Source organism: Sedimenticola sp., from assembly GCF_050289425.1.
Classification (GTDB): Bacteria; Pseudomonadota; Gammaproteobacteria; order Chromatiales; family Chromatiaceae; genus Sedimenticola.
The window spans coordinates 1-57,671 of the sequence record NZ_JBNKFS010000024.1 but is presented as its reverse complement, the minus strand read 5'-3'; the positions used below and the strand labels follow the sequence as shown (position 1 = coordinate 57,671).

53 protein-coding genes and 4 tRNA genes (1 of these 57 running past the window's edge) are annotated in these 57,671 nt (G+C 57.3%); 13 read left to right on the top strand and 44 right to left on the bottom strand.

All coding sequences use genetic code 11. The annotated features are described in order from the left end of the window. Positions 1-1,635, top strand: the 3' portion of a protein-coding gene (locus tag ACQY5R_RS15380) for an EAL domain-containing protein (RefSeq protein ID WP_428609921.1). The gene continues 1,521 nt to the left of window position 1, outside the view; only the last 1,635 of its 3,156 coding nucleotides appear in the window; its start codon lies off the left edge, out of view; its stop codon occupies positions 1,633-1,635. 462 nt (positions 1,636-2,097) lie between these two features. On the opposite strand, the gene ACQY5R_RS15375 is transcribed toward ACQY5R_RS15380, so the two are convergent. From ACQY5R_RS15375 to ACQY5R_RS15360, 4 genes are all read right to left on the bottom strand, one after another. Further along, a tRNA-Lys gene (locus tag ACQY5R_RS15375) sits at positions 2,098-2,173 on the bottom strand. Between the two features lie 6 nt (positions 2,174-2,179). Continuing rightward, positions 2,180-2,255, bottom strand: a tRNA-His gene (locus tag ACQY5R_RS15370). An 18-nt stretch (positions 2,256-2,273) separates the two neighbouring features. Further along, positions 2,274-2,350, bottom strand: a tRNA-Arg gene (locus ACQY5R_RS15365). 14 nt (positions 2,351-2,364) lie between these two features. Beyond that, positions 2,365-2,441 (bottom strand) — tRNA-Pro (locus ACQY5R_RS15360). A 162-nt stretch (positions 2,442-2,603) separates the two neighbouring features. On the opposite strand from ACQY5R_RS15360, the gene folD reads away from it, so the two are divergent. Next, positions 2,604-3,458, top strand: coding sequence for a bifunctional methylenetetrahydrofolate dehydrogenase/methenyltetrahydrofolate cyclohydrolase FolD (gene folD / locus ACQY5R_RS15355; protein ID WP_428609919.1), 855 nt, complete (start codon positions 2,604-2,606; stop codon positions 3,456-3,458). A 6-nt stretch (positions 3,459-3,464) separates the two neighbouring features. Here the strand turns inward: folD and ACQY5R_RS15350 are convergent, their stop codons facing one another. Further along, on the bottom strand, positions 3,465-4,367 hold the full coding sequence (locus tag ACQY5R_RS15350; RefSeq protein ID WP_428609918.1) for a hypothetical protein: 903 nt from the start codon (positions 4,365-4,367) through the stop codon (positions 3,465-3,467). A 165-nt stretch (positions 4,368-4,532) separates the two neighbouring features. Between ACQY5R_RS15350 and ACQY5R_RS15345 the strand changes: the two genes are divergently transcribed. Continuing rightward, positions 4,533-4,973 carry a DUF2214 family protein gene (locus ACQY5R_RS15345; RefSeq protein WP_428609917.1) on the top strand — a complete coding sequence of 147 codons (441 nt, stop codon included), beginning with the start codon at positions 4,533-4,535 and terminating at the stop codon, positions 4,971-4,973. A gap of 16 nt (positions 4,974-4,989) precedes the next feature. Here ACQY5R_RS15345 and soxB read toward each other — a convergent pair whose 3' ends face one another. The 9 genes from soxB to ACQY5R_RS15300 form a co-directional block, all read right to left on the bottom strand. After that, positions 4,990-6,765: a thiosulfohydrolase SoxB gene (soxB, locus tag ACQY5R_RS15340; protein WP_428609915.1), complete on the bottom strand. Its 1,776-nt coding sequence runs from the start codon at positions 6,763-6,765 to the stop codon at positions 4,990-4,992. 152 nt (positions 6,766-6,917) lie between these two features. Beyond that, the gene (gene soxZ, locus ACQY5R_RS15335) at positions 6,918-7,226 is read right to left on the bottom strand and encodes a thiosulfate oxidation carrier complex protein SoxZ (RefSeq protein ID WP_428609914.1); all 309 of its coding nucleotides are present in this window, start codon (positions 7,224-7,226) and stop codon (positions 6,918-6,920) included. Between the two features lie 56 nt (positions 7,227-7,282). Further along, positions 7,283-7,753: a thiosulfate oxidation carrier protein SoxY gene (gene soxY, locus ACQY5R_RS15330; protein WP_428609913.1), complete on the bottom strand. Its 471-nt coding sequence runs from the start codon at positions 7,751-7,753 to the stop codon at positions 7,283-7,285. 27 nt (positions 7,754-7,780) lie between these two features. Next, positions 7,781-8,452, bottom strand: coding sequence for a rhodanese-like domain-containing protein (locus ACQY5R_RS15325; protein WP_428609911.1), 672 nt, complete (start codon positions 8,450-8,452; stop codon positions 7,781-7,783). Positions 8,453-8,479: 27 nt separating this feature from the next. Beyond that, positions 8,480-8,806 carry a hypothetical protein gene (locus ACQY5R_RS15320; RefSeq protein ID WP_428609909.1) on the bottom strand — a complete coding sequence of 109 codons (327 nt, stop codon included), beginning with the start codon at positions 8,804-8,806 and terminating at the stop codon, positions 8,480-8,482. 57 nt (positions 8,807-8,863) lie between these two features. Further along, positions 8,864-9,691, bottom strand: coding sequence for a sulfur oxidation c-type cytochrome SoxA (soxA, locus tag ACQY5R_RS15315; protein ID WP_428609907.1), 828 nt, complete (start codon positions 9,689-9,691; stop codon positions 8,864-8,866). A 62-nt stretch (positions 9,692-9,753) separates the two neighbouring features. After that, entirely contained in the window at positions 9,754-10,152 is a 399-nt protein-coding gene (gene soxX, locus ACQY5R_RS15310; RefSeq protein WP_428609905.1) for a sulfur oxidation c-type cytochrome SoxX, read from the bottom strand. A 322-nt stretch (positions 10,153-10,474) separates the two neighbouring features. Then, positions 10,475-11,083 (bottom strand): response regulator transcription factor, encoded by a 609-nt coding sequence (locus ACQY5R_RS15305; RefSeq protein WP_428609904.1) that lies wholly within the window; start codon positions 11,081-11,083, stop codon positions 10,475-10,477. Next, positions 11,076-13,235: a PhnD/SsuA/transferrin family substrate-binding protein gene (locus ACQY5R_RS15300; RefSeq protein ID WP_428609902.1), complete on the bottom strand. Its 2,160-nt coding sequence runs from the start codon at positions 13,233-13,235 to the stop codon at positions 11,076-11,078. Before ACQY5R_RS15300 ends, ACQY5R_RS15305 begins: the two co-directional genes overlap by 8 nt. 211 nt (positions 13,236-13,446) lie before the next feature. On the opposite strand from ACQY5R_RS15300, the gene ACQY5R_RS15295 reads away from it, so the two are divergent. Beyond that, entirely contained in the window at positions 13,447-13,887 is a 441-nt protein-coding gene (locus tag ACQY5R_RS15295) for a universal stress protein (RefSeq protein WP_428609900.1), read from the top strand. Positions 13,888-13,906: 19 nt separating this feature from the next. Here ACQY5R_RS15295 and ACQY5R_RS15290 read toward each other — a convergent pair whose 3' ends face one another. From ACQY5R_RS15290 to dapA, 7 genes are all read right to left on the bottom strand, one after another. Continuing rightward, positions 13,907-14,239 (bottom strand): branched-chain amino acid transporter permease, encoded by a 333-nt coding sequence (locus ACQY5R_RS15290; protein WP_428609899.1) that lies wholly within the window; start codon positions 14,237-14,239, stop codon positions 13,907-13,909. Further along, positions 14,236-14,913, bottom strand: coding sequence for an AzlC family ABC transporter permease (locus ACQY5R_RS15285; RefSeq protein ID WP_428609898.1), 678 nt, complete (start codon positions 14,911-14,913; stop codon positions 14,236-14,238). The genes ACQY5R_RS15290 and ACQY5R_RS15285 overlap by 4 nt, the downstream gene beginning before the upstream one ends. 60 nt (positions 14,914-14,973) lie before the next feature. After that, complete coding sequence (gene purL / locus ACQY5R_RS15280; RefSeq protein ID WP_428609896.1) at positions 14,974-18,867, bottom strand: phosphoribosylformylglycinamidine synthase; 3,894 nt, start codon at positions 18,865-18,867, stop codon at positions 14,974-14,976. Between the two features lie 184 nt (positions 18,868-19,051). Then, the gene (locus tag ACQY5R_RS15275; RefSeq protein WP_428609895.1) at positions 19,052-19,468 is read right to left on the bottom strand and encodes a hypothetical protein; all 417 of its coding nucleotides are present in this window, start codon (positions 19,466-19,468) and stop codon (positions 19,052-19,054) included. Between the two features lie 3 nt (positions 19,469-19,471). Further along, positions 19,472-20,233: an MBL fold metallo-hydrolase gene (locus ACQY5R_RS15270; RefSeq protein WP_428609894.1), complete on the bottom strand. Its 762-nt coding sequence runs from the start codon at positions 20,231-20,233 to the stop codon at positions 19,472-19,474. Positions 20,234-20,253: 20 nt separating this feature from the next. Then, positions 20,254-21,375 (bottom strand): outer membrane protein assembly factor BamC, encoded by a 1,122-nt coding sequence (bamC, locus tag ACQY5R_RS15265; RefSeq protein WP_428609893.1) that lies wholly within the window; start codon positions 21,373-21,375, stop codon positions 20,254-20,256. A 72-nt stretch (positions 21,376-21,447) separates the two neighbouring features. Next, positions 21,448-22,323, bottom strand: coding sequence for a 4-hydroxy-tetrahydrodipicolinate synthase (gene dapA, locus ACQY5R_RS15260; protein ID WP_428609892.1), 876 nt, complete (start codon positions 22,321-22,323; stop codon positions 21,448-21,450). Positions 22,324-22,635: 312 nt separating this feature from the next. Between dapA and ACQY5R_RS15255 the strand changes: the two genes are divergently transcribed. Together ACQY5R_RS15255 and ACQY5R_RS15250 are read left to right on the top strand one after the other, a co-directional pair. Further along, on the top strand, positions 22,636-23,172 hold the full coding sequence (locus tag ACQY5R_RS15255) for a glycine cleavage system protein R (protein ID WP_428609891.1): 537 nt from the start codon (positions 22,636-22,638) through the stop codon (positions 23,170-23,172). 58 nt (positions 23,173-23,230) lie between these two features. Next, a complete protein-coding gene (locus tag ACQY5R_RS15250) occupies positions 23,231-24,637 on the top strand; it encodes a PhoH family protein (RefSeq protein WP_428609890.1) in 1,407 nt (468 codons plus the stop codon). 141 nt (positions 24,638-24,778) lie between these two features. Here the strand turns inward: ACQY5R_RS15250 and nudB are convergent, their stop codons facing one another. The 9 genes from nudB to ACQY5R_RS15205 all read right to left on the bottom strand — a co-directional run bounded on the left by nudB (position 24,779) and on the right by ACQY5R_RS15205 (position 32,836). Then, a complete protein-coding gene (gene nudB, locus ACQY5R_RS15245; RefSeq protein WP_428609889.1) occupies positions 24,779-25,216 on the bottom strand; it encodes a dihydroneopterin triphosphate diphosphatase in 438 nt (145 codons plus the stop codon). Between the two features lie 113 nt (positions 25,217-25,329). Continuing rightward, positions 25,330-27,120: an aspartate--tRNA ligase gene (aspS, locus tag ACQY5R_RS15240; RefSeq protein WP_428609888.1), complete on the bottom strand. Its 1,791-nt coding sequence runs from the start codon at positions 27,118-27,120 to the stop codon at positions 25,330-25,332. Between the two features lie 128 nt (positions 27,121-27,248). Then, entirely contained in the window at positions 27,249-27,884 is a 636-nt protein-coding gene (locus tag ACQY5R_RS15235) for a DUF502 domain-containing protein (RefSeq protein WP_428609887.1), read from the bottom strand. 9 nt (positions 27,885-27,893) lie between these two features. After that, complete coding sequence (locus tag ACQY5R_RS15230) at positions 27,894-28,166, bottom strand: FmdB family zinc ribbon protein (protein ID WP_428609886.1); 273 nt, start codon at positions 28,164-28,166, stop codon at positions 27,894-27,896. Positions 28,167-28,628: 462 nt separating this feature from the next. After that, positions 28,629-29,030, bottom strand: coding sequence for a c-type cytochrome (locus ACQY5R_RS15225; RefSeq protein ID WP_428609885.1), 402 nt, complete (start codon positions 29,028-29,030; stop codon positions 28,629-28,631). A gap of 111 nt (positions 29,031-29,141) precedes the next feature. Beyond that, complete coding sequence (locus ACQY5R_RS15220) at positions 29,142-29,918, bottom strand: ABC transporter permease (RefSeq protein WP_428609883.1); 777 nt, start codon at positions 29,916-29,918, stop codon at positions 29,142-29,144. Further along, entirely contained in the window at positions 29,915-30,685 is a 771-nt protein-coding gene (locus ACQY5R_RS15215) for an ATP-binding cassette domain-containing protein (RefSeq protein ID WP_428609881.1), read from the bottom strand. Before ACQY5R_RS15215 ends, ACQY5R_RS15220 begins: the two co-directional genes overlap by 4 nt. An 8-nt stretch (positions 30,686-30,693) precedes the next feature. Then, positions 30,694-31,665, bottom strand: a complete 972-nt coding sequence (locus tag ACQY5R_RS15210; protein ID WP_428609880.1) for a YVTN family beta-propeller repeat protein — start codon at positions 31,663-31,665, stop codon at positions 30,694-30,696. A gap of 1 nt (position 31,666) precedes the next feature. Beyond that, a complete protein-coding gene (locus ACQY5R_RS15205; protein WP_428609879.1) occupies positions 31,667-32,836 on the bottom strand; it encodes an ABC transporter substrate-binding protein in 1,170 nt (389 codons plus the stop codon). A 216-nt stretch (positions 32,837-33,052) separates the two neighbouring features. Between ACQY5R_RS15205 and ACQY5R_RS15200 the strand changes: the two genes are divergently transcribed. The 5 genes from ACQY5R_RS15200 (at position 33,053) to ACQY5R_RS15180 (ending at position 39,338) form a co-directional block, all read left to right on the top strand. Then, positions 33,053-33,379: a hypothetical protein gene (locus ACQY5R_RS15200; protein ID WP_428609878.1), complete on the top strand. Its 327-nt coding sequence runs from the start codon at positions 33,053-33,055 to the stop codon at positions 33,377-33,379. Between the two features lie 33 nt (positions 33,380-33,412). Next, positions 33,413-34,315 carry a substrate-binding periplasmic protein gene (locus tag ACQY5R_RS15195; RefSeq protein ID WP_428609877.1) on the top strand — a complete coding sequence of 301 codons (903 nt, stop codon included), beginning with the start codon at positions 33,413-33,415 and terminating at the stop codon, positions 34,313-34,315. A 700-nt stretch (positions 34,316-35,015) separates the two neighbouring features. Next, on the top strand, positions 35,016-36,206 hold the full coding sequence (locus ACQY5R_RS15190; protein ID WP_428609875.1) for a porin: 1,191 nt from the start codon (positions 35,016-35,018) through the stop codon (positions 36,204-36,206). 380 nt (positions 36,207-36,586) lie between these two features. After that, positions 36,587-38,317: a PQQ-dependent methanol/ethanol family dehydrogenase gene (locus tag ACQY5R_RS15185; protein ID WP_428609874.1), complete on the top strand. Its 1,731-nt coding sequence runs from the start codon at positions 36,587-36,589 to the stop codon at positions 38,315-38,317. A gap of 373 nt (positions 38,318-38,690) precedes the next feature. Next, positions 38,691-39,338, top strand: a complete 648-nt coding sequence (locus ACQY5R_RS15180; protein ID WP_428609873.1) for a response regulator — start codon at positions 38,691-38,693, stop codon at positions 39,336-39,338. 243 nt (positions 39,339-39,581) lie between these two features. Here the strand turns inward: ACQY5R_RS15180 and ACQY5R_RS15175 are convergent, their stop codons facing one another. From ACQY5R_RS15175 to ACQY5R_RS15150, 6 genes are all read right to left on the bottom strand, one after another. Continuing rightward, the gene (locus ACQY5R_RS15175; RefSeq protein ID WP_428609872.1) at positions 39,582-41,864 is read right to left on the bottom strand and encodes a NahK/ErcS family hybrid sensor histidine kinase/response regulator; all 2,283 of its coding nucleotides are present in this window, start codon (positions 41,862-41,864) and stop codon (positions 39,582-39,584) included. A gap of 3 nt (positions 41,865-41,867) precedes the next feature. Next, entirely contained in the window at positions 41,868-43,028 is a 1,161-nt protein-coding gene (locus ACQY5R_RS15170; RefSeq protein ID WP_428609871.1) for an FIST N-terminal domain-containing protein, read from the bottom strand. Positions 43,029-43,199: 171 nt separating this feature from the next. Next, positions 43,200-43,634: a cytochrome c-550 PedF gene (pedF, locus tag ACQY5R_RS15165; RefSeq protein ID WP_428609870.1), complete on the bottom strand. Its 435-nt coding sequence runs from the start codon at positions 43,632-43,634 to the stop codon at positions 43,200-43,202. A gap of 445 nt (positions 43,635-44,079) precedes the next feature. After that, on the bottom strand, positions 44,080-45,417 hold the full coding sequence (locus ACQY5R_RS15160; protein ID WP_428609869.1) for an NAD(P)/FAD-dependent oxidoreductase: 1,338 nt from the start codon (positions 45,415-45,417) through the stop codon (positions 44,080-44,082). Positions 45,418-45,611: 194 nt separating this feature from the next. After that, entirely contained in the window at positions 45,612-47,459 is a 1,848-nt protein-coding gene (locus ACQY5R_RS15155) for an aldehyde ferredoxin oxidoreductase family protein (protein ID WP_428609868.1), read from the bottom strand. A 24-nt stretch (positions 47,460-47,483) separates the two neighbouring features. Next, positions 47,484-47,963 carry a 4Fe-4S dicluster domain-containing protein gene (locus ACQY5R_RS15150; protein WP_428609867.1) on the bottom strand — a complete coding sequence of 160 codons (480 nt, stop codon included), beginning with the start codon at positions 47,961-47,963 and terminating at the stop codon, positions 47,484-47,486. 235 nt (positions 47,964-48,198) lie between these two features. Between ACQY5R_RS15150 and ACQY5R_RS15145 the strand changes: the two genes are divergently transcribed. Together ACQY5R_RS15145 and ACQY5R_RS15140 are read left to right on the top strand one after the other, a co-directional pair. Further along, a complete protein-coding gene (locus tag ACQY5R_RS15145) occupies positions 48,199-48,606 on the top strand; it encodes a hypothetical protein (RefSeq protein WP_428609866.1) in 408 nt (135 codons plus the stop codon). A 208-nt stretch (positions 48,607-48,814) separates the two neighbouring features. Continuing rightward, positions 48,815-50,896, top strand: coding sequence for a 4Fe-4S binding protein (locus ACQY5R_RS15140; protein WP_428609864.1), 2,082 nt, complete (start codon positions 48,815-48,817; stop codon positions 50,894-50,896). Between the two features lie 95 nt (positions 50,897-50,991). Here the strand turns inward: ACQY5R_RS15140 and ACQY5R_RS15135 are convergent, their stop codons facing one another. The 8 genes from ACQY5R_RS15135 to pqqA all read right to left on the bottom strand — a co-directional run bounded on the left by ACQY5R_RS15135 (position 50,992) and on the right by pqqA (position 57,169). Further along, positions 50,992-51,735 (bottom strand): creatininase family protein, encoded by a 744-nt coding sequence (locus ACQY5R_RS15135; RefSeq protein WP_428609863.1) that lies wholly within the window; start codon positions 51,733-51,735, stop codon positions 50,992-50,994. A 2-nt stretch (positions 51,736-51,737) separates the two neighbouring features. Then, positions 51,738-52,940 carry a M48 family metalloprotease gene (locus ACQY5R_RS15130; RefSeq protein ID WP_428609862.1) on the bottom strand — a complete coding sequence of 401 codons (1,203 nt, stop codon included), beginning with the start codon at positions 52,938-52,940 and terminating at the stop codon, positions 51,738-51,740. Continuing rightward, positions 52,940-53,851: a hypothetical protein gene (locus ACQY5R_RS15125; protein WP_428609860.1), complete on the bottom strand. Its 912-nt coding sequence runs from the start codon at positions 53,849-53,851 to the stop codon at positions 52,940-52,942. The genes ACQY5R_RS15130 and ACQY5R_RS15125 overlap by 1 nt, the downstream gene beginning before the upstream one ends. Further along, positions 53,835-54,923, bottom strand: a complete 1,089-nt coding sequence (gene serC / locus ACQY5R_RS15120; RefSeq protein WP_428609859.1) for a 3-phosphoserine/phosphohydroxythreonine transaminase — start codon at positions 54,921-54,923, stop codon at positions 53,835-53,837. The genes ACQY5R_RS15125 and serC overlap by 17 nt, the downstream gene beginning before the upstream one ends. A gap of 13 nt (positions 54,924-54,936) precedes the next feature. Continuing rightward, on the bottom strand, positions 54,937-55,446 hold the full coding sequence (locus ACQY5R_RS15115) for a hypothetical protein (protein ID WP_428609857.1): 510 nt from the start codon (positions 55,444-55,446) through the stop codon (positions 54,937-54,939). A gap of 100 nt (positions 55,447-55,546) precedes the next feature. Beyond that, entirely contained in the window at positions 55,547-56,695 is a 1,149-nt protein-coding gene (gene pqqE, locus ACQY5R_RS15110; protein ID WP_428609855.1) for a pyrroloquinoline quinone biosynthesis protein PqqE, read from the bottom strand. Continuing rightward, positions 56,664-56,954, bottom strand: a complete 291-nt coding sequence (gene pqqD / locus ACQY5R_RS15105) for a pyrroloquinoline quinone biosynthesis peptide chaperone PqqD (RefSeq protein WP_428609854.1) — start codon at positions 56,952-56,954, stop codon at positions 56,664-56,666. The genes pqqE and pqqD overlap by 32 nt, the downstream gene beginning before the upstream one ends. A 140-nt stretch (positions 56,955-57,094) precedes the next feature. Then, positions 57,095-57,169 carry a pyrroloquinoline quinone precursor peptide PqqA gene (gene pqqA, locus ACQY5R_RS15100; RefSeq protein ID WP_260292450.1) on the bottom strand — a complete coding sequence of 25 codons (75 nt, stop codon included), beginning with the start codon at positions 57,167-57,169 and terminating at the stop codon, positions 57,095-57,097. Positions 57,170-57,671: the final 502 nt, after the last annotated feature.

Here is a 57,671-nt window from a genome sequence, read left to right as displayed (position 1 = left end):
GTCACCGACGAAGACAACCGAATCAAAACCGTCAATCCGGCCTTTACCCAAATCACCGGTTATCAGGCTGAAGAGGTCATCGGCCGTGACCCGTCCATCCTCAACTCCGGACGGCATGACAAATCATTTTATCAACAGATGTGGAAGCAACTTCGCGAAAGAGGCAGTTGGTCAGGCGAAATCTGGAACCGGCGCAAAGACGGAAATGTGTTTCCGGAATGGCTATCACTCGTTGCCCTCAAGGATAACGACGACAACATTAAAGAGTATATTGCTGTCTTCTCTGACATCACTCGCCGCAAACAAGATGAAGAACACATCCGCCGACAAGCCCATTTTGATGCCCTCACCGGGCTTCCCAATCGATTTTTGCTGTTTGACCGCCTGGATCAGGCGATTATCTCTGCCCGCCGTGAAAAATGGATGCTTGCCATGCTGTTTATCGACCTGGACCGCTTCAAGTCCGTCAATGACACGCTGGGACATCCGGTCGGTGACGATCTGCTGAACGCCGTCGCCGAACGACTCCACACCAGTGTCAGAGAGGCGGATACCGTAGCCCGCTTTGGTGGAGATGAATTTGTCATCCTGTTACAGGACATCACTGAAGTAAACGCGGCAGCCATTGTGGCGGATAAGATTATTCAAGAGCTTTCACAACCCTTCCTATTACAAGAGCGCGAAATATTTATCGGCGCCAGTATCGGCATCACGCTCTACCCGAACGATGCGGAAGATACCGCCACCCTGCTTCGCAACGCCGATATGGCTATGTACCGTGCAAAAGATGCCGGCCGCAACCGCTATCAATTCTTCACTCCTGGCATGCAGGAACAGGTGAAAGATCAGGTTGAATTGGAACAGGATCTGCGACGGGCATTGGAACGGAATCAACTGGAACTCCACTACCAACCGATCGTACAGGCAACGGATGCCCGTACCACCAAAGTTGAAGTGTTACTGCGTTGGAAACATCCCACTCGGGGCTATATCTCGCCTGATCTCTTTGTGCCGCTCGCTGAAGAGACCGGACTGATCCACGCGATCGGGAAATGGGTCGTCCGGAATGCCTGCTTACAGATAAAGGAGTGGCATGACGCCGGTTATCTGATCGATGCGGCAATTAATCTCTCCGGACGTCAAAGAGAACTCGGCTTTACCCACTGGGATATGGCCACCATTCTTAAAGAGACCGGTGTACCACCTAGCTGTATTACACTGGAGATTACCGAAGGGGTACTGTTGGAGCACAGCAATGAGGCCATTTCATGGCTGAAAGCATTTCGAAACCTCGGCATCTCACTGTCGATCGATGACTTTGGGACCGGCTACTCCTCCTTGAGTTATCTGAAGCGTTTCCCCATTGATATCCTGAAAATTGATCGCTCCTTTATCGGCGATATTACGGATGACGCCGACGCCGCCTCTCTCGTCGTGGCGATACTGGCGATGGCCGACAGTCTCGGTTTGCAAGTTGTGGCCGAAGGTGTGGAAACTGTTGAGCAGGCTAATTTTCTCATCAATAAGCGGTGCCAGTACCTGCAGGGGTTTTATTTCTCCAAGCCAGTCCCCGCTGACGAACTGATTAATTGGCTTAGCAAAAAGCTCAAGAACGACGCCAGCCTAAAATCCTAGTTCCTAATAGGTAGCCGGCCAGTCACGACAAAATCCAACACGCTAATTGAAATCGTAGGTTAGAGGTAGGCATCTAAAAACGAATCCTCCCCGCACATCCCTGTACTTCGCCATATAAGTTCCTCCATAAACAGAAAAGCCGAACGCAGGGTCCGGGCTTTGCTACAGCTTGGTGGGCAGGATGACTCGGCGGCTGCGCCACCTCTTGCAGCTTCGCTACGTTGTCGAACCAAGCTTATTTGAAGTCGTAGGTTCGAAGAGGCATCTGAAAACAAAAAACCCGGACGCAGTGTCCGGGTTTCATTGCTACTTGGTGGGCCATGTAGGATGACTCGGCGGCTGCGCCACCTCTTGCAGCTTCGCTTCGCTGCACTGTCGAACCAAGTTTATTTGAAGTCGTAGGTTCGAAGAGGCATCTGAAAACAAAAAACCCGGACGCTGTGTCCGGGTTTCATTACTACTTGGTGGGCCATGTAGGATTCGAACCTACGACCAATGGATTAAGAGTCCACTGCTCTACCAGCTGAGCTAATGGCCCAATTTATGGGGTGGACGATGGGGCTCGAACCCACGACAACCGGAATCACAATCCGGGACTCTACCAACTGAGCTACGCCCACCATAAACTGTTAAGAACTTGGCACGCCCGGCAGGATTCGAACCTGCTACCCTCGGCTTAGAAGGCCGATGCTCTATCCGAATGAGCTACGGGCGCATGATCGATAAAATTGGTCGGGGTAGAGAGATTCGAACTCCCGACATCCTGCTCCCAAAGCAGGCGCGCTACCAGACTGCGCTATACCCCGATACCGGACCCCCGCCTCTTTGCGAAGAGGCCGGAATGATACGCAGCCATCGGCACCGAGTCAACGAAAAAATTCCCATTTACCGGCCGCTTTGCGGTGAAAAATCCAGGCATTCGCGCTATCATGCGCCCCTTCCTTTGAAACTGTAGTGGAATCTCACCCATGAGTGCAAATATCCTTGACGGAAAGGCTATCGCCGCCGATCTGCGTCGCGACATCAAGGCCCGCGTATCCCGCATGACCGAGGCAGGAGAGCGTCCACCGGGTCTGGTGGTGATCCTGGTGGGAGAGGATCCGGCTTCCCAGGTATATGTGCGCAACAAGCAGCGCTCCTGCGAAGAGGTGGGCTTTCTCTCTGAACTGCGCCGTCTCCCGGCGGACACTTCCGAAGCGGAACTGATCGCCCAGATCGACGAGCTGAACAGCCGCGAAGATGTGGATGGGATCTTGGTTCAGTTACCTTTACCCGCCCAGATCGACGAGGAGACCGTCACCGAGCGTATTCTGCCGACCAAGGATGTGGATGGCTTCCACCCCTACAATGTCGGCCGTCTGGCACTGCGTATGCCGATCCTGCGCCCCTGCACCCCAAAAGGGGTGATGACTATGCTGGAACGCACCGGGCAAAAGCTGGAAGGGCTGGATGCGGTGATTATCGGTCAATCCAACATTGTGGGCCGCCCCATGGCACTGGAACTGTTGGCGGCCCGCTGCACCATTACCGTCTGCCACAGCCGTACCAAGGATTTGCCGGAAAAGATCGCCAACGCCGATATCGTGGTGGCAGCGGTCGGCCGGCCCAACTTCGTCAAGGGCGAATGGATTAAACCAGGGGCGCTGGTCATCGACGTGGGCATCAACCGTCTGGAAGATGGCACCCTGTGTGGCGATGTGGAGTTCACCGGGGCCAGCGAAAAGGCATCCTGGATTACCCCGGTACCGGGTGGAGTGGGCCCCATGACGGTGGCGACGCTGCTGGAAAACACCCTGCAGGCACGTGAACTGCACGGCAGTTGAGATAACTTACTCGGGCGCCGCCTCGTTGCCGGACTGCGGCAGCGGGTCGTGCCTTAACCAGCCCATACGCGCCCGCAGCACGCGTTTCAGCAGTTGCCACAGCAGCCACAGCGAAAACAGCGGAAACAGCACGGTCTGCATCAGAAACACCACGATCATATTGATGGCGTGCTCGCTGATATTGGCGGCCGCCTGATTAAACGCCGCCATGCGGGCTTCCAGATCGATACTCTTGGTCGCGGAATCGTACACCCGCTTGGCCCGCTCCAGCAGCGACGTATCCTCCGCTGGCGGCAGATCCGGCTGCAGTTCACGATTCACTTCACCGATATGCGTGGCAGCCAACTCCAACTGGCCCCGCGACTCGCTGTATTGCGGCTCGAGAAACGCCTGGTAAAAACGTTCACTGCCGATGGCGATCAGGCTGATGGAAAAGCGCAAGATCAACAAGGCGAAAGCCAGACGGCAAATCCACTGACCCACTCCGCCGAGGGATCGTTTGCCCGGCCACCAGATGACCCACAACAGCGCCAGAACCGCCCATATCACGCCCGATGTCAGCCAAGGAGAGGCCATTACATCCAGCAGGATGCGTTGCATGCCAAAGGAGGCGCTGCTGGCCAGCATGACCCAGGAGAAGCGCTCCACCAGATCATTGATCGGATCCAGTATCTCTCCCGGCTTAAAGTTCAAGCCGATACCCACCGGTTCCACCGCCACTTCGGTACCCTGAGCCACCGAGATCACCCCGTTCAACCCCCGACTCACAGCAAATACCAGCAGCGCCCGCTTGAATCCCGCCTCGGTCTGCTCATGGCCTATCCGATCCAGACTGCCGTCTTGCACCAGGGCCACCAGCAACAATAGCAGCAGCGTGATGGAAATTTGCCTGAAAAGCGGTTTAATCATGTTCCCTGTCGACCTGTCAGCGTGTTGTCCGTCCATCTTACGTGAACAACGACAGCTCAATCCATGCACAATTCCCCATACCGGCCTGCCGGTATGGGGAAGATGAGACGCGGCATATCTGCTAATCTGCACGGGCACACTCCGCCACCAGGGACCGAATCGGCCATGGCCTACCTGATCACCCAGTATCTGCACTTTCTCGGCATACTGACCCTGTTCGCCACTTGCCTGCTGGAGCATCGGTTACTGGCTCCGACGCTCAGCCGATCAGATATCCGCCGCTTGATGCGGATCGATATCCTGTTAGGCATCGAGGCATTGGTGGTATTGCTGAGTGGTTTGAGCCTGACGCTCTGGCTGGCCAAGCCGCTGGATTACTACCTGGGCAACGGGGTGTTTCATCTTAAGTACACCCTGTTTATCCTGATCGGCTTGATATCGGCCTACCCGACACAGTTCTTCTTGCGTCACCGCAAGGGTGATCCGGAGCAACAGATAGCGGTGCCGGCCGCGGTGCGCCGGGTTATCCGCCTGGAGCTGGCGGGGATACTCTGCCTGCCGCTGCTGGCCCTGCTCATGGCCAACGGTTACGGCATGATCAAATAGTCCGATCCGCTTCCGGTCAGGAGGGGTAAGCCTCCAGCCCCGGATTACCCGTCATGCCCACCAGTCTCGGTGTATTGAGTTTGCCGATCTTCACCTGTTTTTGGTCACGCAGATAATCCGCCACCACATCCCAGATCGGCCGGCCGGGCGATTGACTGCCCACGGTAGCCCAACCGGCAACCATATACTGCTTGTCGGCCTCGATGGCGGTCCCGTTGTCCAGCGTCATGCCACTGATACGCTTGCCGAAAGATTGGTTCGGATCGCACACGTAATCCATACCGCCCAGGCGCACCATATCACCGCCCTGCTGGAAATAGGGATCGGCATTAAACAGGTTGTCGCAGACATCCTCCAGGATCGCCTTGATATCGGCACCGCTCATCTCGCGGCGGTAGGTTTCCGGATAGGTGATGCAGGTCTGGTCCATCACATGCTCCATGGTGATGGTTTGGCCCGGAATCACCGTGGTGCCCCAGCGGAAGCCGGGGGAGAGGGAGATCTGCGCATCGTTCACCTTCAACAAGGCATCGCAGATCACTTGATCAAATGTACCGTTGAAGTTTCCCCGTCGATACAGGGTCTCTTCAGCCACCGCCAACGGTTCCTGCAGTTTTGCCAGATAGGGGGCGCGTACCTCATCAATGTAGGCCTGCATCTCGGCGTCAGCCTGCAACAGATTGGAGAAGACCGGCAACAGTCGATACCGGTAGCCCTGCAACTTGCCGTTACGCACATCCAGATCCATCACCCCGAGGAACTTGCCGTTGGAGCCGGCGTTGGTCACCAAGGTTTTGCCTGAGGCGTTCTCCACCACTGTGGGGGCCGGCATGCCGTCATGGGTATGGCCACCGAAAATCACATCGATACCGGTTACCTGTGACGCCATCTTCAAATCTACATCCATACCGTTATGGGACAGCACCACCACCAGTTGTGGCTTTTCGTCGGCACGCACCTTATCCACCAGCGCCTGCATCCGTTCATCCTGGATACCAAAGGTCCAGTCCGGAATGAAGCGGCTTGGGTTGGCGATTGGGGTATACGGGAAAGCCTGGCCGATCACCGCCACCCGCACACCGTTCAGCGTGCGCATCGTGTAGGGTTTAAAGGCGAGACCGGTGTCTTCGTTGAAGCCGTCAAAGTCGCTGAATTTGTAGTCGAACAGCGCCTCCTCGGTCACCTTGACATTCTGGGCCACAAATTCACCCTGGAACGCACCGATGTTTTCAACCACCTCGCTATCCCGGTAGGTGAATTCCCAATGCCCGGTCATGATATCTACGCCGAGGCGATTGCACGCCTCCACCATATCCTTGCCCCGGGTCCAGTAGGCGGTACCGGAACCCTGCCAGGTATCGCCACCATCCAGCAGCAACGAGTTACCTTCGCCCCGCTCCGCCCGCAGACGCTTGACCAGGGTGGCCAGATGAGCAAATCCGCCCACCTTGCCGTAGGTGCGGGCGGCGCTGTCGTAATCGAGATAACTGAAGGCGTGGGCCGCTTCACTTCCCGGCGCAATACCAAAGTGTTTCAGCAGGGCATTTCCTACCAGATGGGGCGCCTGCCCCAGCGCCGCACCCACCCCCAGATTGACATTCGGTTCGCGAAAATAGATGGGGTTAAGCTGAGCGTGGCAGTCCGTCATATGCATCAAACAGACATTGCCGAAACGGGGGATCTCATACAGATCCGCCGGACGCTTGCCGGTCGCATACAGCGAACCCGGCAGCAGGCTCGCCGCACCGGCCATGCCCATCAAATGCAAAAACTCTCGTCTGGATATACTCATGTCAGATCAGCCTTCCGTCAGGCTCCGGTCAGCAACGCTCGGCCTGGCCTGTATTGTATTCTTCGGCGCCGTCGCAACTCTGGCGAATCACGACGGCGCGAATCATGGCTGCACGGTACCCACCCCGCACAGCAACCTCCCGATAAACCCGATCAGCCTACGGTCGCTTCCGCGCTGTCGGATTTGCCTTTATTGTCGGTCCAGGTGAGCTTCAGGGTTTGTCCCTTGCCCCCATCGAACTTGAAAGAGAGGTAAGGGTTCTTGGAGACACCGCCACTCCAGTGGGCATTCATCACCATCTTGCCGCCTACCTCACACACCACTTCCTGGATAAAATGCGCCGGGACCATGCCGCCACTCTTGGAGTCCTTGCGGAAACCGGACTCCATCGGGTGGGTCATCAATGCCTTGACGGTGGTTACCCCGTCCTTCTCTTTCGCGCGTATTTTGATTGTTGCCATGTTCTACACCTCAAAATTATGTGTCTGCTGTTCTGTTGCGGAATAGGCGCTGCGTTTTAGCCGCCACAGCCACCGATTGTTACCTTGACACCCTTCTTGGCGGTATAGAGCTTGCCTCCGGCCTTCACTACCGCAACCACATCCCCGCTTTTACCCATTTTGATTCGGGTAGACGCGTAGCCATGGGCACCGTCCATCAGATCAAAACTGGCCACCAACGGCGCCGGATTATTCGGTGCAGCGATCGTGATCGACTCCACTCCAGCCATCGTGGCCGTCACGGTGACCGGTACCACCGCACCGTTCTCGGCGATCTCCGGTGCCTTGATGCTGATCTCCCCGCTCTCGGTCATCTCACCGGACCCGAGCAGGGCGGCAAGCGCATCTTCCATTTTCTTTTGGCCAAACGCCTTGTCCGGCCAAGCGGCCAACACACGCCCGGGCACCAGCAATCCGGCCCCCATGGCAACACCCAGCGTGCCAGCGGCCACTGAACCCTTGATTATCAATCTGCGTAATTCATTCATAGCTGTTTCCTGTCTTGATACTTGTACTCAGGGTTTGACCGTAGTGAGACCGACGCTCACCCAGTCCTGCATGCCACCGCGATACCATTTCAGCTTGTAGGCGGGGTAACCCATCTTGGTCAGGGTTTTGATATTGATCGATGACTGGGGACACCAGATACCATTGCAAAACAGCACCAGGGTCTTGGCATTACGGAAATCCCACTTGCCGTCCACCATCTTTACACCAAAGCTGTTGACCAGAATATCGCTCAGGGTGGCCGCTTCGGTCTCGATCTCAAAGTTGCCCGCCACATCGATATTGATCTTATCCCAGGGGATGTTGACCGCGCCGGGGATAGTGCCGCGTTGCGTCCAGTCCGGGGTACGGGAGTCCACCAGCATGACACTGCGATCACCGTTACTGATACGTTTCAGGTAGCCCAGAACATCCAGCTCACCCACTGTATCCACACCCGGAATGATGTGCATCGGCTGAATGCAGAATGGGGGGCAGTGACGTGACGGATGGTTATAGGACTCGGGTATTTTCGCGTTCTGATCATCGACACGGCGAATGGTCACCATCTTACCGTTATGCATGACATCCAGCGATTCCATTCCCGGGGTAATTTTGGCCTTTGGACTGGCCATCACCAGTCCGTTAAGTGCCACGCCGCCGATCAGGGCCAGGGTAATCAGTACCTTGCCATTTTTCATTATGTCTCTCCTTCGGTTTAATCCGTATCAATACTTCAGATAGGAGGGTATTTTGAGTTCGCGTTGTGACATCTGCTGCTCATAGCCCAGCCGTCCCTCGCTTTCCGCCTTTTTGGCAAGCTTGACCGCCTTGGCGAAGTCTCCGGCCTTGGCCGCCTCCTGCGCCTGCTTGATAAATTTGCCGGTATCACGCCATTCGCCATCCACCGAAGCGGCTTTCTTGCGTGCTGCTTCCGCCTTGGCGATCGCATCCGACGCCATCGCAGCATCCGCCTTCATATCGCCTGCCAGGGCACTCGATACCCCGACCAGCAGACTCAGCGCCAGCAACAGCGTCGCGAGTAGATATTTCATCTTCATATTCCTCTCCAGTTTTTCTAATTGGCTGTTCATGAATTTACCGAACATCCTCTATTTACGGGCGCTCGGACCGTTCAGTTCCAGACCGTTACTCAGGTAGCTGAGGAAATACTCCAGGTTGCGATACTGTTCACCCTGTGCCTTCAACGCCTTGGCGCGAATATTGTTATTGCAACCAGAGAAACGACGGTGCAATGTGCCGACTGTCCCCCACTTGGAGCGGTATACCGGCCAGCCTGTGATGTGGCCCAGCGTAGGGCTGAGAATCTCCGTACGCACGCGCATACCAGCGTTCTGCAGATGACAGCTGGCGCAGGAGAAGTTCAACTGTCCACGGCGAGTAAAGTAAAACTTTTTACCATTCTCGTAGGCCGCCATGGCGCGGGGGTCGTCCTTGGGGATCTCCACATTGATCACCTTACCCCGGGACTGGAAGGCGATGTAAGCGAGGATGTTATTGATCGGACCCTTCTTATATTTAAGCGGTTTTTCACCATTGGCCTTCAGGCAGTTATTCAGTGCCAGCGGTAGCGTCATCACCATGCCTTTCTTTTTATCCCAGTTGGGATACTTTTGGGCGATGGCCGGACCGTCTGGAAAACAGTCCTTATAACCTTTGCCATTGGCGAAGGGTTTCTCCCACATCGCCTGACCGGCATCGATAAACGGCTCGTAAGGCGGGAACTCTTCAATCGCCTCCCAGTTTTCCCGACCAACAGGATCGATGGCGTATACACCGTTGGCGTATTCATTCATCGGTACGGCGGGGAATTTAGCCTTGTAATATTTAATGAATGCCATACGATCCTCTTCCGGACCGGCCTGTGCGGCAACGGTGCTGACCGCCAGTAGCATCAGTGTAATCAGTATCTTTTTCATAGTCTCTCTTCCCAAAACCCTAAACCACAAATAATCTGTCGAGGTTGTACATAACTGTCGCCTTAAAGGCTCCAGATATATTCAACGACCTTATCGATCTCTGCTTCCGTCAGGACTTGTAGCCGACCAAAAGGCACCATGGCTGACTCAGGATTGGCCACTGTGGCATCCCAAATCTGGGCACGCAATTTCGTCTTGTCCGGATAACGAGCCTTCATGCCCAATAGCGGCGGCCCGATATTACCGGGAGAGGAGCCATCGTCAATCATGTGGCAAGCGAGACAGTTGCCTTTTTTGCGGCTGGTGGCGATCGCTTTACCTTCGGCGATAACGGCAGGATCAACCTGGGCCGCCATCGCCTTGGGCGCTTCTTTCGTTGCAGGTTTTCCGGTACAGCCCGTTAACCAAGCTGCCGATGTAATGATGACCAGCGTTGAAACTAGTCGGACCGTTTTTTTCATCATCTCCTCCTAAGGCGAATGCTGAAGAGTGACCCCTGTCCAATAGCTGAACGTCAGCCTGTGCGCTTCCCTGCACGTTCATTTATCGGACAAGAGGTCAGTTGAGTCGTCATACTGCCTGATTTATTGCTTTACTCGATATCAAGAGCCGTCGGCAGGTTTGCGACTGGATCCTCATACCGTGGCAGATTTTCGGACGTACCTGATTATGGAAAGGGGGCATTAAGATTAAAATTGGAATATACAGCAGCAATTATTGGGGTTTTCCTTAATCGCGTCCCACCACCCTGGCGGAACAGGCATCAGGGTAAGCATAGACGATTTATTGGGATTCGATAGTCAACATCATCCGCATCAGGTCAGAGAGCGTTTTGGCCTCCATTTTATCCATGACCTTGGCCCGGTGGGCCTCGACCGTGGACTGACTTACCGAAAGCTCCGCAGCAATCAACTTGTTACGCAACCCCTGTACGACCAGCTCAAGCACTTCCCGCTCGCGAGGTGTCAGGCGCGACAACCTCTGTTTAATTTCAGCAATATGGGTCGCCTCTCCCCGCTGCCGATCATCCCGTTCCAGCGCCCGATGCACACTATCCAACAGTGCCTGATCATTAAACGGTTTCTGGATAAAATCCACAGCACCAGCCTGTACCGCACGTACCGCCATTGGCACATCGCCATGACCAGTGATAATGATAATGGGTGGGCAAAGTGGCCTCTCCAGGAGCAGATTTTGCAGATCCAGCCCACTCATACCGGGCATCCGCACATCCAGAATGATGCAACCGGGCCGCGACGCGTCAAACTGTTCCAGGTAAGCGTTGGCCGCATCGAACACCTCGACTTGGAGGCCGACCGACTCCATCAACAACTGCAGTGCCTCACGCACTTCCCGGTCATCATCTACGATAAAGACGGTGCTCTTATTCATGATTCTGTATCTCTTCTTCTGAGGTGGGCAGCAGGAATACAAAACGTACACCCCTCTGCTCGCCAGACTCGACAAAAATGCGCCCCTTGTGAGCCTCGATGATACCCTGACTGATGGAGAGACCCAGTCCCATCCCATTGGGTTTAGTCGTAACAAAGGGGTTGAACAGTTGATCCGCTACCGCCGGATCAAGCCCTGTGCCAGTATCGCTGATCGAAACCCGTACGTAGTGTTCCGGTTCGTTGCGCGTCGTGATGCTTAACACCCGCGCCCCCTCCGGCACCTCATCCATCGCCTCGATGGCGTTCCTGGCCAGATTGAGTATCACCTGATCGATTTGCACATGCAGCGCCAAGACCATACCGATCGAATCCTCCAGATCCAACACCACTTTAACCCCGGCCCGCCTGATCTCGGTGCGCAGCAGGGTGATCACTTCATTGATCACTTCATTGACATCGATCTGGCTTAGCTCCGGCTGCTCCTTTTTTACGAACTGACGCAGGTGACGAATAATCTCTCCGGCCCGGGCCGCCTGGGCACCGATGCGCTCCATTACATCGATGACCCGTTCCGTCTCGCTGTGGCCACTCTCCAACATACGGATACAGGCATGCGCATTGGTGGCAATAGCCGTCAGCGGTTGATTGATCTCATGGGCAATACCGGACGCCATCTCACCCATGGTGCTGAGCCGAGCCACATGGGCCAGATCATCCTGGTGCTGACGCGCCTCTTCACTGATGCGTTTGCGGTCGCTGATATCCCGAAACACCACCACGCTGCCCACCGTCTTGAACTGCTCATCGCGGATCGGGGTACTGGAGTACTCCACCGGAAAACAGCTGCCGTCCTTTTTCCAGAACACATCGTCATCCACATAACGGGGAATCTGGTCATGGCAGGTGGCGTATACCGGGCATTGATCGGCCGGATGCGAGGTGCCGTCGGCACGGGTGTGATGCAGGATCTGATGCTGATTGCGGCCGATCAGATCGGCGAGCGACCAGCCGGTAATCTGGGTCATGGCCCGGTTGGCGAAGGTGGTATTGCCATCCATATCGACCCCGATAATACCATCTGCCACCGAGTTCAAAATCAGCTCATACTGCCTTTCCAGATATTGCTTGGCCTTTTTCAACTCCCGGTTGAGCCGCGATACCCAAGTGGTCATCAATAACATAAAAACCAGGAAGAACAGTGCAATCAATAACCAGTACCAATACTTCTTGATCGCATCCGCCAAGGTAAACCGTCCGCTGTACTCATAGGGCGGTAACTGCAACTCTTTAAACAGGTCATGCACCGACTGATAATCGAGCGGAATGGTCCAGCCGGCATAGTTGCCGGCACGCGCCGCCGGATGGGATGACGGCATATTCAGCAGGGCTACGGCCACTTTCTGCGCCAATTCATTGGAGGTGTGCAGTACCTTACTGAACGGCCATTCCGGATAGAGACGAGTGCTTCGATTCAACAGGAATCCAGGATTGACCTTCGGATTGATCACTTTAAAGTCTTCAAGATTAATCTCGTGGGCGATTGCCATGCGCTCCAGGATATCGGTACGCACCGTACCGACATCCACCCGGCCATCCCGTACCGCACGTACAACCTCGTCATGGATACCCCCAAACGAGAAAGAAGAGCTGTCCCGGTAAGGATCCAGGCCGCGGGTGCGCATCTCGCGCCAGGCCATCTGAAAACCGCCCAGAGAGGTGACATCCACCGCCATCAGGCTTTTTCCCTTCAGATCATCCAGCGTGTTGATATCTCTGCGGTCGCTACGGGTGAAGATCACCCCGCCAAACACATTGTTAACATGACCGCCCGCCAGATTGTTCAGTGTAGCGATGCGTGAGATGCGGTAACGCACCTCCAGATTGACATAGATACCGGGATTAACCAGGATAAAGTCCACTTGCCCGAACTTGACCGCCGGATCCACCTCGGGAAAATCGAGCGGCACCACTTCAAACTCATGTCCCGGTATGACCCGGCTCAGATAGGTGGCCGTTGGAGACCAGGCATCATAAGTGGCTTGATAACCCCGATGGCTCAGTACGCCAATCCGGATCAACTGGTCTTCGGCCCGTAGCGGGACTGAAACCAGCGGCAGCAACAGAAATAACCACAACAGCCGACGCCACATGCAAAAATCCTTCAGGGATAGTGGTCTGAGACTACGGAATATTCCCGGTACAGGCAAGCCTCGGCCCGCCAGAGGGGCTATCCCGCACCACACCCCGGCTGTCAGATCTGCTACAAACCCACCTTTGCAACTCGTCCGCGTCGCAGGTAAATCTGGAAAAAAAGGCCTGAGCGCACCATAATGAAGACAGCAGAGCGCAGGAGACAAACTCATGTCCAGTTATCAACACATACTCGTGGCAGCAGACTTTTCCAATGAGTTCGAATCGGTCATGGTCAAGGCATTGGAACTACAGAAACTGTATGACAGTCGCCTGACACTGATTCACGTAGTGGAGTATACCGGCGCTATGTATACCGGCGAGATCCCGCTCCCCGAAGACCTCGACCTGGATCAACGGCTGGCCAAGCAGGCCGAAACGAAATTGCAGGCGATGCTCGAACAGCACAACCTCACCAACGCCGGCTTTCAGGTAGAAATCGGCACGCCCAAACGAGAGATTATCCGTGTCGCTGGCGAACTTGAGGCAGACCTGATTATCCTCGGCAGCCACGGTCGGCACGGCCTGCAACTACTGCTCGGCTCAACCGCCAACGGCGTACTCCATCAAGCACCCTGCGATGTCTTGGCGGTGCGGGTTGAAAGCGATTGAGCATCGCCCCCGGGAAAAGTTAGCCAAACCAAACTGCCTGAATGGCGGCCATATAAAACAACGTGCCGGCAAAGATACTCAATAGGGCATTGCCACGCCAAAGGTGCAGCGCGGTCGTCAGCAACAAGGCCAGGATTTCGTTGACCCCGTAAGGTGCTTGCGTCAAATCCAGCGACTTGAGGCTATACAGCACCAGCAAAGTCATAATGGATGGCGGCATGTAGCGCCCCAGATACATCAGCAACGGGTGATCTCCACGCTCACGAAACGCCACAAACGGGATCAACCGCGTCACGAAGGTGGCAACGGTCATGACCAGAAAGACCAGCCATAGATAACCGGTATCGGTCACGTCATCACCTCTCCGCGGCGACCGTGCAACAGCAGCAGCGTAATCGACAAAGCGATGGAGATCAGCAACATCTGTTCCTTGAACAGCCAGAGCGCCGCCCCCCCACATAACAGGGCCACCACAAAGGGATAGGGTTCACGCAATCGCTTCCACTGTTCCAGCATCAGCACCATGAACAGGGCGGTGAGGGCAAAGTCCATGCCGGTCGTATCAAACTGTACATTGGCCCCGAACAGCGCGCCCAGCGCACAACCGATTACCCAATAACACTGGTTCAGGGCGGTAATCAGCAGATAATAGTGCTGCTCATCATGGCCGTCCGGCGGATGGGTGCCGGTGATCAGGGAGTACGTCTCATCGGTCAGCCCAAAAATAAGATAGAGCTTTTTCAAGCCCCGGGCACGGTAGCGGCCCAGTAGCGACACACCGAAAAACATGTGTCGGGAGTTGAGAATAAAGGTGGAGAGGGCCACTTCAAACAGGGAGGCCTGCGCCGCCAGCAACCCCACCGCCATAAACTGCGCCGCACCGGCATACACAGTCAACCCCATCAGGGGAGCGAAATACCAGGCATAACCGAGGTCCTGAAACAGGATACCGAAAGCCATGCCGAGGGGCACATAACCGAACATCACCGGCACCGAGGCCCGAAACGCTGCCGTGAATGTCGACATCAGACAGACCGCGGCAAACGGCTGCAATCCAGCCGAAACCCGCGGCAGGCGTTTCCCCGTTTATCCCAACCAGGCACGGGCATTGCGGAACAGCCGCATCCAAGGACCGTCCTCACCCCATCCCTCGGGATACCAGGAGTTCTGCACCGAACGGGTTACCCGTTCCGGATGTGGCATCATGATGGTGACCCGTCCGTCGCGGCTGGTAAGTCCGGCAATACCCTGCGGCGAACCGTTCGGATTGGCCGGGTAACGACTGGCTACCTCACCGCTGTTTTCCACATAGCGCATCACCACCTGAGACTGGGCGGCGGCCAGATGCGCTGCATCGCGGAATTCGGCACGACCCTCACCATGGGCCACGGCGATGGGCAACACCGAACCGGCCATTCCCTGCAGCAGGATGGAGTCTGATTCACCCACTTCGACAGAAACGAAGCGCGCCTCGAACTGCTCCGATCGGTTACGCACGAAGTGCGGCCAGTTTTCCGCGCCGGGGATCAGCTCGTGCAGATTGGAGAGCATCTGGCAACCGTTGCAAACCCCCAGGGCGAAGTTATCGTCACGGGTGAAATAGGCCTGGAACTGATCCCGTGCCCGGGGATTAAACAGTACCGACTTGGCCCACCCTTCGCCGGCCCCCAGGACATCACCGTAGGAGAAGCCGCCACAGGCTACCAGCCCTTTGAAACGCTCCAGCGAAACGCGACCCGAGAGGATATCCGACATATGCACGTCGATACTGTCGAAGCCCGCTTTATGAAAGGCGTTGGCCATCTCCAACTGACCATTGACCCCCTGTTCGCGCAGGATCGCCACTTCCGGGCGGACGCCAAGGTTGATCATCGGCGTCGCCACATCTTCGGACGGATCGAAACTCAGCTTCACCTGTATGCCGGGATCGTCGGCGTCGGCGATCCGATCGAACTCTTCCTGGGCACAGTCCGGATTGTCCCGGAGCTGCTGCATCGCCAAGGTGGTCTCCGACCAGACCTGCTGTAGTTTGATGCGAGGCCACTCCACTAGGGTTTGGTGACCGCGCTGGATGGTGATTTGATCGTTACCGTTCAAGGTGCCGATCAAGTGACTGTAGTGGCCCAGTCCGGCATCGTGCAGTTGCTTCAATACCGCATCGGTATCGCTGTGGCGTACCTGGATCACCGCACCCAGCTCTTCGTTGAACAGCACCGCCAGATCATCCTCTGCCAGATCATCCAGCCGTATTGTCACGCCGGTGTGGCCGGCAAAGGCCATCTCACACAGGGTGGTGAAGAGTCCGCCATCCGAGCGGTCATGGTAAGCCAGCAGCAAACCATCACGATTCAGGTCCTGGATGGTGGCGAAAAACTGTTTTAGGGCATGGGGATCGTTCAAGTCCGCCCCCTGGCGCCCCACCTGGCGATACACCTGAGCCAGCGCGGAAGCACCGAGCCGGTTGGCCCCCTTGCCCAAATCGATCAGGATCAGATCACTGTCTCCCTGATCGCTGCGCAGTTGCGGCGTCAAGGTACGGCGCACATCGCTGACCGGCGCAAAACCGCTGATGATCAGCGACAGCGGGGCGGTCATGGCACGCGCCCCCCCCGCTTCCTGCCATACCGTCTTCATGGACATGGAGTCCTTGCCGACCGGAATGGCGATACCCAGGGCGGGACAGAGCTCCATCCCCACCGCCTTGACCGTGGCGTAGAGATTGGCGTCCTCGCCGGTATGCCCGGCCGCCGCCATCCAGTTGGCGGAGAGTTTAATGTCACCGATGCGATCAATGGCAGTGGCCGCCAGGTTGGTGATCGCCTCGCCGATCGCCATGCGCCCGGAGGCCGGGGCATCAATCAGCGCCAGTGGCGTGCGTTCGCCGATCGCCATCGCCTCACCGGTATAGCCCACGTAGTCGCTCAGGGTCACCGCCAGGTCGGCCACCGGCACTTGCCAGGGCCCCACCATCTGGTCTCTTGCCACTTGGCCGGTAATGGAGCGGTCGCCGATGCTGATCAGGAACGTCTTGTTGGCGACACTCGGCAGACGCAGCACCCGCTGAGCCGCCTGCTCCAGATCCACGTCACTGAAATCCAGTTCTGGCTTCTTGAACGGACGCCGTTTCACATCCCGCAGCATACGCGGCGGCTTGCCGAACAGCAGCGGCATGGAGATATCGATCGGATTATTTTCAAAATGGGCGTCGCCCAGCAACAGATGCTCTTCATCGGTCGCCTCGCCCACCACGGCATAGGGGCAGCGTTCCCGCTCACAGATCGCCTTAAACTCTTCCAGGCGGGCACAGTCGATCGCCATCACGTAGCGTTCCTGCGCCTCGTTGCACCAGATCTCCATCGGCGACATACCGGGTTCATCATTAGGCACGGTGCGCAATTCAAACTTGCCGCCGCGGCCGGCATCATGCACCAGTTCCGGCAACGCATTGGAGATACCGCCGGCCCCCACGTCATGGATAAACAGAATCGGATTTTCCGCGCCGCGCGCCCAACAGCGGTCGATCACCTCCTGACAGCGCCGCTCCATTTCCGGATTGGAGCGCTGTACCGAGGCAAAATCGAGATCCTCCGCCGAGGTGCCGCTGGCCATGGAAGAGGCCGCACCACCGCCCAAGCCGATCAACATCGCCGGTCCGCCCAGCACCACCAAGGGTGATCCGGCCGGGAATTCATGTTTTTCGATATGCGCTTCGCGGATATTGCCCAAACCACCGGCCAGCATGATCGGCTTATGGTAGCCGCGCAGCTCCGGCCCTTCCGGACCGGCCACCTGTTCTTCGAAGGTGCGGAAGTAACCGCATAGATTGGGACGTCCGAACTCGTTGTTGAAGGAGGCGCCACCGATCGGCCCCTCGAGCATGATATCCAGCGCCGATACGATGCGCTCCGGCTTGCCGAAGTCCTGCTCCCAGGGCTGCTCGGCACCGGGGATACGCAGATTGGAGACGGAGAACCCGGTCAGGCCGGCCTTCGGTTTTGAGCCCTTGCCGGTCGCCCCTTCGTCGCGAATTTCGCCACCGGAACCGGTGGCCGCGCCGGGGTCAGGAGAGATGGCGGTGGGATGGTTGTGGGTCTCCACCTTCATCAGGATATGGATCGGTTCGGCGCTGTAGACGTAACGGTGACTGCCGGCCTCGGTCAGGAAGCGCTGCCCGGAATGCCCAGACATCACCGCCGCATTGTCCTTATAGGCGGAGAGCACATTCTCCGGCGAATGATCGGTGGTGTTGCGGATCATCTTGAACAGCGAATGGCTCTGCGCTTCGCCGTCGATGATCCAGTCGGCGTTGAAGATTTTGTGCCGGCAGTGTTCCGAATTGGCCTGGGCAAACATCATCAGTTCCACATCTGTGGGATTGCGCCCCAGGCTCTGGAAGCTCTCCACCAGATAGTCGATCTCATCCGCCGACAGCGCCAAACCCAACTCGCCATTGGCCACTTCCAGTGCCGGCTTGCCGCCGTCGACCACATCCACAGAGGTGAAGGGCCGCGGCTCTGCCTTGGTGAAGAGGCAGACCGCCTCTTCCAGTTCCTCGAACACCGCTTCGGTCATCCGGTCATGCAGTGCCGACCGGGCAGCCTGCAGCTCATGGTCGCTGATGGCACTGCCCTCATTAACCGTCAGATAGTAAGCGATGCCCCGCTCCAGGCGCTCGATCTTCTCCAGGCCGCAGTTGTGCGCAATATCGGTGGCCTTGGTGGACCAGGGAGAGATGGTGCCCGGCCGCGGCACCACCAGCAGTAGCTGTCCGGCCGGCTCATGTTCGGCCAGATGGGGACCGTAACGCAGCACCCGATCCAGAATCGCCTGTTCATCCGCATCCAGCGCCTGGTCGAGTTCGGCAAAATGGATGTACTCGGCATACAGGCCAAGCGGCCGTCCGACAGCTTCGGCAAGGCGACGTTCGAGTTTGTTTTGGCGAAAATCGGAGAGGGCTGGAGCACCGCGAAGAGTGAGCATGGGGTACCTTGTGATTGGGCGGAAAATCAAATCGGTAATGATACTCTAACAAGCAGAAGATTTCCGCCCTGGAAAGGCTCACTCTCAGAGGTTTTTCTGCACGGTTTTGGCTAGGCGATCCCCCTATCTACCTGTCTCCCGGCAGATGAACCCAATGCGCCGCCCCAACTGGCGCAACCTTGGATCAATCGAAATCCAGCGATTTGATGCGACGCCGGTGGTAGAGGGAGTAGTAGCGCACCTGGGCCGTCGCGTGGGCAATCCAGCCGGAGAGCAGAATGATTAGGATAAACAGCTCCGCTCGATACTGGGGAAAGGGGGTCATGAGTGCCAGCAGCGCCAACTTGAGAAACACCACTTGACCGCGCAGTTGAATCAACCAGATGCCGTTGGAGTAGATGGAGATCAGCGACAAGCCGACGCCGGAGACCAGGGTAATCTGTAGATAGAGCTGCCAACTCTGATCGGCCGCCGGATACAGAAATCCCGCGCCCAACCCTCCCAAGCCGACCAGATGCAGGGTCCTGAACAGCACATTGAGCCAGCGCTGACCGGGCAGGTAACGGGGCTCCTGGGGGAACAGTCGTGCCTTAAGACTCATATCTCACACCTCGAACCAGGGACTCACCTCAGACTGACAGGTCAGGGTAAGGCGTGACGCCAACTGTGGCAACCGGGAAAGGATCGATTCCCGCACCTTCTCGGGGTGATTATTCTTTTCGCTGACGTGGGCGACCACCAGATGTTTGAGCTGGGTATGCTCCAACTCAGCCAGCAGCGAAGCCGCCTGGTCGTTGTTAAGGTGTCCCAGTCGACCACCTACTCGCCGCTGCAGAGCAGGCGGATAGGGACCTTCGGCCAACATCTGCGGGTCATGGTTAAACTCCAGCAACAGCGCGTGACAACCGCTCAGGACTTGCTGAATATGCGGGGTGATGCAGCCGGCGTCGGTCAGAATACCCAAGCGAACGTCGTCATTACTGAAGACATACTGCACCGGCTCGCGCGAATCATGGGGTACCGGATAGGGCTGTATGGTGATCGAGCCGATCTGAAAGGGGGGTTGATGACTGTGAATCAACTGGGCGTCAGGCAACTCCCCGCAGCGGTTCTGACGGAAGGTACCGTGACTGATCCACACCGGCAACGCATAACGTCGAGCCAGCGGCCCAACCCCCTTGATGTGATCCTGGTGTTCATGAGTCACCAGAATGGCGCTCAGACTATCTGGCGATACCCCCAGGCGCGCCAAGCGGCGTTCCGCCTCCCGGGCGGCAAAACCGCAATCCAGCAACAGTCGGGTGGAACCGCTCTCGATCAGGGTAGCATTGCCCTGACTGCCGCTGCCCAGCGAAGCAAAGCGCACCGTCCTAGCCGACCGGCCCCTTACTGAATCTGCTCGTGAAGCAGCGTCAGGATGCGTAACGCGGTCTCGGAATTCTCCTGCACACCTTGTCTGTTGCGCACCACCACACGGGTCCCGCTGCCATCGGCGTCCAACCCAACCTGGTACTGATTCTCTTTGTCGATATCCTTGTCGTTGTCACGCCAGAATGCCAACTTGTCGAGCAGCCCCGGCTCTTCCGCCTCTTTCAGTGGATCGTTATAGCGAACATAGTATATGCGCTTGCTGCGATCCCGGTCCTCCACCGCAAAACCGACCCGGTCCAGCGCCACACCGGTCAAACGCCAGGCGCGGTTGACCTCTTCATCCAGCAACAGCAGCACTTCGTCGCCGTTGCGCACCAGTCTCGAACGGGCCTGGGCGGCCCCACCCTGGGCCAGTGAGCGACGGGTTTGCTGATCAGCCACACCCATGTAGTTCATCAGGCGGCGCAACATCTCCGCCTCCAGGCCGTGATCGGTCGGTCGCGGATTCCATACCGTACGTTCCGTATCACCGCCGCCATCCAGGATATACTTCTCCTCCATGCCACGATGGGTCAGATAGAGTTCGGTTATCCCTGAGGTCGTCCCCTGCTCGATGCGCAGGCGGTACTGGTCACGGGTGGCGGCCGAATAGGCGCCTTCGAAGACCGAACGAATCTTGTCGGTAATAAAATCGTTCTTGATATCGGCCCGGTTTTCCAGCCAGTCGGTTACCATTACCCCCACCGTGGGGTCTTGCTGCGCCAGCAGAATCCCGTTCTCCTGCCAGAAGGCGATCGTCTTGTACCAGACATCCTCCGGCGTGGCCTGAATGCGCAACCAACGCTGGTTACCATCCCGCATCACCTCAATCTGCTCAATCTTGGGCAGCACACTGGTACGCGTCGCCACCCGGCCCTGGATGCGTTCCCGCTCCAACTGCCCGGAGAGCGTAGTCGCCTCGGCACCCGAAGAGCCCGGGATAACCAACTGATCATTGATTGTGCTCTTGGTCAGGTCTGGCGGAATCTCCAGGTTGGTACCGGCGTCCTTGGCCTTTTTGTATTCCACCTTACGGTCCGGCAACACCTCATCCATACTCGGCAAGGCACCACAGCCTGCCAGTAAGAGAGCCATCATGAGCAAGACCAGTTTGTTTCGGGATGTTAAAGCCATAGTTATCAAAAAACCTTGTCGCCAGTAACCTGACGTTTAGATGAGACCGGCCGAGACCATGGATTGACGCAACTGCTCATGGTAACGCTCGGCAAACCAAGTCAGGGGCAGTCGGATACCTGTGGGAATACGCCCCATTTCCGCCAACGCCCATTTCACCGGAATCGGATTGGACTCCAGGAACAGATCACGATGTAAAGCCGCCAACGGCGCATCGATGCGTGCCGCCTCCTCCGCATCCCCGCGGCGCGCCGCGGCAATCATTTGGTGCATGGCAGCCGGTGCGATATTGGCGGTCACTGAGATGGTTCCGACACCGCCACGGAGAATAAATTCACGGGAAGTGGCATCGTCGCCGGTAATCAAGTCAAAGTCCTCTCCGCAGAGATTGCGCAAGGTTGCCACCCGGTCCAGGTCACCGGTCGCTTCCTTGATGCCGACGATATTGGCGATAACGGAGAGCCGCCCCACCGTTTCCGGCAACATATCGCAAGCGGTCCGCCCCGGCACGTTATAGAGCAGCTGCGGGATATCTACCGCCTCCGCCACCGCTTTGAAATGCTGGTAGAGGCCTTCCTGGGTCGGCTTGTTGTAATAAGGGGTAACCAGCAGGCAGCCATCGGCGCCCGCCTCCTTGGCACAGCGGGTAAGCTGGATCGCTTCGGTAGTGGAGTTGGCACCGGTTCCAGCGATGACCGGTAGGCGTTTGTCGGTGAATGCCACCACCTGACGGATCACGTCACAATGCTCCCGCTCATCCAGGGTCGCGGATTCGCCCGTCGTACCCACGGCGACAATGGCATCGGTACCCTGCTCCACGTGCCAATCCACCAGGGCGTGCAAGCTGCTCTCATCGACGCTGCCGTCTTCCCGCATCGGGGTGACCAGCGCTACCATACTGCCTTGAAACATGTGAGAAAACTCCAAATTACCGGCTTAATCGCTCATTCTAAAACGCTGGCTTGGACGCTGACAAGGCAGATATCCGAGAATAGCGTTATTCCGCTTCTTTTAAGTCTGCAGACAGACCGACGCGCCGTGACACCTGGCCAAGAAAATCTGCTCCGAATATATCGATAGGGATAGCAGGCGGCGCCCCATATCCAGTACGAGCAAGTCCAACGAAATGCCGCAGGGCGTAACGGTTATTTCCGATCAGGGGCAAGACAAGCGGGCCTTCTGGACGCTACACTGGGCATAAAATAACAGGAGTAACGATTATCTATGTCAACACAGAACTATTTGGTGATCTCCGCCCTGGGAAAAGACCGCCCAGGCATTGTTGATGAGCTCTCCAAGGCCATCCTGGATATCGGCTGCAATATCGCCGACAGCCGCATGACGGTGCTCGGCGGCGAGTTCGCCATCCTGCTAATGGTAGAGGGCAACTGGAATACCCTCGGCAAGATGGAAGAGGCGATCGTCAGCCTGGAACAGCAGCTCGATCTGACCATCATAGTCAAACGCACCGAAGGACGGGATAAATCCGACCCGTCTCTGCCCTACGTGGTGGACGTGGTATCCCTGGACCATCCCGGCATCGTCCATCAACTGGCCAACTTCTTTTCCCAGCGCCGGATCAATATTGAAGACATGGCCACGACCAGCTACGCGGCCCCCCATACCGGTACCATCATGTTTTCGGTCCACATGACCGTGGGTATTCCGGCAGACATCCATATAGCATCCCTGCGGGAAGACTTTATGGAGTTCTGCGACGCCATCAATCTGGATGCCATCATCGAACCGGCCCAGCGTTGATTGAACGCTGTTTCGGAGACCGACTACCCCTCTCAACCTTATGCAGGATAAGCCGCAAATGAATGATCAGGAGAAGCGCCGCCTGTTCGTGCTCGACACCAATGTTTTAATGCACGACCCCACCTCTATCTTCCGTTTTCAGGAGCACGACATCTTCCTGCCCATGGTGGTACTGGAAGAGCTGGACAGGGGCAAGAAGGGCATGTCCGAAGTGGCCAGAAATGTCCGCCAGGCATCCCGCTTTCTGGACGAGCTGATGAGCGGCGCGAGCAAACAACAGATTGATGCCGGGCTGCCACTGCCGGCACCGCAAAACGGTAAAAGTGCCACGATAACAACCGGCGGCCGGCTGTTCTTCCAGACCACGGCACTGACCAACGACCTGCCGGCAACCCTGCCGGGCAACACCCCGGACAACAACATCCTCAGTACCGCGCTCACCCTGCAGCAGACCCATCCGGACATGCATGTCGTACTGATCTCCAAGGATATCAACCTGCGCATCAAGGCCGCCGTGCTGGGTGTACCGGCTGAAGATTACTACAACGATCAGGTACTGGACGACGTTAACCTGCTGTATAGCGGCGAAGCGGAATTGCGGACCGACTTCTGGGAAAGTCACAGTAAAAACCTCGACTCCTGGCAAGAGCAGGGCCGCACCTACTACCGCATCAAGGGCGAAGATACCCAATCCTGGTACCCCAACCAGTGCCTGTTCCTGGACGACGATTCCAATTTCGAGGCGATCGTCCGCCGCCGCGACGGTGACGATGCGATTATCGAGATGGCCACCGATTTCCGTAGCGCCAACCACTCGGTCTGGGGCATCCGGGCACGCAACCGGGAACAGAACTTCGCCATCAACATGCTGATGGACCCGGAGGTGGACTTCGTGTCGCTGCTTGGCACCGCCGGCACAGGTAAAACCCTGCTGGCGTTAGCGGCCGGCCTCACCCAAACCCTGGATATGAATATCTACCGGGAAATCATCATGACCCGGGTAACCGTTCCGGTGGGTGAGGATATCGGCTTCCTGCCCGGTACCGAAGAGGAGAAGATGACGCCCTGGATGGGCGCGCTGATGGATAACCTGGAGGTATTGACCCAAACCGAGGGTGGCGAATGGGGCCGCGCCGCTACCGACGAACTTTTGCGCTCGCGCATCCGCATTCACTCGCTCAATTTCATGCGCGGCCGCACTTTCCTGAAGAAGTACATCATCCTGGACGAGGCGCAAAATCTCACCTCCAAGCAGATGAAAACCCTGATCACCCGGGCCGGACCCGGCACCAAGATTGTCTGCCTGGGCAATGTGGCGCAGATCGACACCCCCTATCTGACCGAAACCACATCGGGTCTCACCTACGTCGTCGATCGGTTCAAAGACTGGGAGCACAGTGGACACATCACCCTACTGCGGGGCGAGCGTTCACGTCTGGCGGACTACGCTTCGGATACGCTATGAGGGACAGAATCGGTGCCAACAGGGCAGGCTGTCATCGCGGGTAGAGGTGTAGGGGCAACCCCCTGTGGTTGCCCTGGACATCGATTGGGCAAACGCGAGTCATCCGCGTGGGCACAATAAGCGCACCCACCCCACAAAGCTTCAGCCCGGCAAGAGCCGTAAAATAGCATCGCGATTGGTCCAGGAACTGGCCCGACGGACCGCCTGCCTGGCGGGCAGCCAGCGCATCTCACTATGCTCCCGGGGATTGAGCCGGATCAGTCGGCGATTCGGCAGGCGAAAATAGAAGAGATGTTCCCGATTGTAGTGGGACGAGGGGGCAAAGCGATGGCGCCAGGCCGGCAGAATGGGAAATCGCTCGGTATGGCGGGCATCCTGTAGCCGGCCCTGGTGATGCAGCCCGGTCTCTTCCAGCAGTTCCCGTTCGGCCGCCTGACGGGGCGTTTCACCCCACTTCAAGCTGCCGGTAACCGACTGCCAGAACCCCTTGGGCTGAGTCCGGTTGAGCATCAGCACGTCGCCCTGGTCGGTGTAAATAACCACCAATACCGATTCGGGGCGTTTATAGGATGATTTCACCGTTTCACCTGGTCACTTTTTAGCACCGCCAAAGATTGTCGCTCGAATAGAGGCGAGCCGTGAACAAGTGGCATGCGGCCGGACCCGCGATGCGGATCCGGCACGACAAATGATTAGCCCTTCTCTTCCACCTGCGGCGTGCGCACTCGGATCGAGAGTTCACGCAGCTGCGCGGAGCTCACCTCGGAGGGAGCCGCCGTCAGCATACAGGCGGCGGTCTGGGTTTTGGGGAAAGCCATCACATCGCGGATCGAGCTGGCGCCCGCCAACAACATCACCAGGCGATCCAGGCCGAAAGCGAGACCACCATGGGGCGGACAGCCATATTTCAGCGCCGACAACAGGAAGCCGAACTTCTCCTCGGCCTCCTCCTCACCGATGCCGAGCAGCCGGAACACCTTTTCCTGCACGGCACTGGTGTGGATACGAATCGAGCCGCCTCCCACCTCGGTACCGTTCAACACCATGTCATACGCGCGCGACAGGCAAGCACCGGGATCACTCTCCAGCAGATCGATCTGATCTTCCTTGGGTGCCGTGAAGGGGTGATGCAGGGCATTCCAGCGAGCACCGCCGTCATCCCATTCAAACATCGGGAAATCGACCACCCAGACGGGGAACCAGCCGGCTTGCATCAGTCCGCGGTCCTCGCCCAACTTGACCCGTAAAGCGCCCAGCGCTTCATTAACCACGGAAGCCTTGTCCGCACCGAAGAAGATCAGGTCGCCATCCTGCGCGCCGGTGCGCTGCATGATACCGTCGACGGCCGCATCCGGCAGGAATTTGAGGATCGGCGACTGCAGGCCTTCACGCCCCTGGCCAGACCAGTCATTGACCTTAATATAGGCCAGGCCGCGGGCGCCGTAGATCCCGACGTACTTGGTATATTCATCGATCTCCTTGCGAGTCAACTCGCAACCCTTGGGCAGGCAGAGGGCCGCTACCCGTCCCTTGGGATCCTTGGCCGGGCCGGAGAACACCTTGAAGTCGACCCCGTCCATCAGATCCGCCACATCCACCAGTTCCAGCGGACAACGCAGGTCGGGACGATCGGATCCGAAACGGCGCATCGCCTCGTGATAGGTCATATGCGGGAACGGATTCGGCAGCTCGACATTCAGTACCTGCTTGACCACACCACGGATCATCACCTCCATCGAGTCCATGATGTCGGACTCGCTCATAAAGGAGGTCTCGATATCCAGCTGAGTGAATTCGGGCTGACGGTCGGCCCGCAGGTCCTCATCCCGGAAACAGCGTACGATCTGATAATAGCGATCCATACCCGACATCATCAACAACTGCTTGAACAGTTGGGGCGACTGGGGCAGGGCAAAGAAGTGACCCGGATGGGTTCGCGACGGCACCAGGTAATCGCGCGCGCCTTCGGGCGTCGCCTTGGTGAGCATCGGCGTCTCGATATCCAGGAAGCCGTTGTCGTCCAGATAGCTGCGCAGCGCACGGGTAACCGCCGCGCGCAGCATAATACGCTTTTGCATCTCCGGCCGGCGCAGATCCATATAGCGGTAGCGCAACCGTACCTCTTCAGAGACACGCTCATGCTCATCCAGTTGGAATGGCGGGGTCTCGGAACGATTCAACACATCCAGGCCCAGGCCCAGAATTTCGATTTCACCGGTCGCCATGTCGGGATTAACTGTGCCTTCCGGGCGGGCACGTACCCGTCCCCGCACCTTCAGCACATACTCATTGCGCACATGCTCGGCCGTTGAAAAGACCTCCGGCAGGTCAGGATCATAGACCACCTGGACCAACCCCTCCCGATCCCGCAGATCGATGAAAATCACACCGCCATGATCACGCCGCCGGTGAACCCAACCGCAAATTTCGACCTCTTGGTCGATATGAGAGGCGTTGATATGACCGCAATAGTGGGTGCGCATACTCGAAATTACCGTTACTGACTGATTTCGGGCGAGAAATTCGCCCGACGAGAAAAACAGGAAATTTTAAGGTTTGGACCCTGCCGGTGCAAGCACCGCGTCCAATTAATTGAGGGGCGGAAGCAAAATCAGGCGGTTTCTCCAGCCTCCTGCAGGGCCGGTTTTTGCGGGTGCGGCACCACGGCCCCCATGGACATGAGCATTTTCAGGCCATCGTCCACGCTCATCTCCAGCTCCACCACATCTTCCCGCGGCACCATCACAAAGTAACCACCGGTGGGGTTGGGGGTCGTCGGGACGTAGACATTGATCACATCGCGACCGGTCTTGTTCTGGGCCTCTCCCACATCGATACCGGTCTGAAACGCCAGGGTCCATAGCCCCTTGCGTGGAAACTCGATCAATAACACCTTGCGGAAGGATTGCCCTGCCTCGCTGAACATGGTTTCGGCCAGCTGCTTGGCCCCGGAATAGATCGACCGAACCAGCGGAATGCGGGCCAGCATCCGCTCCCAGACCGAAATCAGCGAACGTCCAAACAGATTGGCGACGAATACGCCGGTGACAAATACGATCAGGATGGAGACCACCACCCCCAACCCCGGAATAGAGAATCCCAACAGATTCTCCGGCCGGTACGCCGCCGGTATCAGCAGCAGGGTCCCATCCAGCCAGCGTACCAGCAGGCGCACCACCAGCAACGTGATGCCGAGTGGCACCCAGACCAGCAGGCCTGCTACCAGGTAGCGGCGAATGAATTTCATAGCAGGCAGTTAGGCGTCACAACCACCGCAACCGCCGCTAGCACAGGCCGGTGCCGGTTTGGCATCCGCCTTCTCCGAACTGTGCAGATTTTTCTGTTTGCCACTTTTGAAATCGGTTTCGTACCAACCCTGTCCCTTCAGGCGGAAACCGGCGGCAGAGATCATCTTTTTCAGAGTCGGCTTGGCGCATTCCGGGCAGTCGGTCAACGCCGCGTCGCTCATCTTTTGCATCGCCTCCAGCTCATGGCCGCAGGCTTCACAACGGTACTCATAGATCGGCATGCATTTTACTCCTGAGAACTCAAACACCCTGAAACGTTAGGGGAACAAAATCGCTGTGGATTCTAACACAGTTGTCAACGGGTCAAAGGATTTCCTGACTATCGGTTCGAAATGCCCCAAACGCCCCTGCGATACCCGGTTCAGCGGAAAGCGCCGTATACGGCGTTTTCATCGCTGCTCCACAACAAAACGCCACGATGAAAAGTGGCGGCCGTCATGGGTCATCGGTAAATTTGGGGTCACGCTACACGCAAATCAAGGGCTCGGTCGGCCAGGTGAGTGGCGAAAGTACGTGTCGTAGGCGAGTTATACCAGCCGCTGGTTTCAATGGTTTGAAGGGGCTAAACAGAACGGATCAGGCACCCGGATAGTGGGCACCTAAAACGGGATCACAAGAGAATAAAACGAGGCGGACTGTCAGGATGGGGCGCCAAACCGCCCCACCTGAAGCATATCGGTGCTTTATTTCAGACTTTTCAGATACTCGATCAAGAAATCCTGTTCCGTCACATCGGTGATAGAGACATGGCGCATGCGGGTATTGGGCACCAGCTTCTCATTGTTGGCGATCCATTTGCGCAGGTTCGCTTCGGTCCAGACAATCTTCGCCTTCTGCATGGCTCTCGAGTAGACAAAACGCGGCAAGGTTCCGGCAGGCCGCCCCACCACACCACTCAGCGAAGGACCAAAGGAGTTAGTGGCAGAATCCGGCGAATGACAGGCTTTGCAGCGATGCGTAAAGGCAGCCTTACCGGCGGCAACCATGGCCTCTTTGGTGGCATTGTCGTTCATGGCAAACGCGGCCTGCATTGAACTGATCGAGAGTAGACTGAAAGTGATGAAGAGAAGCACGCGGTGTTTCATTTTCCCGGTCCTGTTGTGATGAAATTGGCTCTATTTATAGGCGTTCCACCCGGTCACTCTCAATAAGACTTAAGTAGGAACCGCCGGCTATCAGATCATTCAAATTCGCCGTCAAGTGCGCTGAAAACGCCACACCGCCAGTGCCAAAAACAGCACCAGCGACACGCCGACCACCGCTACCGAGAGCTTGTCTACCTCCAGGTAAAGGCTGAAGCGAATGAATTCGACCACATAGGTGAACGGATTGAGGCGGCAGACCTGCTCCAACAACGGGCTGGCTTCACCGATCTTCCAGATGGGATAGAGGGCCGAGGAGAGAAAAAACAACGGAAAGATGACGAAATTCATGATACCGGCAAAATTCTCCAGCTGCCGAATGGCGGATGAGAGCAGCATCCCCAATGAGCCGAGCATCACCCCGGAAATAATTAGCGCCGGCAGCACTGCCAGATAGCCCAGCAACGGCAGGCGGATATCCGTCAACCAGGCAATGAACAGAAACAGATAGACCTGCAACACCGATACCACCGCACCGGCCAGCAGTTTACTGAACAGCAGGAACCAGCGCGGCGCCGGCGCCAGCAGTAGGATGCGCATGCTGCCCAGCTCCCGGTCCACGATCAACGACAGCGAACTTTGCATGCCGTTGAACAACTGCACCATACCCATCAGCCCGGGCACGATATAGGTTTCGTAGGTGATATAGGTTTCATAGGGCGGGATAATGGAGACGCCGAGCGCTGCCCGGAAACCGGCCGCAAACACGAACAGCCACATCAACGGACGCACCAGGGCGGCCAAAAACCGTTCACGCTGCTGTAAAAAGCGCAAACACTCACGCATGACGATGCCGCGAAACGGAATCCAATAACCGCGCCAACCGTTCACAGGGCCACCGCCTGGTCAGCGTAATCGCGCTCCGCCAATTGCGCGAACAGCTGCTTCAGATTGTCTGCCTGGCGCGCTTGCAACAGTTGCCCACAAGTGCCCTGCCCGACCACGCGCCCCTTATCCAACAGGGAGACGGTATCCGTCTCATACACCTCGTCGATCAAATGCGTGGTCCAGAGTACGGCAATGCGCTTCTCTTCCGACAACCGATGCACGTGATCCACCAGTTGCTGCCGGGTCGGTACATCCAGCCCCACAGTCGCCTCATCGAACAGCAGCAACCGCGGCTCATGCAGCAGCGCCCGGGCAATCTCAACCCGGCGCCGATGGCCGCCATTCAATTGACGAATCCGCTGCCGGCGCTGCGCCGTCAAATCGAAGCGCGCCAACTCTTCGGCAATGCGTCGTTTCGCCTGCTTGACTCCGAGCCCGTTGAGGGCGGCAAAGTAACGCAGATTCTGCTCCACCGACAGATCCAGATCCAGGGTTGGCTGTTGAAACACCACGCCCAGGTGTGAGAGCGCTTTAAGGCGCTGGCGCTGAATATCCAGCCCGGCGATGGAGACGCCCCCCTCCTGCAGGCGACTGAGACCGGTGATCAAACTGAACAGGGTGGTCTTGCCAGCCCCGTTCGGCCCCAACAAGGCATGAAAACCACCCGCCTCGATGTGCAGATCGATATCGGCCAGTGCCGCCCGATCCGCCCCCCGGTAACGGTAACCGAGGGCGGAAACATCCAGGGCATAGGTCTCATTGGAGGACACGAAATCTCCTAGGGGCGAACGGCGATACCCCAGGGGTATCGTCCCACCTTGATCGATTTGATCGCCTTCTGTTCCGCCACATCGATCACGGTCACGTCACCGCTCACACCGTTGGTGGTCAGCAGGTAGCGGTTATCGGGGGTAAACGCCATATGCCAAACCCGGCGGCCGACAAGAATATACTTGACCACCTCATAGGTTTTACGGTCCACCACCGCCACATGGTTGGCTGGACCGAGCGCCACATAAGCGTAACGCCCGTCTGCCGTCAGTTTGATACCGACCGGCTGTATCCGATCCGGGTGTATCCCCTTGATCGAAAACTTCACCTTATGCGTCACCAGCTTGCTGTCGGTATCGATGATGGACACGGTACCACCGATCTCGGCAGAGGCCCATAGCGTCTTGCTGTCGGGCTCAAACTCCACATGCCGCGGACGCTGATCGACCAGGGTGTTATCGATCAACTGGAAGGTATTGGCATCCAACCAGTGCACCATATTGGTGGTTTCAGACGTATTCACCGCCCAGCGACCATCTGGACTGATGGCCATCCCCTCCGGTTCCACCCCAACATCCACCTGCGCCACCACGGTATGGCTATCCACATCGACTACCGTCACCAGATTATCGTTTTCGTTGGCAATGTAAAGGTGGCGGTTGTCCGGATGCAGGGCAAACTGTTCCGGATCTTCGCCGGAGGGCAGTTCGCCGACCACCTTTTGTTGTTCGATATCGAATATCTGTACCGTATCGTCGTCTGAAGCGCAGATGTAGAGGGCCTTCATATCCGGACTAAGTATGATCCCGCGCGGTCGCTGTCCAACCTGGACCGTGCCGATAACTTCAAGGCGATCGGTATCGATCAGACTGATGGTATTATCCTTTTCGTTGGAGACGTAGGCTGTGGCCGCACTGGCCACAGAAACCAATCCGGTTATGAACCAGAGAGCTGCTACCAAACCGATACTTCCGCGCATGCTAATTCCTCTTACAGTGGACCTCGGGCCGATCAAAACCCAGGGTATCCAGTTCGCTCACCCGGTGCAGATAACCCTCCTGCGGTGATTGGGTCACCAACGAACGGGCACCGGTGAGCGCCACCGGCTGGCGTAATTGCCCCGACCAGGGGCGATAGGAGAGTTTCCGGCCCTTGTAGGCCGCCAGTTCAAATTCGGGACTTTGGATATACTGGCTGATTTTGTCGGACACGGACGATCCGGTGCGGACAGCCCCTTCGACGACGGAGCGCACGGCCGCCCAGGCGGCATAGTCCCGGGCATCCATCGGTCTCCCGGAAAACTTCACGAAGCGGTCCTGAAGCTGCGCCGCCCCCCACTGTTCAATAGTCCAGTACCAGGCGGTCGGAAACAGCCCCTGGGTGCCCGCCACCGGCCGCGGTGCCCAAGTGCGATACATCAGGTATTCACCGAAGTCACCCAACTCATCGGCCACGATCAGTACGTCGTAATCGGCCCCCTGGGTCAGACGCGGCACTTCCGCCTGGGCGGTACGCCGGGCATCCCGGCCGCCATCCCAGATTTTCTGTTCGACAATTTGTGCTCCAAATTTTTTTGCCGAACGGCGCATGGCCTCGGCAAACCGCTTGTCCCCCTGCAGTGGCCCCTCTACCAGCATCCATTTGGACCAGCGTTTCTTCATCAGGTACTGGCTCAGCGCATCGCTCAGCATGGCCCGGCTGGGCAGGGTGTGGAGTAAATTTTTACGGCACTGCTCTACCCGGAAGCGATCGTCAGGGGCCGCGACATTGAACATTAGCTGTGTCTCATCGAGGTCGGCCCGCAGTACCGCATCCAGCGTAACAGCCGGCAAATCAAGAATCACAAACCGCTCTTTTGCCGTCTTTAGCTGCTCGATGATTTCCGCACGGCTTGCCTCGGGCGCAAAATTTATTTCCCGCAGCGAAAACTGCTGTCCGGTAAAGCGCCCTGTCGTATTACTGTCACGGATAGCCAGTCGCGCCCCGGCCGGCCCTTCATCTTCAGCAACGGCTAGCAGATTGGATAATACCGGTGGTCGCTCGACCTGTTGCTTGACATAAAGCAGCGAGATCCGTTCGGCATCCGCCGACCAAGACTGTGATGACAGGGCGAGGCAGACAAAACTGGCAATGACCCATTTATGAAACATCCTCACTCCCGGTCGTCTGAACAAGCCTGTGCCGGCAGTTTATCCCGTGCATCTTGGTAACGATCAATGCGACAAAAGTCGCATTGAGAAGGGCTGGCAAGCGAGCGAGACTCTGTCTGACCCGTCTTTAACCGGAGAGGATCCTGATATGAGTCAATATATGTCAACGTGGGTCACCGGTTACCCTCAGCAGCAACCAGCCGGACAGGTCAACTGATGCGCCCGATCCGACTCTTTTTTCTGTTGACCCTTTGCCTTGCCGGTACCGGTGCGCAAGCCGGCGGGGAACAGGCAACGCTGTTGTTTGAAAACCACTCGACCCATGACGTAAAGGTGGTGGCTCCGGGACGCGCCATCATTCTGCCGGCCGGTGGCCCCTCGCAAACGATAACTTTCGCGCCGGAGGACACCCTGGGAGTCCAACTCAATATCTGGTGGCGGGACAATCCGCGTGAGCTGTGCCGCCTGTTTACACCCTGGTCACGGCGAGTACAGATCGCCGGCCGCCAAACTATCGTCTGCCTCTCCGATGACCCGGAATAAACCATCCGACCGAACTGTGATGTGAGAAAGAACATGCCGACCCTATCCAGAGACCGACTCCCTCTACCTGCCGTTTGGGCGCGGCTGTTCGTGCTGCTTGTGGCGATCTGCAGCTTTATGCCAAGCGCTTTTGCCCTCTCCTATGACGACATCATCAACAAAGGGGAAATCTCCATCGCCGTTTACCGCGATTTCCCACCTTTCTCTTATCGACAGAAAGGCGCACTGGTCGGCATCGATATCGACATCGCCCGATATATCGCTCAACAACTGCATGTCAGGGCCAACATTATCGAGCAGACCGCCGATGAAAATGTCGATGATGATCTGCGCAACGCCATCTGGAAAGGGCATTACCTGGGTGGCGCCGTTGCAGACATCATGCTGCATGTTCCCTACGACCGGGAGTTGGCGCTACGCAACGATCTGGTCGTGCTGTTCGGTCCCTACCTGAAAGAGGAGATTATTACTGCACGCAACATTGCCAAACTGGGCAAAGACGCCACCCTGGCGCTTTTTCGCTATGAAAAAATTGCCGTCGAGCTGGACTCCTTGGCGGATCTCTATCTATCCGGTGCATTTGGGGGCTCCATCCGCGCCAACCTACTGCACTTCAAGACCACCGAAGAAGCCGGTCAGGCGGCACTGCGCGGCGAAGTAGCGGGATTAATGGGGCCACGCTCGCAGGTGCAGTACAGTTTGCTATCCGGGCTGGAGCAGTTCGACTTGGGCAAGGTACCCACTCCGGGCTTGACAAAGTCCGACTGGCTTATCGGCGCTGCCGTCAAAAACAACTATCGGCAATTAGGTTATGCGGTGGAGGACATCCTGGCCAGCATGGTACGAGACGGCACGATGGCGAAGATCTTCAAACAGCACCGCATCGAATACATGCCGCCCAGCCTTGACTATCTGGCCGGCGCCGGCCGACAGTAATCACCTCCCACGGATTTCAATCGCCCACCCAACTAGATTCTTCGCACCCCACGTCGCACGACGTGTCGCCGCTGGTAACTATCCCGACCGATATAGTCATGGTCGGTCGATTCACATCGACATCCTTGCCGCACTCGTCCTTCCTGGACAGATTTGAGCGGTACGGATCCCACTACCACCCCTGCCGATTACTTGCGTACGATTTAACAGGGCCGCACCAAACTCAAAAAAACATCGGCATGCCGTTAAGATGATACGGCATTACCACACGACGCCCGTTCATCTGGGTTAAATCACTTTCCTTTAATATTGCAAGAACGAAAAGGGCATTCGCCAACCATCCAGACCCAACAGACAATTAGATAACCGGGTTTAAACCGTTTTATTCGTTAATCAGGCGTACCGCCTCTCCCTGCAACCGTTCACCACCGATCCCTATTCGACTTTTTGTTAATCTACTTTCCTCTATTCGACTTTTAGTCAATCTACTTTTAGCCAACCTACTTTCCGTCAATCTACCTTTTTCCAATAGCTGATAAACCTCGCGTCTCTAAGAATTACCGCGCAGCAAAAACAGTGTGGAGGGGTGCCTATTGCCGCATCGCTCCCAGTAAGCAAAGACCGAGTGGGTGACCTGGGGAAGCAGATCAATAACGACCTAAACGGTTTATCACGATAAATCCAGAGGAGTACAACTTAAATGAAACTATCCAAACTCGTAATGGCTATGTTAGGGGGAGTCTGTGTAGCCGGTGCCGGCAGCGCACAGGCCGCCTCTTGGGAGGCCGGCGACTGGACACTGGGCCTAGGCGGCAACATAAACGCCTTTTATACCGTTACCTCCTGCGATAGCGGCGACCTGAATGCCGGCGGCACCACGCTGGCCAGGCTGGCCTGCGGATCCGCCACCAACACGGACAACCACTCCGTCTCAAACGGACTATTGCCCGCCTCGCTGAACTTCAGTGCCAAGACCCGGCAAGATGGTTATGATCTGGGCGCCAATATCAATGTCTATTACGGCTTGACCTCACAGGGCGGTGCGGGCAGTGATGCACTGGCGTTTTCCACCGTGGATGCACGTCAAATCTACCTCACCTTCGGCAACGCCAACATGGGCACCATCACCATGGGTCGTAACTTTGGCCTGTTTGCCCTGGACGCCATCCTCAATGACATCAGCCTGATTGGTTCAGGCCCAACCTTTACCGCTGACGACCCCGGGCATACCACCCTGGGCGGATTGGGTTACGGTTACCCTTATACCGATCGCTTGGCCCAGATCAACTGGACCCTGCCGACCTCGGGCGGCTTCTCCGCCACCATCGGTGTATTCAACCCACTGGACGGCGTGGAATCCGGCGGCGGCAAAGCGGCCGGTAACGCCAACCCTGGCTTCCATGGCAAGGTTGGCTACAACTGGGAAGGCAGCACACCCGGCATGATCTCCGCCACCTATCTGGTTCAGGACGTAGACTTAACCACCGGCGCTTCCAGCCAGATCGAAGGCTGGGATATCTTCGGCAAGGTGAGTATCGATAATTTTGGCCTGGCTGGTTACTACTTCCAGGGTGACGGCATGAGCACGCTGGCACTGGGCGGCCTGGTGTTCCCCGGTTTCAATCAAGCCACCGGACAAGCCGAGGAGTCGAACGGTTACTATCTGCAAGGCACTTATCAATTCGGCAAAACCAAACTGGGTCTGAACTGGGGCGAAAGCGAACAGAAAAAAGTGTCGCCGGTTGAGAACCGTCGCGTCACCCTGGGCGTCTATCACAACCTGACCTCATCCCTGACCCTGATGGCGGAATACTCCGACATGGAGAGCAAGACCTCTGTCGGCTCGGACGAAACCTCAGCGTTCAATCTGGGCGCCATCTTGTTCTTCTGATTTAACTGTGCGGCGTAAACAAATCTGCAACTGATTCCCAGCAGATTGAAGCACATTTCAGGCCGGGCTTTGCCCGGCCTTTTTTATTGCAACCGCACAACAACCTTGTCCAAAAATATTTATTGACAATCGTACTACGCGTTTCCGTCAGCGACGCTTTCGATAGCCAATCTGCCGCGCAGCAAACAACCCATTCATTCTACTAATGACCCATTTTTATTTTTTGCTGCGCAGTAACTAAAAACACGCATTCGACTTTTTTCCAATAGAGGCTTGTTGCCATATCCACTACAACTATCAATGCAGTAATTACCATGAGGGACACCACCTGGCACTACCCTCATGTCAGATAACCATATGGATACCCATGGGGGAGTAGAATGAAACAAGTCTCACTAGCACTGGCCATTTCGCTGGCCATTTCCGTAACAGCGCAAACTGCCAGCGCCAATGTTACCGACAAGGATATTTTGAACGATCAAAATATCACCACCCAAGTCGTCACCGTTGGCATGGGCCTTCAGGGTCAGCGTTTCAGCCCGCTCAAACAGATCAACCACGACAACGTAAAGAAACTGTTACCTGTCTGGTCGTTCTCCTTTGGCGGAGAGAAACAGCGTGGCCAGGAGACTCAACCGATTGTCTATGATGGCATCATGTACGTTACGTCATCCTATTCACGCGTGTTTGCCGTTGACGTCAAGACCGGTGAAGAACTCTGGCAATACGATGCGCGGCTGCCGGACGGTATCATGCCGTGCTGTGACGTCATCAATCGCGGTGCCGCCATCTATGGCGATATGATCTATTTCGGCACACTGGATGCCAAGCTGGTCGCCCTTGACCGCATGACCGGCAAGGTGAAGTGGTCAAAGAAGATCGGTGACTACAAGGCCGGTTACTCCATCACCGCCGCCCCCATGATTGTCGAAGGTAAAATCATTACCGGCGTCTCCGGCGGTGAATTCGGCATCATCGGTAAAGTTGAAGCCCGCGATGCGAAGACCGGTGAACTGGTCTGGTCACGCCCTACCATCGAAGGCCACATGGGTACGCTCAACGGTAAAGAGAGCACCATGACCGGAAAGAAGAACGCCACCTGGCCAGGCGATATGTGGAAATACGGCGGCGGTGCCACTTGGCTGGGCGGCACCTACGATGCCGAGACCCGCACCATCTTCTACGGCACCGGCAACCCGGCTCCCTGGAACTCCCATCTGCGCCCGGGCGACAACCTCTACAGTACTTCACGTATTGCTATCAATCCGGACAACGGTGAAATCAAGTGGCACTACCAGACCACGCCGAACGACGGCTGGGATTTCGACGGTGTAAACGAAGTCGTCTCATTCAATCTTGACGGCAAAAAACTGGCCGCCACCGCGGACAGAAACGGCTTCTTCTACGTACTGGACCGTGAAAAGGGCAAGCTGGTCAACGCCACGCCTTTCGTACGCGACATCACTTGGGCCAAGGGGATTGATCTGAAGACCGGTCGTCCGATCTACAATGACGACAACCGCCCCGGCAACCCGACGGCCTCCAGCGATGGCAAGAAGGGTAAATCGGTATTTGCCGTACCTTCATTCCTCGGCGGTAAAAACTGGATGCCTATCTCCTATAGCCAGGAGACCGAACTGTTCTACGTCCCCTCCAATGAGTGGGGTATGGAGATCTGGAATGAGCCGGTGAACTATAAAAAAGGCGCCGCTTATCTGGGTGCCGGCTTCACAATCAAACCGCTGTTTGAGGACTATATCGGCTCCCTCAAGGCCATCAACCCGAAAAACGGCAAGATTGTATGGGAATACAAAAACAATGCGCCGCTCTGGGGTGGCGTCATGACCACCGCCGGTGGCCTGGTATTCACGGGTACACCGGAAGGTTACCTGAAGGCCTTTGACTCCAAGACCGGTGAAGAGTTGTGGAAATTCCAGACCGGTTCCGGCATCGTGGGACAGCCGATCACCTGGGAACAGGATGGCGAACAGTATGTGTCGGTGGTTTCCGGCTGGGGTGGTGCCGTCCCACTGTGGGGTGGTGAAGTGGCCAAACGGGTCAAAAACCTGAATCAAGGTGGCAGCGTCTGGACCTTCAAGATCCCCAAATGAGACGCCCCGACAAACTCTCAGCGAAATGGGTAGCAAACTGACTGGGAACACAGCGGCGTAGAGGATCTTCTCCTGCGCCGCCGTACCGCAGACGGTGAGTTGAGAGGGTAAAAAACAAGGCAGTGGGGGCAAATGCTTCCACTGCCTTCATCCGTTGCGCATCTGAAGCGCCGGCGACGCGGCCGAACAGGGAACATCGGGCCAATACATAGGGGCCCTATCCAAGGACGTACCGATCTGCGAGAATCGGCCAACCTGTCCTATACTGTTGGACTATCGGTTATTGAATGACCGGGTCATCAATCAGTAGGGTGATATAATTACTAAAAACAGACTAGTCACCAGTCACTGTTCAGCTAAAGAGTCTTGAAACATGCCCAAGTTCCTTGTAGCAGACGATCATCCCCTGTTCCGCGATGCCCTACGGCAAGTCATTGAAGAGTACTTTGATGACGTGGAGATCGTTGAAGTTTCTACCCTGGATGAGGCAGTCAAACGAGCCAGCGAGGATTTCGACCTCGATCTGGTACTGCTAGACCTACGCATGCCGGGATCGGAAGGATTTTCCGGATTGGTAGCCATCCGCAATGCCGCCCCTACCGTTCCGGTGGCGATCGTTTCGGCTTCCGAGGATCCGGATGCAATCCGACGCGGGCTTACCTGCGGCGCCTTTGGCTTTATTACCAAATCAAGCCCCAAGGCACTGATTGCCGAAGCAATCAAAACCGTCCTGGCCGGCGGCACCTACGTGCCGGATGAACTGGAGAAGGCGCAGATGGAGACCGGGCCACGCTCCACTCTCGATCATGAATTCCAGAAAAAATTTGCCCTGCTTACCCCGGCCGAGCTTAGCGTTTTGCAACACCTGACTGAAGGTAAACCAAACAAAATCATCGCCTGCGAACTGGATATCAAGGAGTCGACGGTCAAAGCACATATTTCATCGGTATTGCGCAAGCTCGGAGTCAACAGCCGAACCCAGGCGGTACTGGCGGCACAGAAATTGGGCAATATGGAATAGACCTGAGCACCGTAGTTAACCGCGAAGTGCGCAAAGTACACAAAAAAGATACGACGATTCATCCAGCTATCCGATCTTACGTGGCATACGAAAAGCCGGGGGAATGCAAGTCAATACTTTGCGTCTTTAGTGGTTGGTATCTATCTTCCGGGATAACTCCCGGGTTCACTTTCCGAGGGCAATTGGCGGCAGGGCCAATTCCCCTATACGCGGAAAATCGTCATCAGGTCCGCACGATTCGGCTCAGGAAGAGCACTCCTTGGCCTTCAGGCTGTGCGCCATCCAGGCCCGCAGGCGGTGAGGCTTGAGCGGTTTATGCAAAACCCGGTAACCAGCCTTAGATACTTCACTGCGCATCGCATCACTACGATCGGCCGTCACCACGATCGAAGGAGCGTCGATCCCATATTCGCGTTTCAGGAATAGCAGAATATCGACCCCGGTTATCTGATTATCCAGATGGTAGTCGACAATCAGAAAATCTGGCCGCAAGCTTCCGCCCTCAATCAATCGACACACTTCCTCCAGATCACCGGCGGTGAACACGGCGCAACCCCACGACTCCAGCAAATGATACATTCCCTCACGGATGGACGCTTCATTATCGATCACCAGCACAGACGTCCCATGCAACGGCATCTCCAGGCTGGGCAGGGCCCGCTGAGTGGGTGCTGCCGCACGTACCAGACGATTGGATATGGGAATCTCCACCGCAAAGGTGGAACCATGGCCCAGGCGGGATTTGACAATGACCGGCACATCCAGCATCTCAGCAATACGCTTAACGATCGCCAACCCGAGACCGACCCCGGGCGCCCCCCGCTCTCCGGACTGTTTGAGCTGGTGAAACTCATCAAAGATGGTATCCAGATCTGTATCACTGATACCCAGTCCGGTATCGGTTACCTGAACGGCCAGCCTGTCCCGGTGGCGCCGGCAACCGAGGAGTATCTTGCCCTGGTATGTGTATCGCACCGCATTGGAGAGAAAATTCCGCAAGATACGCTCCAACAGCTTACGATCACTGGTAACCGTCACAGACGAATCGACCATGCGCAGTTGTAGCCCCGACTCATTGATCAACGGTTGATACTCTTCCGTCAACCGCCGTAACACTTCTGAAATAGGGAAGTCACTGAGCTTGGTGGGTACCGCCCCGGCATCCAGCTTGGAGATCTCCAATAGCGTACTCAACAGATTCTCCACCCCCTGCAGCGCCATATCGGTGCGCTCCACCAGACGCTCCGTGTTCTCCGCCAGACGCTGCTCTTGCAAGGTCGAGATAAACAGACGCGCGGCATTCAGCGGCTGCAGCAGGTCATGACTGGCGGCAGCCAGAAAACGTGTTTTACTGAGATTGGCCTCTTCGGCGGCGGCGGTTGCGAGGCGTAACTCCTCCTCCACATCCAGACGCTCAGCGATCTCCTGGCGTAGCTGCTCGTTAAGTGTGGAGAGCGCAGCCGTACGCTCACGCACCCGCTCCTCCAGATGCTCCTTGGCTTCACTCAACTGCATGGCCGCCTGACGTCTGGCCGTGATATCGGTATAGGTCGTGACAAAACCGCCATTCGGCATGGGATTGCGACGTACCTCCATGACACGTCCATTGGGTCGGACATATTCGAAAAAGAATGAACTGGATGCACTCGCCTGCTCCAGCCTATCCTTTACCGATCGCTCCATGTCGCTCGCATACTCTTCGCGGTTGGCATTAAACTGGAGATATTCGCAGAATGGCATCCCCAGACGGACCAGGCCGGGAGGCAGTTCCAGCAGATCAACAAACCGCTGATTCCAGGCAACCAGAAGCAACTCATTACTGTATACCGCCACGCCCTGGCTCAGATTATCGATGGAAGCTTGCAGCAGCACCGATTTTTCAGCCAACTCTTTCTGACGTCGTAACTCTTCCTGCTTTTTGATATCGGTGATATCGGTATAGATCCCGACCACGCCGCCGTCACCGGTACGCCGTTCCGTTACCTTTAGCCAGCGCCCGTCAAACATACGCATGACAAAGGCGCCTTCAGGATTCCTGTGTCGTTTAAATCGATCTTCCAGCCACTGCTGACGATCTTGCAGGGCGAGCGGCACCCGGCAGTTATCGATCAAGTCCTGTGACAACACCTTAAACGAACTGCCATAGGGTACATTCCCCTCATCCAGTCCCCAGTATTCACGGAATTTCGAGTTGCACAGTACCAGGTTATCGTCGGTATCAAACAGGGCAAAACCTTCGGAGACACTCTCCACTGCCTCGACCAAACGCATGCGTGCGGTATGCGCCTCGGCATTGGCTTTATTCAGCTCGTCATTGGTCTCTTCAAGCCGCTTCATCGCCGCTTCAAGTTCGCCGGTACGATCGCGTACTTTATCGTCCAACAGAATCGCGGTTTGGAACAGCGAGAAGGCGCCACCCTGCACATCCATGGTACGTTCCACCTGATTCATCAGAGCGGTGACGATCTTGCGCAGGCGTTGCACCTCATCGCCGGTGCCTGGCTGGATATCCAGATAGGCGACCATTGGCTATTCCTTCTCCGATTGCGGCGCACCGATCGCCACGCCGGTAAAGGTCTGGTTGACATGCATCCCGCCAAACTGCTCCCCGTAAGTATTGAAACCGATCACGCGATTGGCTTGAAACAGTCCTTCAACCCGTTTGGCCACTTCAGGATCCTGCATATATTCCAGTCGGCGAAACACGCAGTCACAACCGATCACCAGTTGCGGCTCACCCACATGTTCACGTATTTTTTCGAATGTCTGGGAAAGGTTATCCACCAGATCGACACCCTCCGCCACGGTCAGCACGATTCCTTCACCGATGGCACAAAAAAAGGTCAAACTGTCATCCTCGGCCAGTTGGCGTATCGAGCGCACATAGTAGGCGCCGCCGACGCGCACCATGACCGGGTGTGAAGCAAACGTCATGGGATCGAGGCGATCATAGTGGATACCCACCAGACGGGCATACTCCATCCCCGCCGAGACTCCATTGATCTCACTGACATTGCGTGTCGCTACATCGGCTTCGGTAATCACCATCTTGCGCTCCCCGGCCACAAAGTGCTGGGTACGGAATACCTTGAAGGGACAGACGGTATTGATCATACATAGCACCGCCACGTCGTCCTGAGTCTCTCCGTTGTAGTAGATCAGGGTTTTACTGAATTGCAGATCATCGGCGGCCGAACCGCCAAATAGCGGAATATCACCAATCTCACCGTGAACCGCACTGAGCACAATCTCTTCTACGCCGCTCAACCCATCCACCAGCAGAAAGCCAAAGGTATGGCCGATCACCGGCGCCACCCCCCGCTCTGCGAGATCGTTCTGCAGTTCAGTGACCCGGCTGCGCGCCAGTTTCATATCGAACCTGGAGAGATGGGGCAACACGGTGGAGGCCAGACTGAAGCTATCTCCGGGCAAGGCAAAACCGCAAAGACTGCTGTTCAGGCAGCCCCGGTTGTTAATTTCACCCGCGGTAGTACAACCGATCACCTGGGACTGCGGGTAACGTTGCGACAGGGTTGTACCCACCTGTGCAATATCAAGGTGGGTGGAACAGAAAAATATGACCGCTTCTGGCGTAAAACCACCGAAACACGCTATCAGCTCCTCCACTGCCTGTTCGGTATCGCTGTTTACCGATACCCCTGAAGCAATCTGTTGTGCCTGACGTGTCACGTGATTCACTTCATCCTGGACAATAGCGTCCTTTGAACAGCATCATATCGCTGCGCTTTCATGAACCGATGCATTGACGAAAGCGGACCGAAAACAACGGCATGGTTGAAGAGGAGGCAGACGATTTCGATTACACCGCCTTACCCTCCGGATGCCTTGACGGCCGCCGGATCAATCCTCGCCCCTTGAATCGATATAAGTACGGATCGCCCACAACCCTTCCTGCGAAATGGTTCCAAGGAATTTCGGCATATAGACCTTACCGTCACGCACGGCCCCGTTGGTGACACGCTCTTTGAACCAGTCATCGCCATCGGGGGTTTCCTCCAGATAGCGCAGATCGGGAGCAATACCGCCAGAAATCACTTCCAATCCATGACAGCGGGCACAGTTTTGGTTGTAGGCGGATTTACCTATTTTTTGAGCCAGCGGTTTCAGTTCATCATTCTCACGGAACGGGTTGGTTTCCACCCACTCTTCTCCCAATACCGGCAGACCGGATGTATCCACCGCCTGCGGCGTGACATCGCCATGGGCAAATAGCGTTTGCGAAAAGCCCAGCGACAGAGTCAGTCCAAAGATAATAAGCGGACGATAGGTAAGCATTAGCGGTCTCCTCCTATGGCTGGAACAATCCCGCCACAGCACACATTTCAAATCTCACACCCGGATGGGTGAGTGTCGTTTGGTAAAATCGCAATCGACCCGGTTAGGTATCCGTCCTGATCCCTGTTCTGGAAAAGGAAAGCGGCGTGATGCACCGGGACAGCCTGCGTTGGATAGGTCTGTTTCAACCCGAACCCGTCGCGGCGGATTCACACCATTTATAAACCATGCGGCGAACCGAGACTCTTCAACTTTGGTTGAATTGGCTGCTATCGGCGACCGTCTGCCGACGCCATATATTCACTGTTTGTACGCAAAACAGTTCACCTTTCAGGAACCGGTCAAACGGCCCATTTCCAGTGAAACGGTTGCGCGTAGGAAAGTGACTGACGCCTCCCCCGCCGCATCGGCGAGGGAGGGATTAACAAGGCCACAGCAAGCGAACTTACTGTTGTGCGCAGGAGAGATACGCGTCCATGATCAGGTGGGGGTTTTGCTTTAACCGTTCTTTCCAGTGGCCCAGTGCGACCCGGCCTTCAATCAGCCCACGGATGACACCGATATGGTTGGTACGGCCGACACATTGCGCGCCGACCAGACGATCGCCCTCAAACTCCAGACGCATATATCGGTAGCCTTCTTTATCCTGCATGATCGTCTGGTCGCCACCCGGCACGCCGTCCCACTCGCCAAATGAGACCGAGATCAGACCCAACGTATCCAACACGTTCATCTGCATGGATCCGCGATAAGGAGTCGACTTACCGGCCATATTCTGGGCGGCAATTCGTCCGTGGTCGGTGGCGGTCGGTTGAATGGCGTGCACCACACGATCACCGTTTTCAAAATCCGGTCCCTGGGCCACATCACCCACGGCATAGATATGCGCATCGCTGGTACGCAGGTATTCATTGACCAACACGCCCTGATCCACCGCTAAACCGGCATCCTGCAGGTAATCGAGATTGGATTTCACACCGGCCGCCACCACCACCAGGTGAGCCGGTATCTGTTGCCCGTTGTCCATATCCACCAGCAGGGTATCCTCATCGCTGGCCGGGTTGGCTTCCACCTGGGTGATACGGGTAGAGGTATGAACATTGACCCCTTTTTCCTGACACCACTGTTTAAGCATGGTCCCCGCCACCGGATCGAGCATGCGCGGCACCATTCGGTCGCCCATCTCCACCACAGTCAGGTTGACGCCGCGCAGGGCCAGCGCCTCCAGGATAATACAGCCGATGAACCCGGCGCCCATCAGGACCACATTGGCACCGTCATGTGCCAGCTCAATAATTTGACGCGCATCCTGCAGTGTCCAGCAATGATGCACCCGCGGTAGATCCAGTCCTGGAATAGGCGGGCGGATCGGCCGCGCCCCAGTAGCCAGGCAGAGCTGTTCGTAGCGAACCCCACTACCGTCATCCAGCGTAACCCGTTTGGCCGTTGCATCGATACCGATGACCCGGGCGTGCCGGAACTGGATAGCCAGATCCTCATAATGGCCTTGTTGTTGCCGCAGATAAGTGCCTGATTCACCCACCTTTCCCACCAACAGGTAGGGAATTGCCATGCGCGAGTAAGGTGGTTCCGGCTCATCGCCCAGCAGCAGGATGGAACCATCCGGATCTTGCCGACGCAGATTTTCCACGACTGACACACCGGCAGGCCCGGCACCGACTACCACATAACGGTAGGCGGTATCCGCGGCGACAGAACCGGTATCCGTGACTTCCTCTGCTTGAGGCTTATCGCCGCCAAACCATCGCTTCAGTAAGCCCATCAATGTTCAATCTCCTCTCTAATGAGCAAATTCGCCCTGATATTGTCGACTGAAACGGTTCGCTCCTCACCGCTCCCTGGTAGGGTGTGATGAGGAGCGAACCGTCCCAAAGGTATTGCGTACGGCAGCAGATCGATCGGGCATTTACCTCATACAATCCATCCCGGTCGATCCGGTGCCGGCTGCGCTTAACCTTAGTCCAGGCCGAGACGCTGCAGGGTCTCCCCCGTCGGCACCCCTTCCGCATTCCAACCACGCAGTTGGTAGTACTCCGGCAGCATCTTGCCCAGCTCATTGACCTTGCCCTTGGCAGGCCCGGTCTTGGCTGCATCCTTGAGGATCCGTTTGGGCAGGGTGTCATCCTTGCCGGTGAAGCCGGCCGCCAGGTTAAACTGACGCTCCATGTTCCAGATGCGCTCACCGGTTTCCAGCATCGACTCCACCGTCCACTCGCCCTCACAGGCACCGTTCACCTGGGGAGCAATGTCTTCCATGCTCCAGGCGAAGGTGGTGAAGATGCACAAACCGCTGGCGTCCACCGCCGCTGTCGCATCCTGGAACGCCTTCACCAGGCCGGCCTTGCCGGTAGTCTCCAGCGGATCGGTCTTTTCCGGGATACCCAGCACCTCGGAGGCCACCGTATAGGAACGCAGATGACAGGCACCGCGGTTGGAGGTGGCATAGGTCAAACCCATACCCTGAATACCGCGGCTGTCATAAGCGGGGAACTCTTGTCCCTTCACGCCCATGTGCAACTCGCCGCGGCCATACTTCTCGCACAGCCGCTTCGAACCCAGGCCGATCTCACGACCGAAGCCCTCGCCCTTGGCCGTCAGTTCAGTGACCTGCACCAACGCCTCGGCGTTGCCGAAACGCAGTTCGATGCCGCCGGTCTCTTTGGTGGTAATGACACCTTCCTCAAACATCTCCATCGCGGCAGCAATCGTCGCCCCGAGTGTGATGGGGTCCATACCCTGTTCGTTACAGATGAAGTTGGCGAAGGTGATCGCCTCCAGATCATTCACCCCGGTATCGGCTCCCAATGCCCAGGCGTTTTCGTACTCCAGGCCGCCGGATGCAATCTGATACTGGGGACGATCCTTGACGGTGAAGTGGCTGCGCTCGATCTTGGAGACCCGCTGACAGGCGATGGTACAGCCGAAACAGGCGGCGTTGGTGACCAGGTTCTTGGTGCCGTCCTGACGCACTGCATGCATCGCTTCGCCGGAGATATCGTTGGCCCGCTCAAACTGCACATCGCGGTGATTGTTGGTCGGCAGGGCTCCGATCTCGTTGATCACATTCATCAACACTTGAGTACCGTAAGTGGGCAAGCCTTCACCGGTTACCGGATTGCCGGCCAATACCGCCTTGCCGGCCTTAACCGCATCCATGAACTGGCCCAGGTTATCCACTTTCACGCCCAGGTTGCCGCGAATCGCTACCGCTTTCAGATTCTTCGAGCCCATCACGGCGCCGACACCGGAACGTCCAGCCGCGCGGTCCAGATCATTGACGATACAGGCAAACTTGCAGCCCTCTTCACCAGCCTTACCGATGGAAGCGACACGGATCAACGGGTCCTGATGTTTGGCCTTGATACCCTCTTCGGTATCCCAAACCGAACGACCCCAGAATTCCGCCGCATCGATCAGTTGCGCCTGATCGTTCTGCAACAGCAGATAGACCGGCTTGGGCGACTTGCCCTCGAAGATGATCATGTCCCAACCGGCGTTCTTCATCTCGTTACCGAAGAAACCACCTGAGTTGGAGCAGGCGATCGCACCGGTCAACTCACCCTTGGTGGTGACGGTATAACGACCGGCCGTCGAAGCCGCCGTACCGGTCAACGGACCGGTAGCCATAATCATTTTATTTTCCGGTGACAACGGATCCACCTTCGGATCGATCTCTTCCACCAGATATTTTGCCGCCAGTCCACGCGACCCCAGGAACTGATGCGCCCACTCCATATTGAGCGCTTCAGTCGTACAGGTGCCAGCCGTTAGGTTGACACGCAGAAGCTTTCTAGCCCATGCCATATGATTAACTCCCGATAACTATTGTTAAGCGCTGGCTGATGCGCCAGTGTCGGTTTTGGCCGCCCAGGACCGCATCTTGTCGAAGCCGGTCGCTTCTGCATCGATATACAGAATGGCGCCGGTCGGACAAGCCTTGGCACACGCCGGATCACCATCACAGAGATCGCATTTCGCCACTTTGCCACGATCGGCGACATAGTTGATGGTGCCAAAGGGACAGGCTATGGTGCACACCTTGCAACCGACACAGGCGGAGTCCGAGACTTCCTTGGCACCGGTCTGGGCATTGATGCTGATTGCGCCGGTCGGGCAGGCACGCTGACACCAGGCTTCGGCGCATTGTGTACAGGTGTAGGGAACAAAGCGTCCCTCATCATGAAATTTGAATACTCTGATCCGAGATTTGCTGGAGCTGAAGACGCCGTCATGTTCCATCGAGCAAGCGATTTCACACTGGGTACAGCCGGTGCATTTCTCGGGAATAATGTGCAGAGATTTTTGCATTCTTTCCTCCCCGGAATGTTGCCCCTCTCCAGCCATGCATCGCCTGCTGTTGCTGGTTTGAAGGCGTTAAAAAAACGAATAAAATCCGCTCAACCACTGAGTTTACCGGGGAATCTTTCCCTCACAATTGAACTAAAGGCTTATGTTCATATGGACATAACGATCCGGCTGGAACAAGGCTCCACAGCCCGTATACCGGCGAGGCAGCACACCACCCCAATTCGACCAAAGTAGCATGCGCCACTTGATCCTGATCAAAGTGAGGATGAACCCCCTGCGCAGAAAATATACGCCAACTTTTTACGTCACTCTTGAGGTAATCAACTTGACTCTTATCGGACACAACTCGGGGGATCTGACGGTCAGCATCAAAGTACGCGCCTTCAACTCGATGACCAAATTTTGCAACCCGGAGCAACTGGAGCGCGAAATCTGCTACCCGGTCGGCGCCACCATCGGCGACATCGTCAAAGACTTCAACATTCCCCTTTCAGAACTGTTTCTGATCCTGGTAAACGGCCGCGACGTGGCACCCGGCTGTGTGGGTGACATACGCCTGGCCCATCAGCTCGAGGATGGCGATGTCATCGCGCTCTCCGGCCCGGTCCCCTACAGCTTCGGTTACGGCGCACCTGTGGTCTGAACGCCAAAAGAGTCGCCAAGATTGGCGCGCACTCCCACTAAAGAAACAAGGTATTACAGCGGCATATGCGTTCCCACGCAGAGCGTGGGAACGAGATAAGCGCTTGAGAACGCGGCAACCACTGACCTTCGACTTAGGTTGAATAGAGCTTCACCCACCGATCCACTAGTTTCCAATTATCTTGGATGCGAGGTCGGGAGGGTGAGTCGTGCCGCGTCTATTGGGAGTCTTACTAGTATGGGCGTGGGTGGTCGCCTGGCCATCCGCCAGCCAGGCGGCACTTGACGCCGAGCAGCTCGCCCGCCAAGTAGTGCCGCCAATGGCACTGGGCAGCAAGGATGAACGACTACCCGTTTGGCAACTGCTGAACAGCGGCGGCGCCCTGGCCGGCTATATCTTCGAAACCCGGGAACTGGCACCCATTCCGGGCTTTTCCGGCACCCCAATGAACCTGCTGGTCAGCATCGACACCGACGGCAACTTTCTCGACATCAAGGTGTTGGACCAGAATGAGCCGGTCTTTGTCAGCGGCCTCGGTCCCCGTCCACTGCATGAATTTCTCTATCAGTATCGCGGCCGATCCCTCGCCTCCAACATCAAGGTACTGCCTGCCGGCGTCCATAAACCGGCAGATGCCACCGATGCCGACAGCTATTTCGACGGCGTCACCAAGGCGACCGCCTCGGTGCGTATCGCCAACCAGACCATTCTCTCCGCCGCGTTGAAAGTGGCCCGGGAGAAACTCGCCCATATCGCACCCAAGCCGGCCGGACATGCGCGTCAGGATCTGTTCGAGCCGATGCGCTGGGCTCAGTTGGTCGAGAGCGGACTGGTGCAGCATCTGCACCTCTCCAACCGGGATGTGCAGCTGGCGTTCGCCGGCACCTCCTTTGCCGATGATGATCCCGAAGCCGAGCAAGATCCGGAAGGACTATACCTGGACCTCTGGATCGCCGACCTGAATCTGCCCAGCGTGGCCAAAAACCTTCTCGCTCCGGCCCCCCTCGCCACTCTGCAGGGACAGTTGGAAGCGTCGGAAGAACCGATCCTGCTGCTGGCCAACGGCCGGCACCGACTGGTAGCGGCCAATTTCGTGCGCAACTCTGTGCCGGATCGCCTCTCCCTCCGGCAACAGGGCTTTCCCATCAGTCTGCGCGACGCCGACGCCGAGATAGGACTGCTACCCGGTCTCCCCGACTTCGAACAAGCCATGATCCTGCGGGTCGATACCCGTTTTGGCTTTGACCCCGCCTCACCCTGGAATTTCATCGTCAAGGCACTGCGTCAGCACGGCTCGTTCCGGCCGGCCACCGGCAGCCATGAATTTGTCCTGACCCAGCGGCCCGATCCACGCTATTTCGTTCTGCCTGCGCCGGATCAGGCGGGACAACAGCCACCCTGGTTGGCATCCTGGCGGGACAAGGCGCCGGATCTGCTGTGGCTGTCACTGTTTCTCGGCCTGCTCAGTTACCTGCTGTTGCGCCACCGGCAGCGCCTCACCGGTCCCGGGCGCCTCGCCACCCTGCGCCCGCTGTTGCTACTGATCACCCTCTTCTTTGTCGGCTGGTGGGAGCAGGGCCAGCTCAGCATGGTTACACTGATGGGTTTGCTGCGGGCCATTTTCCAGACGCACAATTTCGCCTTTCTGCTTTACGATCCGGTCTCATTGCTGTTGTGGGTGTACACCCTGATTACCCTGATCGTGTGGGGTCGGGGCACCTTCTGCGGCTGGCTCTGCCCGTTCGGTGCGCTGCAGGAGTTCGCCCACACCCTGGGCAGGAAACTGGGAATTAACGAATGGCGGTTGTCGGCGGACCTGACCCGCCGGCTGGGCTGGATCAAGTACGTGATCCTGGCCGGCCTGATCGGCAGCCTGCTGTTCGCTACCGCCCTGAGCGATCGCCTAGTGGAGGTGGAGCCGTTTAAAACTGCCATCACCCTCACCTTCCAACGCGCCTGGCCTTATGTGCTCTACGCCGTCGCCTGCGTGCTGGTTTCGATGGTGGTGTTCAAGGGCTATTGTCGCTTTCTCTGCCCGCTGGGGGCGGCCCTGGTGCTGGGCGGCAAACTGCGGCGCTGGGATTGGTTGGTGCGGCGCCAGGAGTGCGGCACTCCGTGCAAGCTGTGCTATGTCACCTGCCGCTACGAGGCCATAGAGCGCCAGAGCGGTGCGATTCGCTATGATGACTGTTTCCAGTGCCTGGAGTGTGTGGAGATCTACGACGATACCACGCGCTGCGTGCCGTTGATCCAGCAGGCCCGTTCAACCAAGGCAAGTACCGTCTCGTAGGCGCAACCCCCTGTGGTTGCTTGCGCTATCAGAATAGACACTGGAATCGATAAGGGCGGGCATGGGAACCCTCCCCTACACGCTCTGGAGAGTGTTTACCCGCCTTCGGAAAAAAAGGTTGGCACCTGCTGCGCCAACCCGCGCACCGCTGCATCGAACAGCACCTGCCCCTGGGCCGGGGTCGCCAGGTCAGGCCAGGAACCCATCCGGCCATCCGGGTATTTGGCACGAAAATCGGCCGCCCCCTGTACCTCACTCTGCAGCGGACCGGGTGGCGGCAACGGCTGCTTACGGATCAGATCCGGCCGCAGGTACTGGATTACCGCAATCTCGCTCGGCGTGGCGTGGCGCCCCTCCTGATCACCGTAGTACTGCTTGCGCAGCCGCACCACCTCTGCCACCTCATACCAGTTAACCAACGTACAGCGTAGCGGCCGCTGGCCCCCTCGCTCCCGCTCGCCGGTCTGAATCTCGCTAAAGGCCGCTTTGAGGGTGGCGATATTGCCGCCGTGACCATTGATAAAAAAGAATTGGCGGAAACCGTGCTGAGCCAGTGAGTGCAGATAGTCCTGCAACAGGGCGATCAGGGTCGAGGGTCGCAGTGACAGGGTCCCCGGAAACGCCATGTGGTGCTCGGCCACACCGATACTGAGCAGCGGCCCGACCAGCAGATCGCTACGCACCCCGGTCTCCCGTGCGATCGCCTTGGCCACCATGGCATCGGTGCCGATGACACCGCTGGGACCGTGCTGTTCCGTGGAACCGATCGGGATCATCAGACCATCACTGCGCTGCAGATAGTCTTCGACGTCGGGCCAGGTCAAGTCGTGAAGCTGCATGTTCAATACACTCCCAAGGGGGTATGGCCGAAGGGCTCGGCCGCACGCCGCGCCGCCGCCTCACGGAGACGCTGCAAACGATCGGCAAGCCGCGGATGGGAGTGGTAAACCCGACTGAACCAAGGGTCCGACTCCGTCGCCGCACCGTTATGGCGGGTCAGCTTGAGCAAGGCACAGGCCAGCGCATCCCCGTAACCGCACGCCTCGGCGAAGGCATCCGCCTGATGTTCAAATCCGCGGATCATATGGGCGAACAGCGGTTTGACCAACAGGGCGGCCGTGGGGGACAACAACCAGAGCAGTGCCAGACCACTACCGGGCGCCCAGGCCAGCGTCGCGGCCAGCCAACTGAACAGACCGATCCAGACGGTTGCCACAAACAGTGTGCAGAGCTGATACAGCCCCAGGTGACGCCCTCCGAGATGGCCGACTTCATGCGCCACCACCGCCATGATCTCCTCCGGTTCCAGTATCCCCCGCAGGGTATCCAGCAACACCACCCGACGCGAAGCACCGAACCCGGTAACCTGGGCATTGCCATGGGACGAACGTCGCGAGCCGTCCATCTCCAGCAACGGGCCCACCCGGACGCCCGCCTGCAGCGCCATCGCCTGCACACGGTACTCAAGCCCGGCATCATCATAAAGGCGATAGCGGTTAAACAGAGGGGCGATCAGCGTCGGCCACAACGAAGAACGCGCCCAGACAAATCCGGCCCAAAGCAGCGCTACCCCCCACCAGCCACGTTGCCAACCGGTTTCCAACAGACCTGTCGCCGCGGCCGCCAAAAGCGCGCCACAGAGCAACAGCAAACCACCCTTGATCAGGGTATCCCGAAAAAAACCGCCCAGGCTTTGGCAAGCGTATCCAAAGCGGCGTTCCACACCCCAGACACGCAGTAGCGCGATACCGCGCTGCATGGCCGCCTGCAGCATGAGTATCGAGAGCAGCACCGCTCCATTGAGCAACCAGCCATGGAGACCGGTTTCCAGCCACAGCCGGTTGAGCCCGTCGAGCCCGGCCGCCAGCATCAGCAACACGAACAGCGCTTCTATGATTAATCCCAGCAGGGTGACCTGCAGTCGCCGAACGCTGTAGTTGGCCATTGCCGAGCGTCGCCATTGGAAGCGAATCTCCCGACCATAGAGCCAGAGCTGCCACAACAGCCCGCCAATAACCACTATTCCCAGCAATGGCAGATTCATCAGGCGGCCTCCCGATCCGGTTTGGGCTGGAGCCGTTCCAGCAGCTGTTGAGGGATCGTCACCCCCCGGCTGAGCACGGCGCTGAACAACTGCACCGCCGTGGCACCGGCCGCCAATCGACCGGCTATCTGTGACCCGTCGACGATGCCGCCCACCGAGATCAGCGCCGTCTCCCCCAGCAGCGATTTGACTTGCCGCAAGGTGTGACAGACCGCGGATTCGGCCTGACCCGGGGCCGCCACCAACACCACGCCATCCAGGCCGGCACCACGACCCAGCAGCAAACCGTGACGTTGGCCGGGCGACAAGCGCGGAGCCAATACCACTTTGATCGCCAGGGGTACCCGCGGTCCGCCATTGCGACAATACTGGTCACGGAGCGCTACGGCCTGGGTCAACAGTGTCTCCAGCCAGAGCGGATCGGCCGCCCAACCGCGACGGGCAAAGGGGGAACTGAGATTGAGTACCAGATAATCGGCTACCGGCAACAAGGCGTGCAGACAGTGGAGATAGTCGTCCATCATTTCAGCGATCGTGGCACCCGACCTGGGACGAATATTCACCCCGTGTACCAGATCACTTTCCAATACACCTGCCCGTTTTAATCGGCGCAGGCTGACTGTCAACGTTTCGGGAGACACCGAACCCACTTCGCTGAAACCGAAGCCCGCCCGGGCCGTCCCCGGCAACAGTTGTCCGCTACGGTCAATTCCGGCTGCCAGGCCGATGGGGTTAGTGATACGTAGACCCATCAGCTGACGGGCCTGCCCTGTCTCTTGCTGTGAGGCCCGGGACCTTCCCAGACCCAACACCCAAAGCCGGCATATCGCCTGCAGCAACCGTCCGTTGCGCGCCCAGGGACCCAAACGGCCAAACCGGGGCGGCTTGCCAGGGTCAGGCCGCGGGCGCATGACACCGGGCGAAATCGTGCATAAAAGCCAGCAAGCCCGACACCGCCGCCTCGCTGACCCCGTTATACAGACTGGCACGCAGTCCGGTAGCGGCCGCATGCCCTTTCAGATTGTGCAATCCCTGGGCCTCGGCCTCGGCCAGGAACTGTTGTTGCAATGGCGCAGTAGGCAGCTCAAAGCAGACATTGACCGAAGAGCGTGCCGATTCAGCCACCCGGCAGTGGTAAAAACCGCTCTCGTCGATCGCCTGATAGAGCCAGCGGGCATGGCGGCGATTGCGCGCCGCCATTTCCGCCAGACCACCCTCTGCCAGAATCCATTTAAATACCAGCCCGGCCAGATAGAGGGCCCAGACCGGAGGGGTGTTAATGCGGGAGTTGGCCGCCGCCAACAGCTCGTAATTGAATACGGTGGGAGTAATGGGCAGTGCCCGCCCCAGCAGTGACTGATGCACGATCACCAGCGTCAGACCGGCGATACCGGCATTCTTCTGTGCCGAAGCGTATACCAGGCCGAACCGGCGAATATCCAACGGTGCCATAAGAAAGTCCGAGGTCACGTCGGCCACCAGCGGTACCGACCCGGTCTCCGGCCACTCGCGAAACTGTATCCCGTTGGCCGTTTCGTTACTGGTGATATGACAGTAGGCCGCCGCCGGATCCAACGACCACTCCGGCCACTCCGGAATATCGGTAAAACCGTTGGTCGCCCCATCGGCAACGATATTCACCCGGCAGTAACGCTTCGCTTCATTGGCAGCGCGCTGGGACCAGTGACCGGTCACGGCGTAATCGACTGACTCGCGACCGCGCAGCAGGTTCATCGGCAACAGGGAAAACTGCCCGTAGGCACCGCCCTGAATGAACAGCACCTGATAGTCGGACGGGATCGCCAGCAGTCGGCGCAGTGTCGCCTCAGCCTCGCTATGGATGCGCGCAAACGCCTCCCCGGTAAAGGGTATCTCCATCACCGACTGGCCGTTGCCATCCCAGTCACCCAACCCTTCCCGTGCCGCCGCCAGTACCGCCTTGGGGAGGGCAGAGGGTCCGGCGGCAAAGTTATAGCTGGCCATCACCGATCACCCCTCAGGTGAACAGCGCGACGCCGTGGGAACCGGCAATCATGAAAAACAGCGCGGAGAAAGAGAGGATAGTATTGCTGCGGGAAGAGAGAAAAGTGATACGCGAGCAGCGGATGCGTTCGGCATAACTCGCCGGAACAAAGCCGATCACCTTCTTTTGATGGGGCCAGAGTACCAACCAGAGATTCAGCGCCATGGCGATACCGGTCCAGACGCCGATCCCCAGCACCGCCATGCCCCCCTGCAGGGTCAGGACATCCAGCAGGATGCCGCGGTGCCAAAGCATATAAAAACCGCTTCCGAGCACCACCAGCGAAGCGTAGCGGAAAATACCGTGCTCCCGATGCAGGGCGGCTTCAAACTGCTTGCCCAACGCTTCCAACGGCGCCTCCGGGCTGGCTGGACGGTAGGCCGGGTTAACCACTACATTGGCGTAGTTGTGGCCGATCCATACCAATATCCCCAGCAGATGCAGCCAACGGGCGACCACATCGAGCAGTTCCAGACTCAACATGGCGCTCATCCGCCCGCCAGCCAAATTGCCATCAGGGAGAGCAGCGCCACCAGACTCAGGCCGGCCACAACGGTTCCACCCAGACTTTCGTGCGGCAACCTCATGGCTGGATCAGTTTCATCTTGCCGTTAATGGCACCGCGGGAACGCATCACCAGGGGTACTTGCGGTCCGCTGTGGATGCGTGCCGCCGCCACGGCGGACTGGATAATGTCGTGGTGCCGGGACTTGGAGCAGGCCGGATCGGTATTGGTGGCATCACCGGTGAGCAGATAAGCCTGGCAGCGGCAACCGCCGAAGTCCTTCTCTTTCTCATCGCAGTCGACGCAAGGTTTCTTCATCCAGGAGTCACCGCGATACAGTTGGAAGGCGGGCGACTCATGCCAGATCCAACCGACATCGTGATCGCGCACATTAGGGAACTCCACGCCATCCAGCACCCGTGCCTCCTGACAGGGCAGCGCAGAGCCGTCCGGCGCAATGGTGAGGTGGATAGCGCCCCAGCCGTTCATGCACGCCTTGGGGCGGCCGTCGAAATAGTCAGGCACCACAAAGTAGATGGTCAGGTTGTTATCCAGCCGTTTGCGCGCCTCGTTGACCCGCGCCTCGGCGTACTCGATCTGCTCCCGGGTGGGCAACAGCGCGGCGCGGTTCAGCAGCGCCCAGTTGTAGTACTGAATATTGGCAAATTCGATGTACTCGACGCCGGTCCGCTCGGCCATCGTGATGATGTCATCCACCGCATCGATGTTATAGCGGGACAGCGGCACATTGAGCACCACCGGAAAACCTTGCGCTTTGATCTCTTCGATCACTGCCATCTTTTCATCGTGGGACTGGACGCCCACCATGATGTCGTTCTTTTCCCGGTTGCTGTGCTGCAGGCTCAACTGGATCTGTTTCAGACCGCAGCGCTTGAGTTCCGTCAACCGTTCCTTACTCAGGCCCATGCCGGAGGTGATCAGGTTGGTGTAGTAACCCAACCGGTTACCCTCGTCCACCAGCTCTTCCAGATCCGGCCGCAGCATCGGCTCGCCTCCGGAAAAGCCCAGTTGCAGGCTGCCGGCGGCACGCGCCTCGCGCAGCACCTTTTTCCACTCATCGGTGGTCAATTCGTTTTTCAACTCATCGAAATCGAGCGGATTGTTACACCAGGGACACTTCAGCGGACAGCGGTAGGTGAGCTCCAGCACCAGCCACAGCGGCTTGCCGCTGCCATCAATTTTTAGCTTTGATCCAGCCTTTGCCACGAGCCACCTCCATAAAATTGTAGATATCGTCTTCAATCCCGTCGTCGCCGAACAGGATCTTCAATTTCTCAGTGATCGATTGCAGGGTCAGCTCGCCGTCGCACAGCTTGAGAATATTGCCGGCCGAATCGTTGAGTTTGATGATGCCTTCGGGGTAGAGCAGCAGGTAAGCCTGCTCCTGTTCTTCCCAGCGGAACAGGAATACCGGATTGATCACCGGTCGGTCGGAGGGGTTGAAAGGGGTGTTCGATAGGGTCACGAGGCGACTCTCCATGGACAGGCTTGGCGCTGACGGAGAACGGCATCCTTGCAACTCCACATCGCCGCCGGTCATTGTTAACAGCAGACCAGAACGAAGTTGGGGAGCCTTCTGAGCGAAAACTCCCCAACCTTCACGGCTTAACGGGTATAGACATAAGCCGTTACTTCAAAGCCCATACGGAGCTCACAAAAATCCGGAGTTTCCCACTTCATAACATTCTCCTCATGATTGGATTTACAAACCATCCTGGAACCCGGTGAACCTGAAACAACGACCCGGTTGCGATGGGTAAAGCGCCGGGAACACCAAAGTATCAAGACTCACAGACACTCTAGTAGGTGGCCTATAGGCGGACAATTAGCCAAAAGTCGAAGTGGAAAATGGCTAATATTAAGTGCGGAGCCGGGATTGCGCGACGCGGTATACGTTCCCACGCAGAGCGTGGGAACGAGGGATACGGAAATGACTGCATTCTCCCGGTGGGGTTTCGCCCGATCCCATAGGGGTAGGCCCCGTACCTACTCAGACGCCGGTAACATCAGGGCAACCACAGGGGGTTGCCCCTACAGCGACACTGGATTGACCGCCACCCGAACCCATAGGGGCAGGCCCCTGTGCCTGCCCTCCTGGACAAAGCCGCTCCCGCACATCCTTGTGCTCGGCTCTGGCTCCTGCTTCGCCCTACCTCCTCCATCCCTGGAGTCGTCCGCGGCA

Bases quoted from the DNA above. Each gene is read 5' to 3' on its own strand.
- folD (WP_428609919.1), top strand. From the start codon at position 2,604: ATGAGTGCAAATATCCTTGACGGAAAGGCTATCGCCGCCGATCTGCGT.
- ACQY5R_RS15350 (WP_428609918.1), bottom strand. From the start codon at position 4,367: ATGATTAAACCGCTTTTCAGGCAAATTTCCATCACGCTGCTGCTATTG.
- ACQY5R_RS15345 (WP_428609917.1), top strand. From the start codon at position 4,533: ATGGCCTACCTGATCACCCAGTATCTGCACTTTCTCGGCATACTGACC.
- soxB (WP_428609915.1), bottom strand. From the start codon at position 6,765: ATGAGTATATCCAGACGAGAGTTTTTGCATTTGATGGGCATGGCCGGT.
- soxZ (WP_428609914.1), bottom strand. From the start codon at position 7,226: ATGGCAACAATCAAAATACGCGCGAAAGAGAAGGACGGGGTAACCACC.
- soxY (WP_428609913.1), bottom strand. From the start codon at position 7,753: ATGAATGAATTACGCAGATTGATAATCAAGGGTTCAGTGGCCGCTGGC.
- ACQY5R_RS15325 (WP_428609911.1), bottom strand. From the start codon at position 8,452: ATGAAAAATGGCAAGGTACTGATTACCCTGGCCCTGATCGGCGGCGTG.
- ACQY5R_RS15320 (WP_428609909.1), bottom strand. From the start codon at position 8,806: ATGAAATATCTACTCGCGACGCTGTTGCTGGCGCTGAGTCTGCTGGTC.
- soxA (WP_428609907.1), bottom strand. From the start codon at position 9,691: ATGAAAAAGATACTGATTACACTGATGCTACTGGCGGTCAGCACCGTT.
- soxX (WP_428609905.1), bottom strand. From the start codon at position 10,152: ATGAAAAAAACGGTCCGACTAGTTTCAACGCTGGTCATCATTACATCG.
- ACQY5R_RS15305 (WP_428609904.1), bottom strand. From the start codon at position 11,083: ATGAATAAGAGCACCGTCTTTATCGTAGATGATGACCGGGAAGTGCGT.
- ACQY5R_RS15300 (WP_428609902.1), bottom strand. From the start codon at position 13,235: ATGTGGCGTCGGCTGTTGTGGTTATTTCTGTTGCTGCCGCTGGTTTCA.
- ACQY5R_RS15295 (WP_428609900.1), top strand. From the start codon at position 13,447: ATGTCCAGTTATCAACACATACTCGTGGCAGCAGACTTTTCCAATGAG.
- ACQY5R_RS15285 (WP_428609898.1), bottom strand. From the start codon at position 14,913: ATGTCGACATTCACGGCAGCGTTTCGGGCCTCGGTGCCGGTGATGTTC.
- purL (WP_428609896.1), bottom strand. From the start codon at position 18,867: ATGCTCACTCTTCGCGGTGCTCCAGCCCTCTCCGATTTTCGCCAAAAC.
- ACQY5R_RS15275 (WP_428609895.1), bottom strand. From the start codon at position 19,468: ATGAGTCTTAAGGCACGACTGTTCCCCCAGGAGCCCCGTTACCTGCCC.
- bamC (WP_428609893.1), bottom strand. From the start codon at position 21,375: ATGATGGCTCTCTTACTGGCAGGCTGTGGTGCCTTGCCGAGTATGGAT.
- dapA (WP_428609892.1), bottom strand. From the start codon at position 22,323: ATGTTTCAAGGCAGTATGGTAGCGCTGGTCACCCCGATGCGGGAAGAC.
- ACQY5R_RS15255 (WP_428609891.1), top strand. From the start codon at position 22,636: ATGTCAACACAGAACTATTTGGTGATCTCCGCCCTGGGAAAAGACCGC.
- ACQY5R_RS15250 (WP_428609890.1), top strand. From the start codon at position 23,231: ATGAATGATCAGGAGAAGCGCCGCCTGTTCGTGCTCGACACCAATGTT.
- aspS (WP_428609888.1), bottom strand. From the start codon at position 27,120: ATGCGCACCCACTATTGCGGTCATATCAACGCCTCTCATATCGACCAA.
- ACQY5R_RS15235 (WP_428609887.1), bottom strand. From the start codon at position 27,884: ATGAAATTCATTCGCCGCTACCTGGTAGCAGGCCTGCTGGTCTGGGTG.
- ACQY5R_RS15230 (WP_428609886.1), bottom strand. From the start codon at position 28,166: ATGCCGATCTATGAGTACCGTTGTGAAGCCTGCGGCCATGAGCTGGAG.
- ACQY5R_RS15225 (WP_428609885.1), bottom strand. From the start codon at position 29,030: ATGAAACACCGCGTGCTTCTCTTCATCACTTTCAGTCTACTCTCGATC.
- ACQY5R_RS15210 (WP_428609880.1), bottom strand. From the start codon at position 31,665: ATGCGCGGAAGTATCGGTTTGGTAGCAGCTCTCTGGTTCATAACCGGA.
- ACQY5R_RS15205 (WP_428609879.1), bottom strand. From the start codon at position 32,836: ATGTTTCATAAATGGGTCATTGCCAGTTTTGTCTGCCTCGCCCTGTCA.
- ACQY5R_RS15200 (WP_428609878.1), top strand. From the start codon at position 33,053: ATGCGCCCGATCCGACTCTTTTTTCTGTTGACCCTTTGCCTTGCCGGT.
- ACQY5R_RS15195 (WP_428609877.1), top strand. From the start codon at position 33,413: ATGCCGACCCTATCCAGAGACCGACTCCCTCTACCTGCCGTTTGGGCG.
- ACQY5R_RS15190 (WP_428609875.1), top strand. From the start codon at position 35,016: ATGAAACTATCCAAACTCGTAATGGCTATGTTAGGGGGAGTCTGTGTA.
- ACQY5R_RS15185 (WP_428609874.1), top strand. From the start codon at position 36,587: ATGAAACAAGTCTCACTAGCACTGGCCATTTCGCTGGCCATTTCCGTA.
- ACQY5R_RS15180 (WP_428609873.1), top strand. From the start codon at position 38,691: ATGCCCAAGTTCCTTGTAGCAGACGATCATCCCCTGTTCCGCGATGCC.
- ACQY5R_RS15175 (WP_428609872.1), bottom strand. From the start codon at position 41,864: ATGGTCGCCTATCTGGATATCCAGCCAGGCACCGGCGATGAGGTGCAA.
- pedF (WP_428609870.1), bottom strand. From the start codon at position 43,634: ATGCTTACCTATCGTCCGCTTATTATCTTTGGACTGACTCTGTCGCTG.
- ACQY5R_RS15160 (WP_428609869.1), bottom strand. From the start codon at position 45,417: ATGGGCTTACTGAAGCGATGGTTTGGCGGCGATAAGCCTCAAGCAGAG.
- ACQY5R_RS15155 (WP_428609868.1), bottom strand. From the start codon at position 47,459: ATGGCATGGGCTAGAAAGCTTCTGCGTGTCAACCTAACGGCTGGCACC.
- ACQY5R_RS15150 (WP_428609867.1), bottom strand. From the start codon at position 47,963: ATGCAAAAATCTCTGCACATTATTCCCGAGAAATGCACCGGCTGTACC.
- ACQY5R_RS15145 (WP_428609866.1), top strand. From the start codon at position 48,199: ATGCGCCACTTGATCCTGATCAAAGTGAGGATGAACCCCCTGCGCAGA.
- ACQY5R_RS15135 (WP_428609863.1), bottom strand. From the start codon at position 51,735: ATGCAGCTTCACGACTTGACCTGGCCCGACGTCGAAGACTATCTGCAG.
- ACQY5R_RS15130 (WP_428609862.1), bottom strand. From the start codon at position 52,940: ATGAATCTGCCATTGCTGGGAATAGTGGTTATTGGCGGGCTGTTGTGG.
- ACQY5R_RS15125 (WP_428609860.1), bottom strand. From the start codon at position 53,851: ATGCGCCCGCGGCCTGACCCTGGCAAGCCGCCCCGGTTTGGCCGTTTG.
- serC (WP_428609859.1), bottom strand. From the start codon at position 54,923: ATGGCCAGCTATAACTTTGCCGCCGGACCCTCTGCCCTCCCCAAGGCG.
- ACQY5R_RS15115 (WP_428609857.1), bottom strand. From the start codon at position 55,446: ATGTTGAGTCTGGAACTGCTCGATGTGGTCGCCCGTTGGCTGCATCTG.